We start from the raw sequence: 54,134 nt of genomic DNA on the forward strand, positions 1-54,134 counted from the left end.
TTTCTTGGCCGGAGCTTTTTTCGCAGTTGCCATTGTTTTCTCCTTGATCAAGTTGCAAAGAGCACTTCCACCGACCGAACGCCGGAGAAGTGATTCAGGATCCTGGCGCCGTGGATGCATCCACGGGTGGCGCCAAGACCTTGAATCCTGTGACAAAGCCCTGTCCCCGACACCGGGGTGTCTGGAACAGGGCTTCGTGAAACGGTGAACATGTCAATCAATCGTCGGGCCTTCAATCCCAGGACAATGCGCCACCGGACTGGTATTCGATGACGCGGGTCTCGAAGAAATTGCGTTCCTTCTTGAGATCGATCATCTCGCTCATCCAGGGGAACGGGTTCTCTTCGTTGGGGAACAGCGGCTCCAGGCCGATCTGCGTCGCACGGCGGTTGGCGATGTAACGCAGGTAGCCCTTGAACATGGATGCATTGAGACCCAGCACTCCACGTGGCATGGTGTCCTCTGCATAACGGTATTCGAGTTCGACCGCCTTTTCGAACAGCGCCTTGATCTCGGCCTTGAACTGGGGCGTCCACAGCATCGGGTTCTCGAGCTTGATCGCGTTGATCAGGTCGATGCCGAAGTTGCAGTGCATGGACTCGTCGCGCAGGATGTACTGGTACTGCTCGGCGGCACCGGTCATCTTGTTCTGACGACCCAGTGCGAGGATTTGCGTGAAGCCGACGTAGAAGAACAGGCCTTCCATCAGGCAGGCAAACACGATCAGCGACTTGAGCAATGTCTGGTCGTTCTGGGGGGTGCCGGTATTGAAGTTCGGGTTCATGATCGCCTCGATGAAAGGGATCAGGAACTCGTCTTTGTCTCGGATCGACTGGACTTCGTTGTAGGCGTTGAAGATCTCGGACTCGTCCAGACCCAGCGACTCTACGATGTACTGGTAGGCGTGGGTGTGAATGGCTTCTTCAAACGCCTGACGCAGCAGGAACTGGCGGCACTCGGGCGCCGTGATGTGGCGGTAGGTGCCCAACACGATGTTGTTGGCGGCCAGCGAGTCGGCGGTGACGAAGAAACCGAGATTGCGCTTGACGATGCGACGCTCGTCTTCGGTCAGACCGTTGGGATCTTTCCAGAGCGCGATGTCGCGACTCATGTTCACTTCCTGCGGCATCCAGTGGTTGGCGCAGGTGGCCAGGTATTTTTCCCAGGCCCACTTGTACTTGAAGGGAACGAGCTGGTTGACGTCGGTCTGTCCGTTGATGATGCGCTTGTCGGCAACGTTGACGCGTCGGGCGCTGTCGGACGAAGTCGTTGCGGCGGAGGACAGTGACGCTTGCACACCCGACGAAACAGGAGTCGGGGAAATCGGTGCGGGCTTAACAGCGGGAGTGACTTGATCGTCCCAGGTCAACATAGGGGGGTGTCCAATTCGGTGGATTATCGAAGCGTCGACATGAATTGCAAAGCGATCATGTGCCGGGCGAATGCATTGTGTTGCGGTGCTGCATCGAAATCGGTGAGAAGTTTCATCACAGTCATTCGACCCGGCGCATGAAGATCACTGACAGGCTTCGCAGCCGGGGTCGTCGATCGCGCAGAACTTGATGTCGGTTGCCGGTTCTGCGGACACCGCAGCAGCAGCCGGCGCGCTCATCGACATGTCGTTGCCATGCACCGAGACCGCGTTGAGCTGACCCGTGCGACCCGTGGATTTCTCGGCCTGAGTGGCCGACGTGGTGCGCAGGTAGTAGGTGGTCTTGAGACCGCGCAGCCATGCGAGCTTGTAGGTGTCGTCGAGCTTCTTGCCAGAGGCACCGGCCATGTAGATGTTCAGGCTTTGCGCCTGGTCGATCCACTTCTGGCGGCGCGCTGCAGCTTCTACCAGCCACAGCGGTTCCACTTCGAACGCGGTGGCGTAGAGCGCCTTCACGTCCTGCGGCACGCGGTCGATCGGGCGCAGCGAACCGTCGAAGTGCTTGAGGTCCATCACCATCACGTCGTCCCACAGGCCCAGGCGCTTGAGATCCTTGACCAGGTAGCTGTTGATGACAGTGAACTCGCCAGACAGGTTGGACTTGACCGAGAGGTTGCCGAAGCAGGGCTCGATCGAGGCGTCGACGCCGATGATGTTGGAGATGGTCGCGGTCGGCGCGATGGCCACGCAGTTGGAGTTGCGCATGCCGTCGGCGGCGATCTTCTTGCGCAGCGCGTCCCAGTCCAGCGTGGCCGAGCGGTCCACGTCCACATAGCCGCCGCGTTCACGTGCCAGCAGGTCCAGCGTGTCGGGCGGCAGGATGCCTTGGTCCCACAGCGAACCGCGGTAGCTGGTGTAGCGGCCGCGCTCGCGCGCCAGCTCGGTCGAGGCCCAGTAGGCGTAGTAGCAGATTGCTTCCATCGACTTGTCGGCAAAGTCGACGGCTTCGTTGGAGGCGTAGGGGATGCGCAGTTCATACAGCGCGTCCTGGAAGCCCATCAGGCCCAGGCCCACCGGGCGGTGGCGCAGGTTCGAGTCGCGCGCCTTCTTGACCGCGTAGTAGTTGATATCGATCACGTTGTCGAGCATGCGCATCGCCGTGGTGATCGTCTGCTGCAGCTTGGCGTGGTCGAGCTGGCCGTCCTTGACGTGCTTGAGCAGGTTGACCGAGCCAAGGTTGCAGACTGCGGTTTCGCTGTCGCTGGTGTTGAGCGTGATCTCGGTGCAGAGGTTGGAGCTGTGCACCACGCCTGCATGCTGCTGCGGGCTGCGCACATTGCAGGCGTCCTTGAAGGTGATCCAGGGATGGCCGGTCTCGAACAGCATCGAGAGCATCTTGCGCCACAGGTCGGTGGCGGGCAGCTTGCGGTAGGGCTTGATCTCGCCGCGGGCGGCCTTTTCTTCGTAGGCCACGTAGGCCTTCTCGAAGTCGGCGCCGAACAGGTCGTGCAGGTCGGGTACGTCGTTGGGCGAGAACAGGCTCCATTCGCCCTTTTCCATCACGCGCTTCATGAACAGGTCGGGAATCCAGTTCGCCGTGTTCATGTCGTGGGTGCGGCGGCGGTCATCGCCGGTGTTCTTGCGCAGCTCCAGGAATTCTTCGATGTCCAGGTGCCAGGTTTCCAGGTAAGTGCAGACCGCACCCTTGCGCTTGCCGCCCTGGTTCACCGCCACGGCGGTGTCATTGACCACCTTCAGGAAAGGAACGACGCCTTGCGATTCGCCATTGGTGCCTTTGATGTGGGCACCCAGGGCGCGCACGCGGGTCCAGTCGTTGCCCAGGCCGCCGGCGAACTTGGACAGCAGCGCGTTTTCCTTGATGGATTCGTAGATGCCGTCCAGGTCGTCGGGCACTGTGGTCAGGTAGCAGCTGGAAAGCTGCGAGCGCAGCGTGCCGGCGTTGAACAGCGTTGGCGTGGACGACATGAAGTCGAACGACGACAGCACTTCGTAGAACTCGATGGCGCGGGCTTCGCGGTCGATCTCGTTGAGCGACAGGCCCATGGCCACGCGCATGAAGAAGATTTGAGGCAGCTCGATGCGGGTCTTGCGAACGTGCAGGAAATAGCGGTCGTACAGCGTCTGCAGACCCAGGTAGTCGAACTGCAGGTCGCGCTCGGGCTTGAGCGCGGCGGCCAGGCGGGCCAGATCAAACTGCAGCAGCTTCTCGTCCAGCAGTTCGTTCTGCACGCCCTTCTTGATGGCCAGCGGGAAGTACTCGGCATAGCGCTCGGCGCGTTCGGCCTGCGGCACATCCTCGCCCAGCACCTCCTTGACCACGGTGTGCAGCAGCAGGCGCGCGGTGGCGTAGGTGTAGTCCGGGTCCTTTTCGATCAGGGTGCGGGCAGCGAGGATGGCAGCCTTGTAGACCTCTTCGATCGGCACGCCGTCATAGAGGTTGCGCTTGGTCTCGGCAACGATGGGGTCCGCCTTGACATCCTTCCCCAGGTTGGCACACGCGGCTTCGATCAGACCCTGCAGGCGGGCGATGTCCAGCGGCACGCGCTGACCGCCGTCCATCACATGCAGGGTGGCTTCGGCGGGCTGCGCGGCCTTCACCTGCTGCGCGCGCTCCTGGGTGCGGCGTTCGCGGTAGAGCACATAGGCGCGGGCCACTTCGTGGTGCCCGCTGCGCATAAGGCCCAGTTCGACATGGTCCTGCACGTCTTCAATGTGGAACGTGCCGCCGCCCGGACGTGAACGCACCAGCGCGCGCACCACAGTCTGCGTCAGCGCGTCCACCGTTTCGCGCACGCTGGCCGAGGCGGCGCCCTGGGTGCCGTGCACCGCCAGAAACGCCTTCATCATCGCCACCGCAATCTTGCTCGGTTCGAACGGCACGACAGCGCCGTTGCGGCGAATGATCTGGTACTGGGCAAACACGGCCGAACTGGTCGACTCGGCGGTGGAACCGGCGCTGCCGGTCAGCATGTGGGGGGCGTTGGTGGATGCGGTGGGCGTGGCTGTCAGCATGGTTCCTCTTTCGTTTGTTTTGTGTGGGTGCCGGCGGCGTGGCGCTGGGCACAGGGCCAGGTTGCCTGGCGCAGCGCACACTATATCTGGTGTCTGAGGGGGGTACAAGCCACTACCGGTAGTGTTTTGTGTGTTTGCCCGATTCGCTTTTCGTCAGGCAAAAAAGACGCTGCGCAGGCGCTGGCAGCGAGATGCCGCAGTCCGGCGAAAATTCTGCGTTTGCTCTCTGGGTGCCAATGGTGGCGCGGTTTCCGAGGGGATTTGTGGCGGGAGTCCGCGCCGTTGCTGGGCCGGCGCGGGACGGAGGTTCCGCCGATGCCCCGGTGTCAGTCCGTGGCGTTTTCTGTGGTGCCGACACACCCGGGAAAATACCGATGATCCCAGCCCAGGGATCGTTGCAGTCGGGGCCAGTCAAAGCCAGGCCCCGGGTCCTGTTTGCGACCAGGCGCGATGTGTTCGTGGCCTGCGATGTGGCCGATCGGAAAGCGTTCACGCAGCTGCTGACACAGCCGGGTCAAGGTCGCGTATTGCGCGGCTTCGAAGCGTTCACCTTCCAGTCCTTCGAGCTCGATGCCGACCGAGTCGTCGTTGCAGTTGGAGCGTCCGCGCCAGCACGAAGCACCCGCGTGCCAGGCGCGTTCCCCGGCGTCGACGAACTGGACCAGCTCTCCGGTGCGCCGCACGAAAAAGTGGGCCGAGACTTCGATGCCCCGGATCTGCTCGAAATATGGATGAGCCGACCAGTCGAGCTGGTTGGTGAAAAGGTGTTCGACCTCCGGTCCGCCGTACACGCCGGGTGGCAGACTGATCGAATGCAGGACGATCAGGTCGATGCAGGCGCCATCGGGACGGGGCCCGAAATTGGGTGAAGGCACGGCCCGCGCGGTCCGAAGCCAGCCCCCATCCCAGTCGCCCATGGCATCGGTCTTCACTGCTTCAACCCTGGGTGTCTTCATCGTCGGATGGCATGGTGATGCCCAGCCGCTGGATGCGGTAGCGCATCTGGCGCAGGTTCAGCCCCAGCCGCGCTGCGGCGGCAGTGCGGTTGAAGTCGCATTCCTTGAGCGCCTTGAGCAGCACCTGTCGTTCCTGCTCGTCGAGATAGCTCTGCAGGTCGGCAGGGATGCCGGTGCTTTCGGTGACAGGTGGTGGCGCGGGCGACTCGGCCATCTGGTCCGCGTGGGATGGGCGGGATGGTGCCTCGGCGCTGTCGCCTTGATCCTCGAAATCGCAGGCCTCCAGTACCGATCCGCTGCTCAGTGCCAGCGCACGCTGGAGCAGGTTCTCCAGCTCGCGGACGTTGCCGGGCAGCTCGCGTGACCGCAGGTAGTCCCGTGCCGCATCGGACAGGGTCGGTGCGGCCTGGCCCGACTCGGCGCAGATTCGCTGCAGCAAGGCAAGCACCAGCTCCGGCAGGTCTTCACGCCGCTCACGCAGCGGCGGAGTGCGCAGGCCGATGACGTTGAGCCGATAGAAGAGGTCCTGCCGGAAGTCGCCGCTCTTGACCAGCGCCACCAAGTCCTTGTGCGTGGCGCTGACCAGCCGGACGTCGACCGCTTCTTCCTGCACACCGCCCAGCGGCCGCACACGCCTTTCCTGGATCACCCGCAGCAGCTTGGCCTGCATGCCCAGCGGCAGGTCGCCGATTTCGTCGAGGAACAGTGTGCCGCCGCGCGCCGCCTGGAAATAGCCTTCGCGGTCGTGGCTGGCGCCGGTGTAGGCGCCTTTGCGGGCGCCGAAAAACTCCGCCTCGATCAGGTTGTCGGGAATTGCGCCGCAGTTGACAGCCACGAACGGTCCGTCGCTGCGGTGGCTGCATTCGTGCACGGCCCGCGCAACCAGCTCTTTGCCGGTGCCCGATTCACCGAGGATCAGCACCGGCGCCATGCTGGTGGCGACCTTCTCGATGCGCTGGCGAATCTGCGCCATGGTGGCCGAGGTGCCGACGATGCGCGCCAGGGCCTGGACGCCACCCGGTGGAGGTGGTGCGCTGCGCACCGGCTCGCTCGCCGAAGTGCGCCGGAGTTTGGCCGCAGGCTCCATGCGCTGGCTCTGCAGGGCAGCCTGCACCGCAGTTCGCAATTGCTTGAGGTCCACCGGCTTGGTCAGGTAGTCGAAAGCGCCGCTCTTGAGGGCCTCGACCGCGTTCTCGGCCGAGCCATAGGCGGTGATGACGATGGTCTTTTCGCTGCGTTGCTGCTCCACGAGTTCGCGCAGCAGTTCCAGCCCAAGCCCATCGGGCAGGCGCATGTCGGAAATCAGCACATCGAAACGCCGCTGGGCCAGCCATTCGCGGGCCTGGGCCAGATCCGGTGCCGACACAACTTCATACCCCTCGCGCAGCAGGGTGAGTTCGTACAGGGTGCGCAGGTCTGGTTCGTCGTCGACGACCAGCACGCATGCGGTGGCAGAAGCGGGCATGAAGAACGTCAGAGCGTGGAAAGGGAGGGGGGGCCGTTGGTGGAAGTGCCTGGCCGGGTGGGCGGAGGTACCGAGTCCCCGGGCGGATAGGTCAGGCTCTGCTGAACCGGCGCCCGCGGGCCACCCTGCATCGTGGGCGCCAGCACGTAGAACTCGTTGCCCTCGCGCTGGTCGAGCCGGCTGCGCTGGTAGGCAATCTGTGCGCCATACCGCTCGCACAGCTCGCGGCAGATATAGAGCCCCAGGCCGCTGGAACGGCTCTCGGACGAGAAGAAGGGTTCGAAGAGGTGCTTGAGCACGCTGGGCTCCAGCGGCGCGCTGTCACTCCAGACCGAGATCCGCACGCGGTCCGGTCCGGCCGGTTGAGAGATGACACGGATCGAAGACGCCTGCCCGCTGGCGTGGCGAAGCGCGTTGTCCAGCAGGTTGATCAGCAGACGCCGCAGATGTTCGGGGTCAAATGAGATGTGAACCCCCGGGGCGTGGGGATGCACGCCGAGCACGCCTTTGGCCTGGTTCTGCCGCGTCCACTCGTGGGTGATCTGGCGCAGGGTCTGGTCCAGCGGCAGGGCCGGCAAGCCTTCGTCCTGGCTGGGTTGCGCCCGGGCCACATTGAGGATGTCGTCGACGATGCGCGAGAGCCGGGTGGCGTTCTGCTCAATCATCCGGGTCAGCCGCTTCTGGCCGGGCTCGGTCACCTCTTCGTCCAGCAGCGCATTGGCCTGCGTGATGGCCGAGAGCGGGTTGCGGATCTCGTGCGCCACCGCGGCCGACATGCGGCCCATCGATGCCAGCTTCTCGGTGCGCACCCGCGCCTCGACCTCGCGCAGGTCTTCGAGGAACAGCACGCACAGGTCGTTGGGTCGTCCGGTCTGCGCATTGGTCAGACGGGTGCGTGCGAACAGGCGCAAGGTCGTGTATTCGTCTGGCGCCAGCTGCACTTCTGCCTCCAGCCCTTGCCCGACCTGGAAGGTGCGGTCGACCAGGAACGACAGGCTTTCCCATTCCGAGCGTGCCGACAGCAGCAACTTGGCGGCGTGTGGATAGTGGTCGCCCATCAGCATGCCCTGCGCCGCGGGGTTGGCGTTGCGGACCACGCCATGGCGGTCGACCACGAGCACGCCTTCGCTCAGGCTTTCGATAATCAGCTCGTTGACCTCGGCCTGCGAGCGGGCAGCGGCCTGGCTTTTCTGCACCAGGGCCTCTTCACGCGCCAGGCGCTGGGCCAGCTGGTTGGCCAGGAAGGCGACCACGAAAAAGCCGGTGCCGCTCAGGCCCGACTGCAGCAGTCTGGCGGTCGAGACGTCGCTCAGCAGGGGGGCACCGATCAGGGCTTCGCCCAGCAGGTAGAGCGTGGTGACGGCCGCCGTGGCGAGCGCCAGCGTCATCGATCCCAGGATGGCGGCCAGCAGCACCGGCAGGGCGAACAGCGGCGTGTAGTTGATGCCCGCCTGCTGGAAGTGGTCCAGCATGCCGAAGACCACCAGATCGACGGCGATCGTCAGCAGCCACTGGACACGGAAAGCACGGCCCGGTTCGATGCGCTTGGTCCACACCAGCACGGCGATCGTCGCGGCCAGGTGCAGCGTGCAAACACCCACCAGCCATTTTGCCGCACCACCCGCGCCGTTGCTCAGCAGGAAGACCTGCAGCGCCAGCAACACCAGCGCGATGAGCACACGGGCCCGCATGAAGGCCTTCCACAGCCGCACGTAGGCACGCACGTGGTGGCTCTGGTCCTGCAGGCTGTTGCCGGCCTCCAGCGTGGAGTACCACGAGGGGGCAAACTGGGAGTTCGGATCGGATGCCATGGGTGTGCCGATGCCGGTGGTCAGTGGCTCACCGCACCGCGGCTTCGTGCTGGCGCCGGTGCTCCTGGCAGCAGTAGCGCCCCCGGTTGCCCTGCACCGCTTCGTTCTCGGGCAGGTGGGTGCCGCACTGGTCGCAGGCGATCATCGGCATGGGTCGTGCGGGTTCCTTGCGCTTGGGTGCCGCGTCGTCGCGTTCGGACTGGCGGTTGTTGCGCCAGATCCAGAAGGCGACCAGGAGCACGGTCAGGACCAGTAGGAATTTCATCGTTAGCCGACCCGGTGCAGGATCACTTCAAGCACGAAACGCGAGCCGACATAGCCCAGCAGCAGGAAGCCGGCTCCAAGATAGAGCATGCGCACCGCGACCCGGCCGCGCCATCCCAGGCGCCAGCGTCCCAGCAGCAGCACGCCCATGGTCAGCCAGGCCAGTACCGAGAATGCTGTCTTGTGGTTCCAGACCCAGCGCTCGTTGATGAGTTCGGAGAACCAGCCGCCGACCAGCAGCGTCGCGCTGAGCAGCACGAACCCGGCGGCCACGAAGCGGAAGGTCAGGCGCTCCAGCGTCAGCAACGGCATCGAGGTGTCGCTGGTGGTGCCCAGCCGCATGGCCTTTTCGGCGCGCTGCATCAGCCAGGCGTGGACCACCGCCGCCGCGATCAACCCGTAGGAGGCGATGCCCAGCGCCCAGTGCAGCGGCATCCAGTTCGAGGGCAGGGAGTGATATTGCGCGCCGGGAAAAAACAGCGCCAGCAGCACCGCCAGCGTGCCCAGCACCGCCAGCGTCCAGCGTGCCTTGAGCTGCGGGTACATGCGGCTTTCGATCAGGTAGACCGTCAGCACCAGCCACGCGGTGACCGACAGCGCCGGCGCGAAACCGAAGCGGGCCGGCGTTTCCAGCACCGTCGAACCGAGCACGAAGAGATGCAGCAGCCAGGCCACGGCCAGGAAGTTGCGGGTCTGCTGCTGGGTCAGCCGCGGATGGGCCCAGGCGATGAAGGCATACGACAGCGCCGCCACCGCCGACAGCAGGGCTGCGGGCGGGTTGCTGGTGAGGGCGGGCAGGAAGTTCATGAATGGGCGTGGCGGCCGTTGGCAGAGGGGCTGGCAGCTAAAATCGCCTCTGGAGTTTATAGCGTCTTGGCCGCGCGAACCGCCGGTTCCGCCGCGCGACGCCACCCTGGCGTTTCGCCGCTGTCACCTCCGACGTCCCCCGTTCCCCGACCCCCACATTTCCCACCCACCATGGCCTCAGCCCTTTCCGACCGTCTGTCACGCATCGTCAAGGAAATGCGCGGTCAGGCGCGCATCACCGAGAGCAATGTCACCGACATGCTGCGCGAGGTGCGCATGGCGCTGCTGGAGGCCGACGTGGCGCTTCCGGTGGTGCGCGACTTCATTGCCCGCGTGAAAGAGAAGGCACTGGGTGCCGAGGTGGTGGGCTCGCTCACCCCAGGGCAGGTGCTGGTCAGCGTGGTCAACCGCGAGCTGGCGGCCACCATGGGCGACGGCGTGTCGGACATCAACCTCGCAGCCCAGCCGCCGGCGGTCATCCTGATGGCCGGCCTGCAAGGTGCCGGTAAAACGACGACCACCGCCAAGCTGGCCAAGCATCTGATCGAAAAGCGCAAGAAGAAGGTGCTGACGGTCTCGGGCGACGTCTACCGACCGGCGGCCATTGAACAGCTCAAGACCGTGACGGCGCAGGCCGGGGCCGAGTGGTTCCCGAGTTCGCCGGACCAGAAGCCGTTGGACATCGCGCGCGCCGCGCTGGACTACGCGAAGAAACACTACTTCGACGTACTGCTGGTCGACACGGCAGGCCGCCTGGCGATCGACGAAGTGCTGATGCGCGAAATCCAGGAACTGCATGCCGCAATCCATCCGGTCGAGACCCTGTTCGTGGTCGACGCCATGCAGGGCCAGGATGCGGTGAACACCGCCAAGGCCTTCAAGGACGCGCTGCCGTTGACCGGCATCGTGCTGACCAAGATGGACGGCGACTCGCGCGGTGGCGCGGCGCTGTCGGTGCGACAGGTCACGGGTGCGCCGATCAAGTTCGCCGGTGTGAGCGAGAAGATCGACGGTCTGGAGGTGTTCGACGCTGACCGCCATGCGGGCCGCATCCTGGGCATGGGCGACATCGTGGCGCTGGTCGAGCAGGTCACCGCGGGTGTGGACATGGAAGCGGCGCAGAAGCTGGCCGCCAAGGTCAAGAGCGGTGGCGATTTCGATCTCAACGATTTCCTCGACCAGATCCGCCAGATGAAGCAGATGGGCGGCCTGTCCAGCCTGATGGACAAGCTGCCCGGCAACCTGGCCGCCAAGGCCAGCGAGGCCGACCTGAACCGTGCCGAGAAGGACATCAAGCGCAAGGAAGGGATCATCTGCAGCATGACGCCCCGCGAGCGCAGCAAGCCCGACCTCATCAAGGCCACCCGCAAGCGCCGCATCGCCGCCGGTGCCGGTGTGCATGTGCAGGAGGTCAACCGCCTGCTCAAGGAGTTCGAGCAGATGCAGGGCATGATGAAGAAGATGAAGGGCGGCGGCCTGATGAAGATGATGAAGCGCATGGGTGGCATGAAGGGCATGCCCAAGCTGCCCGGCATGGGTTGACCGAAGTCAAGCGCATTCCTCAGGCTATTGCCCATACTCGCCGCCCATGTGGACCGGCCTGAACCTCGCGATCGCGCTGCCTTGTGTGGTGGTGGCGCTGTGGCTGCGGCCCTGGCGCATGCTGGGCGGCCCGTTGCTGACGCCCGCGCTGGCGGCCCTGGCGCTGTTGCCCTGGCTGTGGCTGCTGCCACAGAAGATGCCGCAGGGTCTGCAGATCCAGCTCTCGGGTGCCTGCCTGCTGGTGCTGATGCTGGGATGGCCGCTGGCCGTGCTGGTGCTGGGCGGGATTGCGGGGGTGGTCTGGTTCGTGGGTCAGGCCGATCCCGACGTGGTGCTGACGCAGTGGGTCTGGATCGGTCTGGTGCCGGCGCTGATGGCGCTGGCGATCGGGGCATTGCTGCGCCGCTGGCTGCCTCCCAACCTGTTTGTCTACACATTGGGCCGTGCGTTCATTGGCACGGCCGTGGCGGTGTTTCTCTCCGGGCTGCTGTTCGAAGGCCTGCAATGGCTGGCCGGTGAGCCCGGGCGGGAGTGGTCGCTGGTGGCGCGCTGGCTCATGGCCTGGGGCGACGCGTTCCTGACCGGCATGTTCGGTGCCATCTTCGTGGCCTTCGTGCCGCAGTGGCTGGCCACCTGGTCGGACCAGCGCTACCTGCAGCCCCCGAAATCCTGACCGGATTGATCAGGCAACCTGTTCGGTCGTGAGCACCTCGCCACGCAGCGAGTGCGGCAGTGCCTGCGTGATCTTCACATCCACCAACTGGCCCACCAGGCGCGCGCTGTTCGGCCCGCCATCGAAATTGACGATGCGGTTGCACTCCGTGCGGCCCATCAGCTCGGCGGCGTTCTTGCGCGATGGTCCTTCGACCAGGATGCGCTGCACCGTGCCTTCGCGGCTGGCGCTGATGCGGCGCACGTTCTCTTCCAGCACGGCCTGCAGGTGCTGCAGGCGCTGCAGCTTGACCTCGTGCGGCGTGTCGTCGGGCAGGTTGGCGGCGGGGGTGCCGGGGCGCGGGCTGAAGATGAAGCTGAAGCTGCTGTCGTAGCCGACGTCGGTGATCAGCTTCATCATCTTCTGGAAGTCGTCTTCGGTCTCGCCAGGGAATCCGACGATGAAGTCACTGCTCAGGGACAGGTCGGGCCGGATCGCTCGCAGCTTGCGGATCGTGCTCTTGTATTCCATGGCGGTGTAGCCGCGCTTCATGGCCATCAGGATGCGGTCGCTGCCATGCTGTACCGGCAGGTGCAGGTGGCTCACCAGCTTCGGAAGCTTCGCGTAGGCCTCGATCAGGCGCGGCGTGAACTCGTTGGGGTGGCTGGTGGTGTACCGGATGCGCTCGATGCCGGGGATGTCCGAGACGTACTCGAGCAGCAGCGCGAAGTCGGCGATCTCGTCCGTGTCGCCCATCTTGCCGCGGTAGGCGTTCACGTTCTGGCCCAGCAGGTTGACCTCGCGCACGCCCTGGTCGGCCAGGCCGGCGATCTCGACCAGCACGTCCTCGAACGGGCGGCTGACCTCTTCACCGCGGGTGTAGGGCACCACGCAGTAGCTGCAGTACTTGCTGCAGCCTTCCATGATGGACACGAAGGCCGAAGCGCCTTCCACGCGCGCGGGCGGCAGATGGTCGAACTTCTCGATCTCGGGGAAGCTGATGTCCACTTGCGGCTGGTTCAGGCGGTCGCGCGCCTTGAGCATTTCGGGCAGGCGGTGCAGGGTCTGCGGGCCGAACACCACGTCCACGAAGGGCGCGCGCTTGATGATCTCGGCCCCTTCCTGGCTGGCCACGCAGCCGCCGACGCCGATCAGCACGCCCTTCTTCTTCAGGTGCTTGACGCGACCCAGGTCGGAAAACACTTTCTCCTGCGCCTTCTCGCGCACCGAGCAGGTGTTGAACAGGATCAGGTCCGCTTCTTCCGGGTCCTGGGTTTTCTCGAAACCCTCGGCGGCGCCGAGCACGTCGGCCATCTTGTCCGAGTCGTACTCGTTCATCTGGCAGCCGAACGTCTTGATGAAGACTTTTTTCATGATGAATCACCCCCTGCGCCGCTGACGCGGCTTCCCCTGGCAGGGGGAACGCACTGGCGGCCCGGCAGAGCCGGTTCCGCGGTGCGCCTGGACTTTGGGGGCCTGTTGGAGTTGAGGGGTTACTGGCCGGCGCGCTTGCGCTTCTCGGCCGCTTCGGCTTCGGTCAGGATCCAGACGTCGTGGACCATGCCGTGTTGCTCGACGGTGTAGTTGACCGTCAGTTCCTGCCCGACGATGCTGCCCGAGAGGACCAGCAGGTTGTTCGCACCCTTGATGCGCGCGCCCGGCGAGAGCTGGGCCGGCTTGCCGTCCATGGTGATGATCGGCGGCTGGGTCACGACCATGGTGCCGCGCAGGGCACTGGCCGGAAAGTTGCGCACCTGGAGCTGGGCGTGGGCCAGGGTGCAGAGACCCAGGCCGGCCAGTGTCAGCAGGACGCGGCGCGAGGCGGAAAACGGGGAGCAGCGGTTCATGGTGTAGATCCAGAGGCTGTGGGAGGCGGGCAGGTCCGCCGGGGTCGCGATTGTCTCACGCGGACCCGGCCTGGATCACTTCCAGCGGATCGGCTCGATGTGCACGCTGCCCTGCTGGTTCGACAGCGTGAGCGCGCCGTCCTGCACCGTGGCCTGCAGCTGCATGCTGCGTTCGGCCAGCGCCGCCAGCGCTGGCGCTACCTCGGTCGGCAGGCGCCAGACCTGCAGCTTCTCCAGCCGGGTCAGCTTGTTCTCGATGCCCTTCCACCACACGTCGGCCGCCGAGCTGAAGGCGTAGACGATCACGGCGTCGGACTGGCTGCAGGCCTTGGACAGCGGCTTGTCTTCGGGCTGGCCGACCTCGATCCAGACGCGCTTGCGCCCGGTGAAATCGGTCAGCGAAGCGTCCGGGTCGTCCGGGTCGGACAGGCCGGCGCCAAACGCCAGTGTGCCGTCGCCGCCGCAGGTGTCCTGCAGCTCGTGGGCCTGAAGCGCCATGGCCACCAGACGGACCATCATGCGTTCGTCGGTCTCGCTCGGGTGGCGGGCCAGCGTCAGCGCATGGTCGGCGTAGTAGCCGTGGTCGATGTCGGCGATCTGGAGGTTCGCCTTGAAGATGGTGGATTTGATGGCCATGAATGCAAAAAGCGGGTGCCGTTGCCGGACCCGCTTTTGGTGTTTGGTGGCGATAGGTGGACTTGAACCACCGACATCAGCATTATGAATGCTGCGCTCTAACCAACTGAGCTATATCGCCGAAGCCGCGCATTATAGAACATCTTTTGCAGTCCTTCAAGACGCCATGGCGAGCAGGCGGGCCAGTTCCTCGCGGATCAGGCGCACGATCAGGTGGTCCAGGGTGGCGACCGAATAGTCTTTCACGTCATGCACCGTTTCGCGCCCCGGGCCGCTGGCGGGCTGACCAGCCCGGTCATAGGTCAGGAACACAAAACGGCCGCCGGTGAACTGGGCCATCTGCCGCTGGATGAACTCGCCCTGGCGGTCCAGCCCGCTGGCGCCGACGCTGAAGATCTTGATGCCCTTGCCCAAGGCGGCCAGCATCGCCTCGTCGTAGCGCGGTCGGTCGGTGCCCAGCTGCGGCGGAGCGTCCGCCAGCAGGACCACCATGCGGGTGGCGCCGTCGCCGCGCCAGCTCATCCGGTGCACCGTCTCGTGCAACGCCTCGCTCATGGCTTCGGGATAGTCGCCGCCACCGTCGGCCTGCAGCTGGTTCAGCACCTTCTGGAATGCGCCCAGGTCGTTGGTGAAGTCGTGACTGCGCAGCACGAACGGGTCGGTCCGGTCGCGGTAGGCCACCAAGCCAAAACACAGGTCGGGGTGACTGGGCAGACGGGCGGCTTCGGCTGCAATGCTGTGCAGGCTGGAGCGGAGCTTCTCGATTTCATCGCCCATCGACCCGGTGGCGTCGACCAGAAACACCAGGTCAAGCCTGGCGCGTTGCGCCGCAGGCTTTTCGTCCAGCTGCACCTGCACGGCATCCTTCTGGCCGCGCCGCAGAAAGCCCTGGGCGGTCTGGCCCGCATGGTTCACCGTCACCTGGTAGAGCGTGGACGAGGCCTTGTCGAAGGCGTCGGGGTGCAGCCAGACATGGCCGCCGGTGTCGGTACGCGCCCAGAGCACCGCGCCATCCGGCGAGCGCACCTGCACCTGCGCGTCAGCCACTCCGTGGCCCGAGCGGTCCTTGACCTCCAACAGGTAGCGCTCGCGGATGTCGCGCGCCTGGTGCTCGACCGGGGTGCGGGCGCGGAATGCCAGGTACTCGCCGAAGTCGGCGTTGTCGTCGACCATGCCGGCGGTGACCACGGGGGCCGCTGGCGCCTGCAGTGCCGGTGAAGGAGCGGGTGGCGGCTTTGCACTGTCGGCCGCTGCACTCTCCCGCAGCGCGGCAGACGCCGGGACAGCGGACTTGGGGACTGCAACGCCGGGCGCGCCGCCCAGCGACCTGCCGCGTGCGGCCATGGCGCCTTCGGGCCTGGCCAGTTCGGCCGCTGCCACCTGGCCCGCCACCTCGTGGGTCCGGATCGGCCGGCGGCAATCGGTGGCGCTTGGCGGCGTGAAGCCAGGGCTGGTCGCCGCAGGCGCCAGTGGACCGGACACCGCCAAGGCGCTGGCGGGCATGACGGAGAGCAGCAGTTTCGCGCTGAGCAGGGCGCTCAGCAGCCGGGACAGGCGGAGGGATTTCAAGGGCATCGTGGACTCCTGTGAGGGGTGGTGATGCCCATGAAACGAACCGGCAGGCCGGACGGGGTTAAACCCCTGGAAAAAAATCAGCCGTGCTTGAACACCGCCTTGCGCTTGTTCACGAACGCGTCCATGCCTTCCTTCTGATCGTCGGTGGCGAACAGGGCGTGGAACATGCGGCGTTCGAACATCACGCCGTCGGCCAGGCCGCCTTCGAAGGCGCGGTTGACACATTCCTTGGCCGCCATCACGCTGGGCAGCGAGAACTCGCAGATCGAGAGCGCCGCGCCCAGGGCTTCGTCCATCAGCTTGTCCAGCGGCACCACGCGGCTGACCAGACCGGCGCGTTCGGCCTCGGTGGCATCCATCATGCGGCCGGTCAGAGCCATGTCCATGGCCTTGCTCTTGCCGACCGCACGCGGCAGGCGCTGCGTGCCGCCAGCGCCGGGGATGATGCCCAGCTTGATCTCGGGTTGGCCGAATTTCGCGTTGTCGGCGGCGATGATGAAGTCGCACATCATTGCCAGCTCGCAGCCACCGCCCAGGGCGAAGCCGCTGACGGCAGCGATCACTGGCTTGCGGATGCTGCGGATCGTTTCCCAGTTGCGGGTGATGTAGTCGCCCTTGTAGACGTCGGCGAAGGTGTACTTGGCCATGGCGCCGATGTCGGCGCCGGCTGCGAAGGCCTTTTCGCTGCCGGTGATGATCATGCAGCCGATGCCGTCGTCGGCGTCGAAGGCCTTGAGCGCGGTTCCCAGTTCGGTCATGAGCTGGTCGTTCAGCGCGTTGAGCGCCTTGGGGCGGTTGAGCGTCACGATGCCGACACGGCCTTCGGTGCGCACGGTGATCAGTTCGGGGGCGGCGGTTTCGCTCATGGTGTGTCCTCGAGTGGATGGGGGAATTGACGTAAACGTCAACTATAGCCGCCCGTCTTTCGACCGGCGACCCAAGGGAAAACATTAACCGACCGATGGGTCGGCTAATGCCAGAATGCGACGTTCCAGAACGACAGGAGACAGCTTTTCATGAGCCCCGCAACCGAAGAGGCCAGTGTTCTCTATACAGAACGCGGCGCCGTGGCCCTGGTCACGCTCAACCGTCCCGACGCCCTCAACAGCTTCACGCGCCAGATGCACCGCGAGCTCTGGGCCGCACTGGACCGCGCCGAGGCGAATCCGGCGGTGCGCGCGCTGGTGATCACCGGTGCGGGCCGGGGTTTCTGTGCGGGTGCCGATCTGGCCGAGTTCGACTTCGAACCCGGCCCCGATCTCGTGAAGCGCGCCGATCCCGGCCCGGTGATCGACCAGGCCTTCAACCCGACGGTGCGCCGCCTGCAGGGGCTGCGCATGCCGACCATCGCCGCGGTCAACGGCGTTGCGGCGGGTGCGGGCGCCTCGCTGGCCATGACCTGCGACATCGCGATCGCCGCGCCGGGCGCGAGCTTCATCCAGGCCTTCAGCAAGATCGGCCTGATCCCAGACGCGGGCGGCAGCTGGTTCCTGGTCGAGCGGCTGGGGCTGGCGCGTGCCATGGCGCTGGCGATGACCGGCGACAAGCTCCCCGCCGCGCAGGCCAAGGAATGGGGAATGATCTGGGACGTGGCCGACGATCCGCTCGAGAGCGCGCTGGCCACGGCCGGCAAGCTGGCGACCATGCCCACCAAGGCCATCGTCGCCACCCGCGCCCTGCTGCGCGACGCCTCCACACGCACGCTCAACGAGCAGCTGGACGCCGAGCGCGACACCCAGTCGGCCCTGGGCCAGACGCACGACTACATCGAAGGCGTGATGGCGTTCCGCCAGAAGCGCCCGGCGCAGTTCAAGGGGGAATGATGAGTCCGCAAGAACGCGCATCCCGGGTTGGCGAGACCATGTTCGCGGTCGACGTGGCCAGCAAGGACACCATGGGCATGGAGCTGCTGGTGGTGGAGCCGGGCCGGGCGGTGATCCGCATGGCCGTCCAGCCGCTGCACCTCAACGGTCACCAGATCTGCCACGGTGGCTTCATCTTCACCCTGGCCGACTCCACCTTCGCTTTTGCCTGCAACAGCCACAACAAGAACGCGGTGGCCGCAGGTTGCAACATCGAATTCCTCAAGCCCGCGCACGCAGGCGACGTGCTGACCTGCGAAGGCCTGGAGCAGACGCTGCAGGGCCGGCATGGCATCTACGACATGAGAGTCACCAACCAGAAGGGCGAAGTGGTGGCGATGTTCCGCGGCAAGAGCGCGGTCATCCCCGGCACCGTCTTTCCCGAGGAGGAGGGCGCATGAAAGCATTTCCGCTCGAACCGATCGAGAAGGCCAGCATCGACGAGTTGCGTGGTCTGCAGTTCAAGCGCCTGCAGGGCACGCTGCGCCACGCCTACGCCAACTCGCCGGTCTACCGCCGCAAGTTCGACGAAGCCGGTGTGCATCCCGACGAATGCCGTTCGCTGGCCGATCTGGCGAAGTTTCCGTTCACGACCAAGAAGGACCTGCGCGACAGCTACCCGTTCGGCATGTTCTCGGTGCCGCGCGAACAGTGCGCGCGCATCCACGCCAGCAGCGGCACCACCGGCAAGCCGACCGTGGTCGGCTACACGCTCAAGGACATTGACACCTGGGCCACGGTGATGGCGCGCAGCATCCGCGCCAGCGGCGCGCGGCCAGGCGACATGGTGCATGTGAGCTACGGTTACGGCCTGTTCACCGGTGGTCTGGGCGCGCACTACGGCGCCGAGAAACTGGGCCTGACGGTCGTGCCTTTCGGCGGCGGCCAGACCGAGCGGCAGGTGCAACTGATCCAGGACTTTCGGCCCGACATCATCATGGTCACGCCCAGCTACATGCTGGCGATCGCCGACGAGTTCGAGCGCCTGGGCCTGGACCCGCGCGAGAGCAGCGTGCGCCTGGGCATCTTCGGCGCCGAGCCCTGGACCAACGACATGCGGCTGGCGATCGAGCAGCGCATGGGCATCGATGCGGTCGATATCTATGGCCTGTCGGAAGTCATGGGGCCGGGCGTGGCCAACGAGTGTGTCGAAACCAAGGACGGCCCGACGATCTGGGAAGACCACTTCTTCCCCGAGATCATCAACCCCGACACCGGCGAACCGGTGGCCGACGGCGAACTGGGCGAGCTGGTGTTCACCAGCCTCACGAAAGAGGCGCTGCCCATCATCCGCTACCGCACGCGCGACCTCACGCGTCTGCTGCCCGGCACAGCGCGGACCATGCGCCGCATGGAAAAAATCACCGGCCGCAGCGACGACATGATGATCGTGCGCGGCGTGAACGTGTTCCCGACGCAGATCGAGGAGCTGATCCTCAAACGCCCCGAGCTCACCGCGCACTACCAGTGCGTGCTGACGCGCGAAGGGCCGATGGACAACCTGACGGTGGCGGTCGAGACGCGGCCGGGTCTCTCGCCCGAGAGCATCGAGGCCCGCGCGGCCGCCACGCTGCTGCGGCACGAGATCAAGGTGTTTGTCGGTTCCAGCGTCGAGATCGAGCTGCGGCCCGAAGGCGGCGTGGAGCGCAGCCAGGGCAAGGCCAAGCGGGTGGTGGACCTCAGAAAGCGCTGAGGCGCTTCAGGCCAGCCAGGCGCCGAGCTTGACCGCATCCTCGACCGTCAGGCGCATGGCGGTGGTGCCCGGTGCGTTGTCGATGGGCCAGGTCAGTGGGCAGCGCAGCAGCCGGCCGTCTCGTGCGATCAGAGCGGTCAGCATGGTCCGAAGACCACGCAAGCCGTCGATCTCGTCGAGCTTGCGCACGCGCCAGGCTTCGACCGGCTGGCCGCGCTTGGCCGGCGGAAACTCCACGCCCAGCCATTCGTCGCCGGCCGCCAGACCCGCCGCTTCGCCGGCGCCGCCGCGCAGCACGTTCTTTACCGTGAGGCCGCCGTTCTCCGAGACGCGCAGGCCCAGGCGTTGCGCCAGCGGCGTCTTGTCCTGGTGCACCTTGGCGCCGCGCGCGGCCAGCAGGCTGGCGAGGGGCAGGTCGTCGGTGCCGTGGACCCATTGCGCCAGTTCGCTGACAAAGCTGCGTCTGCCCAGCTGCCGCAGCACGGTCGCGAGGTCGGCTTCGCGCATCGGGCCGCCCTGCGTGCGCTGCCAGAGCGCGCGCATCACGGCGTCCAGCGAGGTGTGGCCTTCGGCGCGCAATGTGAGGTCCAGGCACATCGCTACCAGCGCACCCTTGGTGTAGTAGCTGATCGTCGAATTCGGGGTGTTTTCCCCGACCCGGTAGTAGCGGGTCCAGGCGTCGAAGCTGGCCTGCGCCACGCTCTGCACGCGCTGCCCCGGGCTCTGCTGCACCTGGTTGATGGTCTTGGTGACCAGGTTCAGGTAGGTCGCGTCGTCGATCAGGCCGGCGCGGCGCAGGATCAGGTCGTCGTAGTAGCTGGTGAAACCCTCGAAGAACCAGAGCAGCTCGGTGTGGTTCTCGCGGCTGTAGTCGTAGCGCTTGAACTCCGCAGGCCGCAGGCGCTTGACGTTCCAGGTGTGGAAGTACTCGTGGCTGATCAGACCAAGCAGCGTGGTGTAGCCGTCGGTGGCCTTGAGCGCAGCAGGCTTGTCGTCCTTGCCGCGGACCTTGGGCAGATCGGCGCGTTGCGCAATCAGCGCGGTGCTGTTGCGGTGTTCGAGCCCGCCGTAGCCGTCGGCGCTGGCATGCAGCATGAACACGTAGCGGTCGTATGGTGGCTGGCCATCGCCGTGCCAGAAGCGGATCTGCTGCTCGCAGATGCGGCGCGTGTCGTCGAGCAGTCGCTGGCCATCGAACCAGCCGCCCGCGCCGCTGACCACGAAGCGGTGTGGCACGCCGCAGGCGCTGAATTCGCCGCTCCAGAAGGTTCCCATCTCGACCGGGCAGTCCGCCAGTTCGTCGTAGTGGGGCGCCAGGTAGTGGCCGAAACCGGCGGCATCCACCTTGGTCGCGGTCAGCCCGGTGGCGACCTGCCAGCCGGCGGGTATGTCGCCGGCCACGATTTCCAGCGAATGCGGTTCGTCCTCGCGGCCCGCGACCATCAGGCACAGGCTGGTGGCGTTGAAGAAGCCGCGCGTGGCGTCGAGGAAGGCGGTGCGCACCGAGGCGTCGAAGGCGTAGACCTCCCAGCGCAGGCACAGTGTGCGCTGGCCGTCGTTGTCGACCTGCCAGCGGTGCTTGTCCAGCTGCTTCACGGTCAGCGGCTGGCCGCCTTGCGCCGCCTGCAGATGCTGCAGATGCTGCGCGAATTCGCGCACCAGGTAGCTGCCCGGAATCCAGACCGGCAGCGCCAATTTCTGCGCCTTGGCGGGCCGGTCGATCTCCAGCGTGACCTCGAACAGGTGGGCCCGGAGGTTCAGCACCTCGACGCGGTAGCGCAGGGCGGGTGCGGCGGGGCAGGCGCGGCTCATATGGCCGCCGCGCCGACGAAGCAGCTCAGCGCGGCAATCGCCGAGAGCCGAAAGCGCAGGGTGAGCCAGGCCTCCAGGCCGGCGCGCTTGTAGAGCGTGCGGTCGGCCAGGTAACACAGGATCAGGGTGAAGCCCAGCCAGGCCAGTCCGGCAAACGCCGGCATCAGCAGCCCGGGCCAGGCCATCAGCGAAGGCACGATGCCCCAGAGGAAATGGTTGCGCTGGTGGTGCGGGCTGTGCGCCACACCCTGTTCGTGCCGGCCGCCGAGCCAGCCGATGCCCCAGTGGATCCCGCCCAGGAACGACACGATCAGCGCCGCGTAGGCGGTCATCGCGATCGCGACCCAGGCCTGCAGGCGCACGTCGACCACCCACAGCAGGACAGCCAGCATGACAAAGGGCACCAGTCCGGCCTGGCCCAGGGTGCGCGCGAGCGCGGCGTCGTCGGGATCGTGCAGCGGGAAATTCATGGATTCAGAGGTTTACTTGGCGTCGGCCAGCAGTTTCTCGACGCGGTCGGCACCCACCGCGCCGGGGACGCGGGTGCCGTTGGCGAAGATCAGGGTCGGGGTGCCGGTGATGCGGGCCTTCTTGCCGAATTCGAGGTTGCGGCCCAGCGCGGTGGCGTCGCAGGTGGCTGCCGGCGGCATGACGTCGCGCGTCATCCAGTCCAGGAAGGCCTTGCCCTTGTCTCCCTTGGTGCACCAGATGTTGCGCGACTTCTCGGGCGAATCGCCGCCCAGGATCGGATAGAGGAACACGTGGATGGTCACGTTGTCGACCTTGGTGAGGTCGCGCTCGAAGCGTTTGCAGTAACCACAGTTGGGGTCTTCGAACACCGCCACCTTGCGCTTGCCGTTGCCGCGCACGATGGTGAAGGAGTCCTTGAGCGGCAGGTCCTTGAAGTCGATTTCGGTGAGCTTCGACTGGCGCTCTTCGGTGAGGTCGGTCTTCGTGCGGGTATCGATCAGGTTGCCCTGGATCAGGAAGTTGCCCGATTCGTCCGAGTACATGATGTCGCTGTGGTTCAGGCGGATCTCGTACAGACCGGGAACAGGCGTCTTGCTGATCTCGTCGATCTTGGGCAGGTTGGGGTAACGCTCGGCCAGCGCCTTGCGGATCGTGGCCTCCTGGGCGAAGGCGCTCAGGCCAGCCGCAGCCAGGACCAAGGCAACAAGGGATCGGTTCAGAAAGTTCATGGGGTCGCCTGCGGCGTGAATGTGGAAAGAAAGCCGGTAGCGGGTCACGCCACCTGGCCCATGGCCTTGCGGGCCAGCCAGTGTTTCAGCGGTCCGAGACGGTCGACGCCGCTCATGCCCCAGTTGCGCACGGCCTGCACGCGGCTGTCGGTCTGACCGAACAGCCCGAACAGGCCATCGGTGAGCCAGCCCATGGCGGTCACCTCGGCCTGTCGGGCGCGTTCGTAGCGCCGCAGCAGCCTGAGGTCGCCCAGCTCGCGCCAGAACTCGCGCCCGTGGATCACACGCGCCAGTTCCGCCACGTCGGCCAGCCCGACATTCAGGCCCTGCCCGGCCAGCGGGTGCATGGCGTGCGCCGCGTCACCGGCCAGCGCCACGCTGCCCTGTCCGGTGCGCGCGATCCAGCGCCGTGCGCGGGAGAGTTCGAGCGGCCAGGCTTGCGCCGGACCGTCCAGCTGCATCCCGCCCAGTGCCTGGCCGCATCGCTCCTGCACCGCCTGTGCCAGCGCCTCTGGTGCTGCGCGAAGCCAATCTTCGGATTGCTGAGCAGGGACAGACCAGACCAGGGCCACGGAGTTCCCCGATTCGCCCGCCAAGGGCAGCAGGGCGAGGATTTCTCCACGTTCGAACCACTGGCGGGCCACGCCCCCGTGGGGCTTCTCGGTCGTCAGGCGGGCGGCAATCGCCTTGTGCGGGTACGGCCGGACGTCGAACTCCAGCCCCAGTTCGTCGCGCGTGGCGCTGCGTTTGCCTTCACAGACCACGGTCAGCGCAGCCGGCACGGGCTCGTTCAAGCGCTCGATGCCGCCCTGGAATCCGACCGCGTCGGCCAGCCGCTTCTCCAGCGCCGGCACGTCGACGATCCAGTTCAGCGCCGCGACACCCTGGTCCTGCGCCGAGAAGTTCAGGTCGCCGCCGTCGTCGCCGTGCACTTCCATGCGGGTCACGGGCGTGACGCTGGGGACGGTGTCGCTGGCTTCTTCGGTCTCGGGCCACGCACGAAGCGAGACCAGCAGCTCGCGCGCCGCCGCATTGAGCGCATAGGCGCGCACGTCGGGCGCCGTCGTCGCGGGGCGGGGCGCGGCCACCAGGGCGACCTTCAGGCGTTCGCGCGCCAGCAGCAGGGCCAGCGTCTGGCCGACCACGCCGGCGCCACGGATGCACACATCGAAACGCCGGGACGCGGCCGGGGACGGAGAGAGGAGAGCCATCCCCGGATTTTAGGAGCAGGCCACAATTCGGGCATGAATGCTTTGACCGAACCCGATCTGCAGGCCCGCATCGACCAGCTCTGGATCTATCCCGTCAAGTCCTGCGCGGGCGTGCGGCTGGAAGAGGCGCTGCTGACGCCGACCGGCCTGGAGTGGGACCGGGCCTGGATGGTGGTCGACGCGCAGGGTGAATTCGTGACCCAGCGCGAGCTGCCGCGCATGGCCCTGATCCAGCCTTCGTTCAAGCTTGACCAGCTGGTGCTGCGCGCCCCCGGCATGCTGGCGCTGCACCTCTCGCTCGACGGTGTCGAGTTCGCCCGGCGGGTGCGGGTCTGGGACGACGAAGTCGACGCCTGGGACATGGGCGATCTGGCGGCGCAGTGGTTTTCCGACTTTCTGGGGCCGGACGCGCCCGAAGACCTGAAAAAGCTGCGGCTGGTGCGCTTCGACCCAGAAGTCCGGCGCCTGTGCAGCGCGAAATGGACCGGCGGACGTGAATCGGTGACGCAATTCGCCGACGGCTTCGGCGTGCTGGTCGCCAGCACCGCGTCGCTGGACGAACTGAACGCGCGGCTGGCGGCGGCGGATGAAGCGCCGGTGGACCTGCGGCGATTCCGGCCCAACATCGTGCTCTCCGGCGTCGAGCCGCACGACGAGGACCGCATTGGTGCCTGGCGGGTGCAGACCGGGGCCGGGCTGGCGACGCTGGAAAACGTCAAACCCTGCGCGCGCTGCCCCATTCCCAACATCGACCCGTCCACCGCGACATCGACGCCTGCGGTCAGCGATGCGCTGCAGGCCTACCGGCAGGACCCGCGTCTGAACGGCGCGATCACTTTCGGCATGAACGCGATCGTGCTGGAGGGCGACGGGCTGGTGCTCAAGGTCGGGCAACCGGTGGGCGCCGACTGGAAGTTCGACTGAGGGCCTGACCCGTGGGGTCAGGCAGCGTCGCGCCAGCGGCGCAGAGGCGGCACCGCCGCGCCGCGTTGGAAGCCAGCCCGCGCCACCCAGGCGAGGGCCAGCAGGCCGATCAGTCCCCAGGCAACCTGCAGCGCCAGCGGCCCCAGCGTGGGCGCCATCAGGCCGGTGGACAGCAGCACAGCTGGGCCCAGGCCGGCCGGGACGCGGGAGCACAGCGGGCGATCGGCTGGCTCCGGTGGCACCTCCAGTGACCAGGCCAGTGCCGCCAGCACCATGCCGGCCAGCCTCCAGCCAGCAGCGTCCGGCCAGGCCATCAGCAGTGCCCCCGCGGCGAGCAGAACGGTCTGCTGCAGCACCGAGACTTGCAGGGGCTGGCGGCGACCGAGGCGCAGTGCTGTCCACAGCAGCGGCAGGCCGGCCATCAGACCCAGATGCAATCCGACGGCTTGCGCGTCGGTCCAGCCAGGCCCCAGGCACCACTGGCCCGACAGCCAGAGGCTGCCCATCATCAGGCCCATTGCCTGGCCGGGCAGTGTGGGCGTGGTGTCGCCAGACCGTGCCGCGAGGGAAGCGCTCCATCCGCCCCACAGCGCGGAGGCCGCCAGCAGCGCCACCAGTGCAGCTTGTCCCGAGGGCAGGGCGGGCAGCGAACCCAGCAGTGTCCAGGCCCCCAGCAGCAAGACCAGAGGCACCGGTCCGCGGCCGGTGACGTTGGCGCTGGCGCTGGCGCTGGCGCAGCGCACCGTCCACCACAGCACCACCGGCAACACACCGCTGGCCAGCGACCAGCCCAGTCGCTGGCCCAGCCAGCCCAGCAGCACCCAGGCCAGCAACGTATCTGCCTGGCGCAGCGCGGACAGTCCACCCCTGCGCATGAAGCGACGCCCGTCAAGGGCACCGAGGAACCGGCTTCGCCGGGCCCCAGGTGCCGCCCCCCTGAGGGGGGTGACGCGAAGCGGCGCGGGGGGGAGCACCTCAGACATGGCTGTAGCCGTGCAGCTGGTCGCTGCCGGTGGCCGCGTGCACGCTGGCGTTGAACGAGACGATGACGCGGTCGGTCGCGCCGTCATAGGGCATGGCCTGGTGCGGCAGCCAGGACGGGAAGACGACGAGCTGACCCGGCAGCGGCGCGATGTCGAGGTGCGCCGACTGCAGGTAGGCGTTGCCGAAGTCCATGTGCGCGCCGCCCAGGTGGTTGAAGTGCGGGCCGTAGAAACGCGTCACGCCGTTGGTGGCGCCCAGCAGCGGGTGCGCCTGGCGCTGTGCATCGCCGTCCACCTGCAGGCAGTACACGCCCGACCACGAGCAGTTGCCGTGCGTGTGTACGTCGTGGTGGCTGCCCCGGTTGGCGATCTGGAACCAGATCCCGCGCAAAGCGATCTGCAAGCCGGGTGCGGCTTCGGGCCAGGCGCCCTGGTTGGCCAAGGCCACGGTCTGGCGCAGACCGTCGACGAGGAAGCGCACCAGTGCGTCCCACTCGGGCAGGCGCACGCGCTGCAGCAGGTTGTCGCCGCTGGCGTAGAAGGCGGCGGCCGGATCGGCGCAGGGGTCCGTGGCACGCAGGCTGCGGAACACGCGCACCAGCAGCGGGTTGACGTCCGCCGCCTGCGCGAAGTGGTGCACACCCAGCGGCGTGGACCAGAGCGACAGCAGCGGATCGGGCGCCATGCTCTGCGGTGGCTCAGGCTTCGGTCAGCAGGTCGGAAGGCCAGCGCAGGCGATGACCGGTGCGGGCGGCCAGGGCTTCGATGTCTTCCGGGCTGTCCACGTCGGTGCGGTAGCGCGTGTTGGCCGTGGCCCAGGGGTGCACCGCCTGCGGGTTCGCCGATTGCCACTGCTTGCAGCCCACGCGGGCCTCGCCGGCCAGGATCTGCTCGCGCACGCTTTGACTGAACATCACCGGATTGCCGGGCAGCCCGTCCACCGTGGGCTGCACGACCTCGGTGCCTTCGGGCCGCTTCTTGTACGCGCCGATCAGGTCGTTGATGTCCTGCGAGTTGATCAGCGGCTGGTCGGCCAGCGCGACCAGCACGGTGTCGATCTTGCCAGCCAGCGCCTGCAGGCCCAGCCGCAGCGACGAGACCTGCCCTGCGTCCGGGTCGGGGTTGCGCACCAGCGTGACCGGGAAGTCGCGCACCACCGGTTCAATGCGGTCGGCGTAGTGGCCCAGCACCACCACCAGTTCGTCCACGCCCGCGCCCGAGAGCGCGATCAGCTGGCGCCGGATCAGCGGTACGCCGCCCAGCTCCAGCAGGCACTTGGGCTTGTTGCCCATGCGCGATCCCGAACCCGCGGCCAGCAGCACCGCACCCACCACCACCCGGCTGTACAGACCGCCACCGCCTTTGAGAATGCAACCCATCGTGATCAGCCCCCGCAACAGGATTTGGCGGCCACCACCGGCGGTGCCGCTTCGACGATCGATTCTGCGTCGGCAGCCATCGCAGCGCCACCGCCGCAGCAACTGCCCATCTCCATCGGCGGCAGGTCGAGCTTGAATTTCGGTGCCGGCTTCGCCGCTGCGACCGGGGTCGTTGCCGTCCGCGTCGGTCGGCCACGCCGCGCCGCGACCACCGTCGCCAGCACCGCCAGCGCGATCTCTTCCGGGGTCTGGGCGCCGATGGGCTCGCCCGCCGGTGACACGATGGCGGCCACCTGCGCCGGATCTTCGCCGGCGCCGATCAGGCTCTCGTGCAGCACGTTGGCCTTGCGTTCGCTGGCCACGAACCACAGGGTCTGCGGCTGCAGCGCCAGTGCCGCGCGCAAGGCCTGCAGGTCGCGCCGGCCCTGGGTGGCCACGACCACCAGGCCGCCGGCCGGCAGGGCCTGGGCGACGGCATCGCTGCGGTCGCTGCCGACCACCCGCGCCGCGTCGGGGAAGTCGGCCGCCTGCGCGCCCTCGGCCACCAGCACGGTCTGCAGGCCGATGCGTGGCGCCAGCCCGGTCAGCGCGCGCGCCACCGGCGAGTCGCCGAACACCACCAGCTGCGGCGCGGGCAGCACCGGGTCGATGAACAGTTCCAGCGTGCCGCCCGAGTGGCAGGCCATGCCGAACTCCAGCACGTCGCCCAGCGTGCGCTCGGCGGTCTCGTCGGTCGGCGCGATTCGGATGCTCTGCGGCTGGCCGCTGGCCAGCGCCTGGCGCACGGTCTTGACCACCGCGGGTTGCGCGCAGCCGCCGCCGATCCAGCCGTGGATCTGGCCGTCGGCGGTGACCAGCGCCTTGTCGCCGGCCTTGGCCGAGGTGGGCGCCTGCGCGCGCAGCACGGTGACCAGCGCGAAGGCGCGGTCTTCGGCCTGCAGCCGGGCGGCGTCGGCGATCCATTGGTTGCGGTTCATGGCGTGTCTCCTGTGCGTATGTATCTAATGCAGAACGGGCCGTGCCGCCGCCAGATCGGCCAGGCTGGCCAGCGGCACGAAGCGGTGGATGTGTTCGCGCGCACCCTGCACCGCGGCGGCCGCGGGCACGCCGCGCGTGGGGTGGAACCAGGTGATGCGCGCGCCGCGGCCGCGCAGCGCCTGCAGCGCTTCGGCCAGCTGGTCGGGGGCGTCGGTGTCGAAGCCGTCGGACATCACCCACACGCGCGCGCCGCGCCGCAGCTGGGCGCGGGCGTGGGTGCGGGCAAAGTCCTGCAGGCTGGCGGCGATGCGGGTGCCGGCGCCGAAGCCGGCGGTCACCGCGTTGATCTTTTCCTGCACCGTGGCCGAGTCACGCTGCATCAGCGGCGTGACCTCGGCCAGCCGGGTGTGGAACACGAACACGCGGGCCTGCGCCTCGATGGCGAAGGCGCGCGCCACGCGCAGGAACAGCGCGGCGTGTGCCTCCATCGAGCGGCTCACGTCGGCCAGGATGAACAGGCGCGGCGGTTCCTCGCGCCGCACTTGCCAGGCAGGCGCCAGCGGCTCGCCGCCCCAGGCCACGCTGCGGCGCAGGGTCTGGCGCAGGTCCAGCCGCTGGCCGCGGTGCACGCCGCGCCAGCGCCGCGTGGGCAGCGGGCGCAGTTGCGCGGTGATCTGGCGCGCCAGGCGCTGCAGCGTGCCCAGCTCCTGCGGCAGCCACATCTGGCCGTCGCGCTGGTGCAGGGCTTCCATCTGCGGCGCGCTGCGGCTGGCGCCGCCCATGGCGCGCGGGCTGCCGGCCTCGCTGTCGCCGGTGCCGGCCAGCGCCGCATCGGCCGCGGTCTGCGGGGCGGACTTCGCCGGGGTGGGCGGCTGCTGGGTCGCGTCCATCTGTTCACGCATCTGCTGCACCGACTGGCGCAGGTCGCGCGAAGGGCGTGTCTGCCCGCTCACGCGCACCGAGCCGCGCAGGCGCTCGGGGTGCCAGTAGCGGTCAAACAGGTCGGGCCAGAGCCGCCATTCGCGCGCGCTGTGGCAGGCGATGGCGCGCCAGGCCGCGTTCAGGCGGGCGCCGCTCAGCGCGCCGAGCGCCAGCGCGGCCTGCAGCATGGCCTGCTGCTCGGCCACACCCACTGTCAGCCCGTGGTCGCGCAGCAGGGCCGCGAAACCGGCGAGCGTTTCGCTGGGGGCGAGCGCGGGCGTGTGGTTCATGAGGCGGCCGCGTTGGCAGGGGCTTTTTCGGCCACACCCACGGTGCGCCGGCCTTCGATCAGCTGGCGCGCGCGGTCGGCGCCGAGCACGAAGCGGTCTTCGCGCGTCTTGAGCAGGCAGCCCAGCGTCGTCAGCAGCACCGCCATGTCCTCGGGCAGGGTGTGGTGGTGCATGCGGTGCAGCGCGTTGACCCAGTCCAGCGTCTCGGCGATGCCAGGGATCTTGCTCAGGTCTTCGTGGCGCAGGCGCTGCACGAACTGCACCGCTTCTTCCACCAGCCGTGTGTCGGCCTCGGGCAGGGCGGTTTTGACGATGGCGATCTCGCGCGAGAGCGTGGGGTAGTCGAGGTGGTGGTACAGGCAGCGGCGGCGCAGCGCGTCGGACAGTTCGCGCGTGCCGTTGCTGGTGAGGATGACGCGCGGGATGTGGCGCGCGCGCAGGGTGCCGATCTCGGGCACGGTGATCTGGTAGTCGGCCAGCACTTCGAGCAGAAAGGCCTCGAAGGCCTCGTCGGCGCGGTCGATCTCGTCGATCAGCAGCACGCAGGGCCCGTCCTGGCTGATGGCCTTGAGCAGCGGCCGCTCCAGCAGGAACTCGCGGCTGAAGACGTCGGACTCTTTGACCGTGCCGGGCTGTCCGTCGTGCAGGCGGATCGCCATCAGCTGGCGGCCGTAGTTCCATTCGTAGGCCGCCTGCGCCAGGTCCAGGCCCTCGAAACACTGCAGCCGCACCAGGACAGCCTCCTGGGCCTGCGCCAGCGAGGTGGCCAGAGCAGTCTTCCCCACCCCCGCGTCGCCCTCGAGCAGCAGCGGCCGCTGCAACTCGCCGGCCAGCCACACCGTGGTGGCCAGGTCGGCGTCGGCGAGGTAACCCACCTGCTGCAGCGATTCGCGCAGCTGGCGGTCGTTGGTGGCGGGGGTGTCCATGGTTCAGGCTTTCTTGCCGAACAGACCCAGCCACCAGTTTTTCACCAGTGCCCAGACGATGGCCAGGCCGTTGATCTCCTGCGCCACCGGCGGGGCGGTGCGGGGTGCCGTGGCAGCCAAGGGCTCAGCCGGTGCGGCTTCAGCGCTCGCGCCGGAAGCCGTGGCGGTATCGGCAGTCTCCGCGGACGACGGGGGCGCCGGCAAGGCCAGCGCGGCCTGGCGGAAGTTCTCGACGAACTGCACCAGGATCATGTCGGACACCTGCACCATCATGCGGCCACCGAACTGGGCGAACTTGCCGTTGACGATGACGGCCGCGTCGCCGTGGAGCACGCTGTGGGCCGGGTTGGCGGGATCGGCCTCGATGGTCGCAGCCAAGTCCATGGACGCGGACGTACCGCCCTTGTCCGCGCCCTTGCCGCGCAGCACCATCTTGCGCGCCGCTTCGTCTTTATCCAGCACGTCCACCTGGCCACCGAACTGGGCCACGGCCGGGCCGACCTTGACCTTGACGCCGCCCTTGTAGGACGTGTCGGAGAGTTGTTCGGTCAGCTCGGCGCCGGGCATGCAGCCGGCCACGGCCTTGAGGTCGCCCAGGATGGCCCAGGCGCGGGCCGGGTCTACATCCAGAGGGTAGCGTTTGTCGAGTTTGACTTCCATCTTGTATTGCCGATCAGAGATTGAGACCGCGGGCCTTGAGTTCTTTCCAGACGCGGAACGAGGTATGCGGCATGTCCATGTGCGTCACACCGATGTGCGAGAACGCATCGACCACGGCCGAGGTGAAGGTGGGAATGCTCCCCACGTGCGGCGACTCGGCCACGCCCTTGGCGCCGATGGGGTGGTGCGGGCTGGGCGTGACGGTGTGGTCGGTTTCCCAGTGCGGCGTTTCCACAGCGGTGGGCAGGAAGTAGTCCATCAGGGTGTTGCCCATCAGGTTGCCCTGCGCGTCGAACGGCATCTGCTGGCCCATGGCCACCGCGAAACCCTCGGTCAGGCCGCCGTGGATCTGGCCCTCGATGATCATCGGGTTGATGCGGGTGCCGCAGTCGTCCAGGGCGTAGAAGCGGCGGATCTTGGTCTCGCCGGTGGCGCGGTCGATGTCGACCACACACAGGTAGATGCCGAAGGGGAAGGTGAAGTTGGGCGGGTCGTAGTAGTGCACGGCTTCCAGGCCCGGCTCCAGCCCGGCGGGCGGCTGGTGGTAGGCCTGCCAGGCCACGTCGGCCATGGTCTTGAACTTGCTGTCGTCGCCCTTGACCTTGAAGCGGTCCACTTCCCAGTCGAGGTCGTTCTCGTTGACTTCGAGCATGTGGGCCGCGATCTTGCGCGCCTTCGCGTGGATCTTGCGCGCGGCCAAAGCGATGGCCGCGCCGGCCACCGGTGTGGAGCGCGAGCCATAGGTGCCGAGGCCATACGGCGCGGTGCTGGTGTCGCCTTCCTCGACCTGGATCACCTCCGACGGGATGCCCAGCTCGGTGGCGATGATCTGCGCGTAGGTGGTCTGGTGGCCCTGGCCCTGCGTGATCGTCCCCATTCGCGCAATCGCGCTGCCGGTCGGGTGGATGCGGATCTCGCAGGAGTCGAACATGCCCACGCCCAGGATGTCGCACATCTTGCTCGGGCCGGCGCCCACCACCTCGGTGAAGGTCACGAGACCAATGCCCATCAGGGTCTTGGCTGTAGGGTCGGCGCGCCTGGCGGCCTGCTCGGCGCGCAGCGCGGGGTAGTCGACCGCGTTGAGCACCTTCTTGAGGGCCGTGTGGTAGTCGCCGCTGTCGTATTCAAAACCGAAGGCGCTGGTGTAGGGGAACTGTTCCTTGCGGATGAAGTTCTTGGCGCGGATCTCGGCCTTGTCCATGCCCAGCTTCTGCGCCAGCACGTCGACCATGCGCTCCACCAGATACACCGCTTCGGTCACGCGGAAGCTGCAGCGGTAGGCCACGCCACCGGGCGCCTTGTTGGTGTACACGCCCTTGACCGAACAGTGCGCGGCCGGGATGTCGTAGCTGCCCGAGACGATGTGGAACATGCCAGCCGGGAACTTGGTCGGGTCGGCGCAGGCGTCGAAGGCGCCGTGGTCGGCGATCACGTTCACGCGCAGAGCGGTGATCTTGCCGTCGGGCGTGGCGGCGATTTCGCCGTCCATGTGGTAGTCCCGCGCAAAGGCGGTGGTGGAGATGTTTTCCACCCGGTCCTCGACCCACTTGACCGGACGGCCCAGCACGATGGACGCAACGATGGCGCAGACATAGCCGGGGTAGACACCGACCTTGTTGCCGAAGCCGCCGCCGATGTCGGGGCTGACGATGCGGACCTTGGACTCGGGGATGCCCGAGAGCAGCGAGACCACGGTGCGCACCACGTGCGGCGCCTGGCTGGTGATGTAGGTGGTCAGGTCGCCGCGCACCGGGTCGAAGCTGGCCACGCAGCCGCAGGTCTCCAGCGGGCAGGGGTGCACGCGCGGGTAGTACATGTGCTGGCTGACCTTGACAGGCGCGTTGGCAAACACCGCGTCGGTCGCGGCCTTGTCGCCCGCGTCCCAGGTGAAGATGTGGTTGTGGTGCTCGCGCGGGCCGTGGGCGCCGCTGGTCTTGCCGGCCAGGTCTTCGCGGATCACCGGCGCGTCGGGCTGCAGGGCTGCGTAGGGGTCGATCACCACCGGCAGCTCTTCGTATTCCACCTCGACGGCTTCCACCGCGTCGGCGGCGATGTAGCGGTCGTCGGCGATGACGATGGCCACTTCCTGCATCTGGAAGTGCACCTTCTCGTCGGCCAGCACGGCGGCCACGTCACCGGCCAGGGTCGGCATCCAGTGCAGCTTGAGCGGCTTGAGGTCGTCGGCCGTCAGCACCGCGTGCACGCCGGGGATGGCGAGCGCCGCTTCCTTGTTGATTTTCTTGATGCGGGCGTGGGCCAGCGGGCTGCGCACGATGTCCATGTGCAGCATGCCGGGCATCTTGATGTCGTCGACATAGTTGCCCTTGCCCTGGATGAATCGGGCGTCTTCCTTGCGCAGGCGCGAGACGCCCATGCCAGCCAGGGCGATTTCACGGGCTTCGGCGGTTTGTACCGGTGCGTTCATGTGGGGTTCTCCGTGAATGGGGTTCAGGCCGTGGCGGGTTCTTGCAACTTCTTGGCGGCGTACTGCACCGCCTTGACGATGTTCTGGTAACCGGTGCAGCGGCAGAGGTTGCCGCTCATGCCCATGCGGATTTCGGCCTCGGTCGGGTTCGGGTTGTCCTGCAGGAAGCGGTAGGCGCGCATGAGCATGCCGGGGGTGCAGAAGCCGCACTGCAGGCCGTGTTCCTTGTAGAAGCCTTCCTGCACCGCGTGCAGCACGCCCTTGTTGGCCAGGCCTTCGACGGTGAGCACCTCCGATCCGTCGCACTGCACGGCCAGGTGGGTGCAGCTCTTGACAGAGCGGCCGTCGATGTCGACTGTGCAGGCGCCGCAGTGGCTGGTCTCGCACCCGATGTGGGCGCCGGTCAGGTTGAGCTCTTCGCGAAGGAAGTGGATCAGCAGGGTGCGCGGCTCGACCGCCTTCTCTTCGTTCTTGCCGTTGACGCTGACGTTGATGAGTTTCTTGGCCATGGGGTGTCTCCTTGTATTCAGGCGCAGCGCGCCCAGGCGGCGGTCAGGGCGCGCTTGACCATTTCGCCGGCCATGGCGGTCTTGTATTCGGCGTCGCCGCGCAGGTCTTCGGCCGGGTCGCAGATGGCAATGGCCGCGTCGGCGGCGGCCTGCACGGTGGCGGGCGTGAAGGCCTGGCCCAGCAGGGCGGCTTCTGCGGCTTCGGCGCGCAGCGCGGAGGGCGCCACGTTGGTCAGCGCGATGCGCACATGGCTGACGGTGTTGCCGGTCTTGCGCAGCACGACCGCGCAGCCGGCCGTGGCCCAGTCACCGGTCTTGCGCTTGAGTTTTTCGTAGGCCCAACCGGTGCCCTGCGCAAAGGCGGGGGCATGGATCTCGACCATCACCTCGTTCTCTTCCAGCAGCGTCATGTAGGTGCCCAGGAAGAAGCCGTCGGCGGCCACGGTGCGACGGCCTTTCGGGCCTTCAAGCACGAAGGAGGCTTCGATCGCCAGCGAGAGGGCCGGGTGGTCGTTGCCCGGGTCGCCGTGGGCGATGTCGCCGCCGATGGTGCCGCGGTTGCGCACCTGCGGGTCGGCGATCAGCTTGGCCGCTTCGGCCAGCAGCGGCAGCCTGGCCTGCACGACGGGGGAGCTGATCAGGTCGTTTTCCACCGTCATCGCGCCGATCACCACCGTGCCGCCTTCTTCGCGGATGCCGCGCAGCTCCGGGATGCGGTTGATGTCGATCAGATGGGCCGGCTGCGCGAACCGCAGCTTCATCATGGGCAGCAGGCTGTGGCCGCCGGCCAGCAGCTTGGCATCGGACCCGAGCTGGCCCAGCAGGGCCACGGCCTCGCCGACCGACTTGGGCGCGTGGTACTCGAAACGCGGTGGAATCATCGTGGTGTCTCCTGGTCTTCCGGGTGGGACGATTGACGTTTGTCAATGCCAACCCAGTCTGGGGGAGACGTGGTTTCCGACACCGCAGTCGGGTCTTGAACTCAGGAGTTCACAAAACGACCGGTTTTTCGCACGAACTGCATGTCTGGCTGCACGAAATGCTCAGATCAGGCGCCCGCAGCATGGCAATACGGGTAAGTCCTAGGCCGCAGAATCGCCCGGAAATCAGTGCCTGGCCAGCAGACCCAGGGCCTCACGCAGCCTGGCCACCTCACCCCGCGCCACCGGGATCGGCTCGCGGTGTTTGCCCTTGAGTACGACCTGCGTCTTGCTGCCTTCGCGCCCGAGTTCGGCGACCGCCTGCAGGTTGACGATGAAGCAGCGGTGCACGCGCATGAACTGCGCCGGGTCCAGCCGGGCTTGCAGGTCGCCGATGCTGAGGTTGCAGAAATGGAAGCCGTCGCGCGTGAGCACGCGGGTATAGTGCGCCTGAGATTCCAGGCTCAGCACGTCGGCGGTGTCGACGAAGGCCACCTTGTGGTTGGCCACCATGGGGATGCGGTTCAGTCGCAGGTTGGCCGGCGCGGGCAGATCGGCGGTCGCCGGTGAATCCTGGCTCACCACCTGGGTCACGTCGTAGAACACCAGCACAAAGCCGGTGGTGGTGCCGAGGTGGTCGCCCAGCCGGGTCACCTTGATCAACAGCACCTGTTCGGGGATGTTGATGATCATGGTCATCGGCGTGGAGCTGGCCACGGGGCAGCCCGATGCCTGGTCCAGCAGGAAGTTGACCTTGGGTTTGGATCGCTCGGGGTGGAACGAGGTGACCAGCTTGTCGAACGGCTGCTTTTCGCCCACCGGCAGTACCTTGCGGGCGAAATCGTTCATCGCCACCACGTTGCGCGCGGCGTCGAGGTGGATCACACCGACCTCGAATTTCTCGAACAGGTACAGGGGCGAATTGCCGGTGGCCTGGACTTCCATCTGTGTTGTCTCCGAGCGCTTCTGGGATCTGCCAGAACCGCACAGCCTACCGCAAGCGGGGCCATCGCATACACTTTCGGGTTGATTTTTCGAGGTATTCCATGAGTCTCCAATGCGGCATCGTCGGCCTGCCCAACGTCGGCAAGTCCACCCTTTTCAACGCCCTGACCAAGGCCGGCATCGCCGCCGAAAACTACCCCTTCTGCACCATCGAGCCCAACACCGGCGTGGTGGAAGTGCCCGATCCGCGGCTGTCCCAGCTGTCGGACATCGTCAAACCCGAACGCGTCGTCCCGGCCATCGTGGAATTTGTGGATATCGCCGGCCTGGTGGCCGGTGCCAGCACCGGTGAAGGCCTGGGCAACAAGTTCCTGGCACACATCCGCGAGACCGACGCCATCGTCAACGTGGTGCGCTGCTTCGAAGACCCGAACGTGATCCACGTCGCCAACAAGGTTGACCCGATCGCCGACATCGAAGTCATCCAGACCGAGCTGTGCCTGGCCGACCTGTCGTCGGTGGAGAAAGCGATCCACCGCGTGAGCAAGACCGCGCGCTCGGGCGACAAGGAATCGATCAAGCAACTGGCGATCCTGGAGAAGTGCCAGACCGCGCTGAACGACAGCCAGCCGGTGCGCACCATCGACTTCAGCAAGGAAGAAGCTGCCCAGCTCAAGCAGTTCTTCCTGATCACCGCCAAGCCGGCGATGTTCGTGGCCAACGTGTCGGAAGACGGTTTCGAGAACAACCCGTTCCTTGACCGCCTGCGCGCCTTTGCCGACAAGCAGAACGCGCCCGTGGTCGCCATCTGCGCCAAGATCGAGGCCGAACTGTCCGAGATGGACGACGCCGACCGGCTGGAATTCCTCAAGGAGTTGGGCCAGGACGAACCGGGCCTGAACCGTCTGATCCGCGCCGCCTACAAGCTGCTGGGCCTGCAGACCTACTTCACCGCCGGTGTGAAGGAAGTGCGCGCCTGGACCATCCACGTCGGCGACACCGGCCCACAGGCGGCCGGCGTGATCCACACCGACTTCGAGAAGGGCTACATCCGCGCCCAGACCATCGCCTTCGACGACTTCATCCAGTTCAAGGGCGAACAGGGCGCGAAAGACGCCGGCAAGATGCGGGCCGAAGGCAAGGAATACGTCGTTAAGGATGGCGACGTGATGAACTTCCTGTTCTCGTCGTGACAGGCAAGTCGATCTGACGGATCGAGCAAGAAGGCCCGCTGTACGCAGGCCTTTTGCTCTTGGGTTTTCGGAACGCCAGCTTGGTCCATCCCTGAAGTGGAAGCGAAGTCGGCGCAGACTCAACTGCCTTTGCGCTCCTTGCAGTTCGGCGCTGCCCAGTGGATCGAGGCCGCTGCATCCGGTGTGAGTGTGTCCAGACGCAGGCGCTTGACCTGCATGGCGTCATCAACCTCCAGCGCTACTCCTGGTGCGACTGTCACGTCGGCGCTCGCCACTGATGACAGGTTGCTCAAGCGGACTGCTCCGGACACGGCACGAACTGTGAGGCGCTGGGTGCCTTCGGAGTCGATCCGGACGTTGCCGTAGTACTGATTCCCGGGATCGGGTCTTCCTCCCGGTGGAACTGCGCATTCTGGATGACCCGTCGTGACCGACAGGCGCGTCACTTTGCCTTTGACTTCGTCGATGCGACCAGCCACCAGTGACAAAGAATCAAGGGTAAGGCCGGGTGTGGTGGACACGGCGATCTGCCGGCCTTCCAGGCTGTTGAGCCAGACAGGCATTGCCAGCTCGACGTTCTGCAGCGATTGGCTGTGAACCGTCAGCACCAGATCGTCGCCTTGCACGGTCCAGGTCGGCGGCTGTGCGTTGCTCTGGCGCCAGCGGATCTCGATGTCTTCGCGAGCTTCAAAGACCACCTTGAATGGCAGGTATGGCTCGTTGGGCGCTTCCAGGCGGACATGGTGAGCTTGGCCAATGGCGCTGCGTGGAATCAAAACGCTGCCGTCCGAGGGAGGAGCAAGGTGCCCGGCGAGCACCACCGCGATCCACACAGAAGCGGCTGTGAAGGCCAGCAGCAGGTCGGCGGAGCGCCGCGCGAGCCAGCGTCTGGGCCCAGGATCGCGTCGTGACACGAGGGTGGTACTCATGTGAGCTCCCTCTCTTTCAGACCACGCCAGGCGGTCGCCCAGAGCAGGCATGGAACGACCAGCCAGAGCCAGGCGTTGAGTACATGCACTCCCATCGTTGCTGGATCGGTGTCGGTGAATGCCCACCAGCGCAAGAGCACCCGTGCCAGGTCACTGCCCGGTGGTGCGAGCAGCGCGGCGAACATCGCGCCGAGCGCCACCAGGAAGCCGGCAACCAGGGTCGACAAAAATGGGGCTCGCCGGAACAGCAGGCTGCCCGTGACGGCCAGTCCAGCCAGCGCGGCATGACAAAGGAACAACAAGGCCTCTGGCCGACGGTCGTGCGCAGAGCGGAAGGGCAGGTAGAGCTCGTAGAAAGCAGCCTCCGGTGAGGTTATGTTGGCGCTGGGCGTTGGGTTGCTGCTCAGGAGTTGCTGGTAAACCTGCGAGTCCCACCAGAAACTCAGCGCTCCGACCGGTCCGGCCAGGATGGCGAACCAGACGGTGTAAACCAGCGGGAAGACCAACAGAACGGTCAGGGCCGCCAGCGACCACTTTTCGGTCACCGAAGCCGGCTGCATCAGTACCTGCAATGCGTGCTCGCGCCGGCGCATCGGTCCGAAGTGCTGTGCAGCGAACACCGGACCAAACAGCAGCAGTCCCGTGAAATAAAGGCCCTCTTGGGTGGCACTGGTGAAGTGGATCATCTCTCCCCGAGCCATGTCTATCAGGTGCAGGGCGAGCACAGGAACCGCGATGATGGTGCAGACCAGCAGCCAGCTAAGGTAGTGGCGAAGCTGGGATCGCCAGTGGCTGCGCGCCAACAGGGCAAAGCGCTGGGCGCTGAAGGTGTGTGTGACAGGCGTCATGCGAGCACCTCCGGGGTGTGGGCGTGGACGGCGTCGATCACGGCGGATTGTGAGTGGCTCAGAGCCTTGTACAGGAGCTCCAGCTGAACCGGTGTGGCTTCGGCCGGTGGTGGCTTCCCCGTAGCGCGGCGCGCCAGCCAGGCCGTGTGGTGCCCGATGGGTTCGCGATACAGCAGGCGGTCTTGCGGGATTTCGCTGCCTTGAGATGCGGTACCCATTTCCAGTGCCTGTGACAAGACTTGTGTGCTGGCGCTGAGAACGATGCGACCGTTGTCGATGAACCAGATGTGATTCATCAGGCTTTCGAGGTCATGAGCCTGGTGGGTGCTGATCACCACCAGCCGCTGGCGCTGCCGATCGTGGCTGAGCAGTTGCTTGAAAGTGGCGCGGCTGACGATGTCCAGACCGTTGGTGGGCTCGTCCATGAGCAGCACGGGGGTCATGGTGGCCAGAGCCAGTGCGATGGCAGCTTTTTTCTTCTGACCCAGACTCATGCGGGAAAAGCGCAGGTTGTCCGGCACCTCGAAGGCGGCCAGTGCCTGTTCGAACAAGGCATCGTCGAAGTTGGGATAGAACGGTGCCTGAGTGCGCCCCAGCGCGCCGGTGGACAGGTCCGGCAGGTGAAACTCTTCGGGCAGCAGGTAGATGCCGGCAAGGAATTCTGCGCTGCGCTGGCGCGGTTCAAACCCGTTGACCTTCACCAGGCCCCGATCTGGTGCCAGCAGGCCAGCCAGGATTTTGAGGAGGGACGATTTGCCGCTGCCGTTGCGACCGAAGAGACCGAATACGCCTTGAGGACCGGTGTGTGTGCTCAGATTGTCGAACAGGGCATGCCGGCCCCATGAATAATGCAGTCCCTCGACAACAATCGCCATGACGTTTCCCTGATGTGGTGTGTTTGCGTGTGAATGATAGGTGAGCAACAGTGAACAACGATCTGGTTCCGGGCAGTGACAGTGTGCGTCTGGCCAAACGCCTCGCGGCCCAGCTGCCCTGCTCGCGCAGCGATGCCGAGCGCTACATCGCTGGTGGCTGGGTGCGCGTGGACGGGGTGGTGGTCGAGGAGCCGATGGAGCGGGTGCGCGACGAACAGGTCGTCACCCTTGACCCGAAGGCAAAGCTTGAATCGCTGGCTTCGGTCACGCTGATCTGGCACAAGCCGGCCGGGCAGGTGTTGTCCGAGGCACCGTTTCTTCCCGACGACGTCGCGGCCCGCTGGTTCACGCCGGCCGAGCGCTTTGCGGGCGACCGCTCGGGCGTGCGCCCGCTCAAGGCCCACATGCACAAGCTGTTGCCGGTGGCTCCGCTGGGCAATCTGGCCAGTGGCTTGATGGTATTCACCCAGAACCCGGGTGTGGCGCGCAAGATGACCGAGGACGCGACCCAGCTCGAGCACGAATGGCTGGCCGAGGTGGCGGCCGACCCGGCACTCGAAGACGAGGACCGCCGCGACGCGGTGCTCAAGTCGCTGGGCAAGCCGCTGTTCTTCGACGGCTGGGCCGTGCCTTCGGCGCGTGCCAGCTGGCAGAGCGAGCAACGCCTGCGGCTGGCGATCAAGGGCAACCGGCCCGGGCAGGTCGCGCACCTGTGCGAGCGTGCGGGCGTGCAGCTGACAGCCCTGCGGCGCCTGCGCCTGGGGCGCATCGCGCTGTCCGGGCTGCCGGTCGGGCAGTGGCGCTACTTGCTGGGGTACGAGCGGTTCTGACGCATCGCCGGCCTTGTGCCAGGCGATGCGCGGTCGGCATGTTCCGCCGCCAGCTCAGTTCACCGAACAGACAAAGTTGCTGGCCTTGGTGGTGTCGCCGCTGCCCCGGTACTTCGGGAAGCTGGGGTAGGGACACAGCGGGCGCTCGAACGTGCCAACGTCGGAGGTGCCGGTGGCCACCAGGTGGTCCGGTGCGACGCCTTTTTCCACCCAGTCCACCAGGGCGGTGATGAGGTTGGCCCTGGCCGCTCCCGGCCCCATCAGGTCGTGCCCCACACCCGGCGACGTGACAAAACGCGCGAAGCGGTCGAACTTGGCGCTGCCGCTGCTCTGGCGCACCTGGTCGAGATAGGCCGCGGTGCGGTACACCGAGACGCAGGTGTCGGCCAGGCCGTACCAGACCAGCAGCTTGCCGCGCTGGGCGAAGCGGCCGAGATCGGTCGAGGGCTCCATGGTGCGGGACAGCGCCTGCCACTTCTCGCTCAAGCTCAGCGGGTTGTGGTTCATGGAGTCGGCCGCTTCAGAGCCTGTCAGGGCCTGGATGACCGACGTGGGTGCGATGTAGCTGAAGCCTTTGCGCAGGAAGTCGCCGTCGTACTCGGTGCCGAATGCGTAGACCTGCCAGTCGCCGGTGGCGGCGCCGCCGCGACCGTAGCGTTGATAGCCGGTCATGCCGTTGGCCAGGGTCAGGGGCACGGTCTTGTCCGCGTAGTTCAGCCGGATGGCCTCGATCTGACCCGAGGTGAGGCAGCTGTCGTCCAGGGCACCGCCGATGTCGTCTGCGCACTTGAGGTTGGTGGGCACGTAGGTGCAGGCCTCGACGTTGCCGATGATGCCGTCGGCCAGTCCGTCGAGGTTGTCGCAGGCCGCGATCTCGGCGGCTGCGTACAGGGCCGACTTGGCGGGGCTGATCCAGTTCTCCTGCGCGGGCACGCCGGCATCCACGCTGCCGTCCGGGTGGCGGCCGTAGATCCAGCGGTTGAAGTCACCCATGTTGACCTGATGGGCCTGCTGGCTGATGGCGGGGGCCATGGCCAGCACGCCGTCGTAGTCGTTGGGGTAGCGGTCGGCGGCGATCAGGCCCGAGCGGCCGCCGTTGGAGTGGCCCACCATGTAGCGCCGTGTGGGGGCCTTGCCGTAGAACTGGGTGGCGATGTGCGTGCCCACCTGCAGCGCCAGGTGGTTGGCTTCCTGGGCGTGGTTCTGCAGGGCCACCGGGTCTGTGCCCCAGGAGAAGTCCTCCGTCTGGTGGCCCGAATCGGAGCTGATGCGCACGAACGGCAGCGCCGCGTCAGTCTGTACGTACTTCACGTGCCAGGGGTCGTCCGTGGGGATGAAACCGTCGAAACCCCCGCCACCCAGCGTCATGGTCTTGCCGTTCCAGTCCTTGCCGTCCGGCAGCTCCACGGCCCAGTGGATGGTGGAGCCTGGGCCGGACACGATGGTGCCGCGCACGATGCAGGCCCTGGGCAGGGTGATGGACTCGCCGGTGCCGTAGTGCGATTCGTTCACGGTCTGGGCTTTGCGCAGTTCGGTGCGCTCGAAGCGGGCGTTGACCGGCAGCTTGTTGGGCACATACGTGGCACACGCCTGGGCCAGCGGACGTGACGCAGGAGGTGGCGCAGCGTCGCTGCCGCCGCAGGCGGCCAGCAGCAGACCGCCCAGGAGCAGGCTGGTCAGGGTCAGGACGCGGCGCCCATGAGGCGCAACCGGGTTTATGCTGAATGAATGTTTCATCCTCGTGCTTCCTTGCAAATTGGGGATCGCTCGCGCGCGGCCGGGACGGCCCGGGCGGTTGCCACGGTGCGACGGGCGAGGCCCATGCTAGGAATCGGGTTTCACGGCGTCTTGTACGCCGCGGGGAACCGCGGGTAATCCCGATGCTGGACGCACACGCCATTGCCGGAGTGGTTTACCTGGGCCATGACTGGCTGATGTACGCCGATCCCGGGTTGCGCTTCAACCTGTCCCAGAACGTCGCGCCCGCGCTGGTGTGGAGTTCCGGGCCAGCGCCGGCCACGCTCACCTTGCGCAACGGCAGCGAGGTTCGTGCACCGGTGTTCATGCATGCGGGCGGGGCCTGGAGTGGCATGGCCCGGCCCAGTGCGATGGCCTTTCTGTATGCCGATCCTTTGTCTGCGGCGGGCGCCGGCCTGCAACGGCGAGCGTTGGCCGGCGTGGCGCCCTGGCCCGATGCCGATCTGATGTGTCGCCACGGCATGGACCTGCCGGCGCTGTGCGGCGGCGGGGTGCCTGCCCCCCAGGTCGGGCGCTGTGTGGGCGCGGTGCTCGCCGAGGTACTGGCGCAGTCGGGGGCAGCGCCCCTGGATGCCCGGCTGACCGGTTTGCGCGAGCGCCTGCACATGCGGGGTGAGGGGCGTGCGGACCCCGCCGCCGTGGCCGCAGAGCTGGGTCTGTCGGCCGAACACGTGCGCAAGCTGTTCCGGCAGCAGGTGGGCATGACGCTGTCGAGCTACCAGTCGTGGGTCCGGCTCTATCAGGTGGCCGTCGGTGCATGCGAGGCACAACAGCGCGGCCAGTCGCACAGCGCCACCGAGCTGGTCGGCGCCGGGGGGTTCTACGATGCCTCGCACGCCTCCCGGGCGATTCGCCGCTACTTCGATCTGTTGCCGACCGAGATGCTGGCGCCCAGGGCCTTTGTGGATTGCCGTCAGGCTGGACGGGACTGAGCCCGGGCCGCCCGCCAGCTCAGCGCCATGGCGGCCAGCATCAGCACCAGCCCGACCCAGTGCAGCTGCAGCATGTGGCCCTGTGCGATCAGCGCGCCGCCCAGGGCGGCCCCCATGCCCTGACCGGCGTACATGGCCGAGGTGTTGAGCGCCACCGAAGCCGGCGCCAGCACCGGTGAGAGCTGCACCAGCCGCGCCTGCTGCCCGGAGTTGCAGGAGAAGCAGCCCAGCGCCCAGGGCACCATCACCAGCGCCTGCGGCACCAGGCCCGCACGACCCAGCGGCCAGAGCGCGAGGCTGAGCGCCATCAGCGACAGCGCGATCATCACCGCGCGCGGCGTGCCCAGCCGGTCGACCCAGCGGGTCAGGGCGATGTTGCCGATCAGGCCGAAGGCCCCGAACCAGAAGAAGATCAGCGACAGCAACACCGGGTCGGCGCCGTGGGTCTGCTGCAGGTACGGCGCGAAATAGGAAAACAGCGTGAACTGGCCGAAGGCCGACAGCAGGGTCACGCCCAGCGCCAGCGTCAGCGGCGCGTACCCCAGCGTCTGGCCCCAGGCTTCGCGCGAGAGCGCGGCGGGGCGCACCTGGTCGGGCATGGCGCGCCAGACCCAGGCCGCCACCAGCAGCGCCAGCACCGCGACCAGGCCGAAGGCCCAGCGCCAGCCGAACATGCCGCCGATCCAGGCCGACAGCGGCATGCCCAGCACCGAGGCCACCGACCAGCCCAGGAACACGAAGGCGATGGCGCGCCCGCGCTGCGTCTCGGGCACCAGCAGGCCGATGCAGGCGGCCGCCTGCGGCGTGAACACCGCTGGCGCGATCACGGCCAGCACGCGCAACGGCATCAGCCAGCCGTAGTCGGGCGCGAACGCAGACAGACCGAGAAACAGCGCGTACCAGAGCAGGGTGAGCGTGAGCAGGCGGCGCCGGTCCCAGCCTGCGACCAGCGTGGCCAGCAGGGGAGCGCCCAGTCCCATGACCAGCGCGCCGGCGGTGATCAGCAGGCCGGCCTGCGGAATCGACACGTTCAGCGAATGGCTGATGTCATTGAGCGTGCCGGGCACCGCCATCACGCCGGTGCCGATCACGAAGTTGCCGGTCATCAACGCCCAGAGGGCCGACGGGGACGAAGTGCCGCGCGGGCGTGACGGGGTCATGGCGCCCAGTATGGCGGGCAAAGGTGCTGGCGTGTCACAGCGGCAGTCCCCCAGGGAACAGCCACAGCAAGGCGGCGGTCATCACCAGGTAGCGCAGCAGCTTGCCGATCGCCATGTACACCACGCAGGGCCAGAAGGGAAAACGAAGCCAGCCCGCCACGGCAGTCAGCGGGTCGCCGATGATCGGCAGCCAAGAGAGCAGGCAGGCCTTGGGACCAAAGCGCTGCAGCCAGTCGAGTGCGTGCAGCTCGGTCTTTTTGTGGCGCGCCCGGTCGATCACGCGGTGCGCGCCGGCGCCGATGAACCAGTTGAGCGCGCCGCCAAGGGTGTTGCCGACGGTCGCCACCGCGATGGCGGGCCAGAACAGGTCGGGGTTGAGCTTGAGCAGTCCGAACAGCGCAGCCTCGGAGCCGACCGGCAGCAGCGTGGCCGAGACGAACGAGACCACGAACAGCGTGCCCAGACCTGCCTCGGGCATGGCCAGCCAGTGCAGCAGGGAAATCAGCCAGTCGGGCATGCGTCGTTCACAGGTATCGGCTTGCAACAGCGGAGCACGGATATCGCCTGCTGAAAAAACAGGCAGATACAATGCGCATCCCTTTCGCGTGGGGCGACGCCGCCTTCGCCGCGACACCCTCCCTCCAGTCCATTCTCCCATCGCCATGCAACTGGGTCCGTACGCCCTGCCGAATGCCCTGTTCGTTGCGCCCATGGCGGGAGTGACGGACCGGCCGTTCCGCAAGCTCTGCAAGCGCCTGGGCGCGGGCTATGCGGTCAGCGAGATGGTCACCAGCCGGCCCGACCTGCAGGACAGCCTCAAGACCTCGCGCCGCGCCGACCACAGTGGGGAACCCGGCCCGATCGCGGTCCAGATCGCCGGCACCGACGCACAGATGATGGCCGACGCCGCGCGCTACAACATCGACCGCGGCGCGCAGATCATCGACATCAACATGGGCTGCCCGGCCAAGAAGGTCTGCAACAAGTGGGCTGGCTCGGCGCTGATGCAGGACGAAGCACTGGCGCTGCAGATCGTCGAGGCGGTGGTCGCCGCGGCCCTGCCGCACGGTGTGCCGGTCACCCTCAAGATGCGCACGGGCTGGTGCGCGGACGTGAAGAATGCGCCCGTGATTGCCCGGGCCGCTGAGGCAGCGGGTGTGCAAATGCTGACCGTGCACGGCCGCACGCGCGAGCAGGGCTACAAGGGTTTCGCTGAGCACGGCACCGTGTCGGCGATCAAACAAAGTGTGAGGATTCCGGTGGTCGCCAATGGCGACATCGACAGCCCGCGCAAGGCGGCCGAAGTGCTGCGCCAGACCGGCGCCGACGCCCTGATGATCGGCCGCGCAGCCCAGGGCCGGCCCTGGATCTTTCGCGAGATCGCCCACTACCTGGCGACCGGCGAAGAACTGCCTGCACCAGACCTGATGGAAGTCAAGGCCTGGCTGCTCGATCACCTCGAAGATCACTATAGCCTGTACGGCGAGTACACCGGCGTGCGCAGCGCGCGCAAGCACCTGGGCTGGTATGCGCAGTCGCTGCCCCTGGCCGCTGGCGAAGCGTCGAAGTTCCGTCAGCGCATCAACGCCCTGACCACGGCCGAGGCGCAAATGACCTGCGTGCGCGACAGCCTGGATGCCTGGGCTGCGGCCGGGCACCGCGAAGAAAACAACAACCGAGAAGACTGGAAACTGGCGGCATGAGCAACAACAAACTGCACGACTGTGTGCGTGCCAGCATCGAAGACTATTTCCGCGACCTCAATGGCACCGACCCGGCCGGCTTGCACGACATGCTGGTCAAGGCGGTCGAGAAACCGCTGCTGGAAGTCGTGATGCAGCAATCGCAGAACAACCAGTCGCGCGCTGCGCAGTGGCTGGGCCTGAACCGCAACACCCTGCGCAAGAAGCTGCTCGAACACAAACTGATCGACTGATCGACTGATCGACTGAACGCGATCGCCCCTTTTCAAACCTCCTGACCCCACCCTATGCGCGCACTCCTTTCCGTCTCCGACAAGACCGGCATCGTCGAGCTGGCCCAGGCCCTGCAAGGCCTTGGCGTGGCACTGATTTCCACCGGCGGTACCGCCAAGCTGCTGGCGGAAAAGGGCCTGCCGGTGACCGAGGTGGCCGAGGTCACCCACTTCCCTGAAATGCTCGACGGCCGCGTCAAGACCCTGCATCCCAAGGTGCACGGCGGCCTGCTGGCGCGCCGCGATGTGCCCGAGCACATGGCCGCGCTGATCGCGCACGGCATCGAGACCATCGACATCCTGGTGGTCAACCTCTATCCGTTTGAAGCCACGGTGGCCAAGGCCGGCTGCACGCTGGAAGACGCGATCGAGAACATCGACATCGGTGGCCCGGCGATGGTGCGCAGTGCGGCCAAGAACTGGAAAGACGTGGCGGTGCTGACCGACGCGGCGCAGTACGCCGGCGTGATCGACGAGCTCAAGGCCCATGGCAAGCTCTCCGACAAGACGCGCTTCGGCCTGTCGGTCGCCGCGTTCAACCGCATCAGCAACTACGACGCCGCGATCAGCGACTACCTGTCGTCGGTCGAGTTCGGTGCCGAAGGCAGCACGCTCAGCGGCGAGCCGCAGCGCAAGGCCTACCCCGACCAGGCCAACGGCCGCTTCGTCAAGCTGCAGGACCTGCGCTACGGCGAGAACCCGCACCAGACCGCCGCCTTCTACCGCGACCTCTACCCGGCACCGGGCTCGCTGGTCACGGCGCAGCAGCTGCAGGGCAAGGAACTGTCCTACAACAACATCGCCGACGCCGACGCGGCCTGGGAATGCGTCAAGAGCTTTGACGCGCCGGCCTGCGTGATCGTCAAGCACGCCAATCCCTGCGGCGTGGCCGTGGGCAAGGACGCGCTGGAGTCTTACAGCAAGGCGTTCCAGACCGACCCGACCAGCGCCTTCGGCGGCATCATTGCGTTCAACCGTCCGGTGGACATGGCCGCAGCCGAAGCGGTCAGCAAGCAGTTTGTCGAGGTGCTGATGGCGCCTGGCTACAGCGACGAAGCGCTGGCGATCCTCAAGGCCAAGGCGAATGTGCGAGTCCTCAAGATCGACCTGCCGCCGGGTGGCCCGACCGCCTGGGACAAGGGTCTGAACCTCAGCGACACCAAGCGCGTGGGTTCGGGCATGCTGATTCAGAGCGCCGACAACCATGTGCTGCAACGCGCCGACCTGAAGGTGGTGACCAAGCTGCAACCCAGCGAGCAGCAGCTGGACGACCTGATGTTCGCCTGGAAGGTGGCGAAGTTCGTCAAGAGCAACGCGATCGTGTTCTGCAAGGACGGCATGACCATGGGTGTGGGCGCTGGCCAGATGAGCCGCCTGGACTCGGCGCGCATCGCCAGCATCAAGGCCGAACACGCCAAGCTGTCGCTGCAGGGCACGGCCGTGGCCAGCGACGCCTTCTTCCCGTTCCGCGACGGTCTGGATGTGGTGATCGACCACGGAGCGACCTGCGTGATCCAGCCGGGCGGTTCGATGCGCGATCAGGAGGTGATCGACGCGGCGAACGAGCGGGGTGTGGTGATGGTGTTCTCGGGCGTGCGCCACTTCAGGCACTGACAGACTCCTCCGCGCCGCGCAGCACGCCTCAACTTCCAGATGGGGCGCTGCTGGCGGTCCAGCAGCGGTTCATGCAGCTGCCCGCGGCGCATCGGCCTGGGTCTCCGCCTCCGCGTAGGCCCGTCCACCTTTGGTCAGTGCCGAGTGCTCCCGTTTCGACTGGAGCAGAGGGAAGAACATTTCGTGATACCAGCGCTCCTGGCCGTAGAGGAGGTCGTCCTGAAGACCCACTTTCGCGGGATAGCGACGGGTGATGTGGGCGGTGCCAAAAATCAGGTCCCACACAAACAGCAGGTTGCCGAAGTTGCCTTTGTAGTGACCGACCCCGTCGCTGTTGGTCAGCGCGTGGTGCGCCCAATGGGTCGCGGGCGTGGAGATGGTGCGCTCTACCAGCCACATCAGAGGACGCAGGGCCGGGAGGCGGTAGAGCGGTTCGTCCCAGCGCCAGGCGCAGTGGGCGCCAAGGATGACCGCCAGCTTCACCACGATGTAAATGCCATACACCTTGCCCAGGCCAAGGTAGACCAGCACGCCGCCGATCCACAGCCCCGGCATCATCAGGTAGTAGAAAAAGTTGTTGCGGTAGGTGATTCGGATGCTCATGTACTTGGCGGTGTGGTGCGCCCGGTGCAGCGGCCACAGCAGCGGCGAGTGCGACAGGCGGTGCCACCAGTACTGCGTAAAGTCATCCCCCACCAGCAGGATCAGCACCATGCCCCACCAGGGCAGGTCGGCCAGCGCGCCCAGGTGCTGCGGCAAGAGCCAGAGGCACAGCTTGTTGGTGGCAAGAATGGCCAGCGGCTGCGCGATGGCCAGCAGACTCAGGAACATGAACAGTTCCAGTTTGGTGTCGTCGGCGCTGGCGTGCACCGTGTCTTTGTAGCGGCGCGTAGCGTATTCCATCAGGCCGTAGCCCAGCATGATGGACACGATGAGTGCGTTTTGCAGTTGGGGGTTCACGTGTTGTCTCCGGCTTTTTTGAATGAAGGAACCGATGCAGCGGCACAGCTTAGGCAGCGTACCGTCATGCGTCCATTGCATTCTTGACATGCTCCTGATGCGCTGAGAGCATTGCGAGCATGGACTTGCGCCGCTTGCCCCACCTGCTCGCCCTGGCCGACGAGCGCCATTTCGCGCGCGCTGCCGAGCGCGTTTGCCTGAGCCAGCCCGCGTTCAGCCGCAGCATCCAGGCGCTGGAACGGCAACTCGGGCAACGCCTGTTTGACCGGCGTGCCGGCGATGTCTGTCCGACCCCGGCGGGTCAGTTCCTGATCGAGCGTGCCCGCCTGTTGCTGCTGGAGGCCAGTGGCCTGGGGCGTGACATGCGGCTCTACGGACAAGCCGAATTGGGTGATATCGCCTTTGGCATGGGACCGATGCCCGCGGCCACCATTCTTCCAGTGGTGTTGCCCGAGCTTCGCAAACGCCATCCCCGTGTGGGTTTGCGGGTCACTGAAGGGCACAGCGTGCAGTTGTTTGAACGACTCGTCGCGCAGGACATCGAATTTTTTGTCGCCGATGTCCGAGGCATACCGGACGAAGTGGCGCTGGAAACCCGTTCGCTGGGGCGCCAGTACGGTGGCTTTTTTGTGCGAGCCGACCACCCGCTGGCGGGCCAGGCAACGTCGCTGACCGCGGTCTGGGAGTTGGGGATGGCAACCGTCCATTTGCCCGGGACCATCCGTGCCGCGCTCAGTGGGCTGCTGGGTCTGCCGCCGGGTCAGGCCTTGCGACTGGCGCTGGAGTGCGACAACGTGGCGTTGCTGCGCTCGGTCGCGCTCTCCACCGACGTCGTGCTCGGGGTCACCGCTGCAGCGGTGCGCAACGAGCTGGCGGCGGGGCTGTTGGTGCCCCTGCAGATCAGCGACATGCCGCCCCTCTTCTCGGAAATGGGCGTCGTCAGCTTGCGCAACCGCAGCCATTCGCCCATGGCACAACGCGTCATCGACCTGATCGTTGCGGTATCGACGGAGATCAACGCCGTCCTGGGCGTCGCTCCCGTTGCACCCGGGCCGCAGGCCCAGGCAAAACGGCACCCGAAAGGGTCCAGGCCTTAGCGGCCCAGCTGTTTGAACACCTCGCGCGCCGCCGCCACGGTCGCCGCAATGTCTTCGTCGGTGTGCGCTGCGCTCACGAAGCCGGCTTCGTACAGCGCCGGGGCGATGTACACGCCGCGGTCCAGCAGGCCGTGGAACAGGGTGTTGAACTTCGCTCCCTCCGTTTTCATTACGGTGGCGTAGTTCTGCGGCAGCTCGGGCATCAGGAAGAAGCCGAACATGCCACCCTGGGAGTCCACGCTGAAAGGCACGCCTTCGGCGTCGGCCGCGGCCTTCAGGCCCGCCACCAGTGACCGAGTCTTCGCCGACAGCGCTTCGAAGAAGCCGGGTTTCTGAATCTCTTTCAGCGTGGCCAGACCGCAGGCTGTGGCGATCGGGTTGCCCGACAGCGTGCCGGCCTGGTAGACGCCTCCCAGCGGAGCGAGCTGCTCCATCACCGCGCGCTTGCCGCCGAAGGCCGCCAGCGGCATGCCGCCGCCGATGACCTTGCCCATCACCGTCATGTCGGGTTCGAAGCCCGGGATCAGCGAGGCGTAGTGGCCCTGCGCACTGCCCAGGCCGACGCGGAAGCCGGTCATCACCTCGTCGAAGACGAACAGCGCGCCCTGCTGCGTGCAGAGCTCGCGGATGCGCTTCACAAACGGCACGCTGGCGCGCACGAAGTTCATGTTGCCGGCGATCGGCTCGATGATCACGCAGGCGATGTCGGCACCGTGCTGCGCGAAGGCAGCCTCGATCTGCTCGACGTTGTTGTATTCCAGGACCAGCGTGTGCTGCACCACCTCGGGCGGCACGCCGGCGCTGGTCGGGTTGCCGAAGGTGGCCAGGCCCGAGCCGGCCTTGACCAGCAGAGCGTCGGCATGGCCGTGGTAACAGCCCTCGAACTTGATGATGGTCTTGCGGCCGGTGGCGCCGCGCGCCAGACGGATTGCGCTCATGCCGGCTTCGGTGCCCGAGCTGACCAGGCGCACCATTTCCAGGCTGGGCACCAGCTTGACGATTTCTTCGGCCAGTTCGACCTCGCGCTCGGTCGGTGCGCCGAACGAGAAGCCGTCCAGCGCAGCCTTCTGCACCGCGTCGAGCACGGCCGGGTGGCCGTGGCCCAGGATCATCGGACCCCAGGAGCCGATGTAGTCGATGTACTTCTCGCCGTTGGCGTCCCAGAAATAGGCGCCTTGCGCGCGCTGCACGAAGCGCGGTGTCCCGCCGACGGCTCGGAAGGCGCGCACGGGCGAGTTCACGCCGCCGGGGATCAGCTGTTTGGCGCGTTCAAAAAGGTCGAGGTTGCGGTCGCTCATGGGAATGCTCAATGTTTGGTGGTGTCCAGTGGGAAGTCGCCGGCGTCCAGCTGGCTGTCGGGCGCCTCTTCGTGATCGCCCGAGGCGCCGTCGGCATCTTCTTCATCGTCCTCGTGCGCCCAGAACAGGCGGTCAGGAACGGCATGGCCCATGCCCGGCTGGAAACCGGCGTCCAGGCACTGGTCCAGGTAGGTGAGGGCTTCGGCGCTGGCCGACTGCAGGTCGGCGCCCGAGGCGATGAGCGCACACAGCGCGGCCGACAGGGTGTCGCCAGCGCCGCTGAAGGTGGCTTCGAAGCGTTCGTAACGCGCCGTGGCCAGCACTGCTTCGGGACTGGCCAGGTGGCTTTCGATGTACTGGTCGGCGGCATTGAAGCCGGTCACCAGCGTGTAGGGAACGCCGTGCACGGCCGCGGCGCGCGCGACCTCGCGCGGGTTGGGTGGACGGTCGCCTTCCCATTCGGGCAGCAGCCATCGGCACAGCGTGCTGTGGTTGCCCACCAGCACCGTGGTCTGTGGCAGCAGCAGTTCGACGCAGGCGTCCAGGTAGGTTTCGATCGCCAGCTCGTCCCACCACGATAGGTCGGGCATGTAGGTGATGACCGGGACCTCGGAGTAGTCGGTCGTGATGCCGGCAATGGTGCTGAGGTTCTCGGGGTTGCCCACGAAGCCGACCTTGAAGGCCTGAACCGGCATGTCTTCCAGGGCACAGCGGGCCTGGTCGGCCACCGCCTCCTCGTCGAAGGCGATGTGGTCGTGGATCTCGGAGGTGTCGCGCACGTAGGTGCCGGTCACCACGGCCAGGACATGCGCCGAGGCGCTGGACATCGCTGTCAGGTCCGCCGACAGGCCGCCGGCGCCGCTGGGGTCGTTGGCGTTGAAGACCATGACGCACGGCAACGAGGCTTCTCCGGGTTGCGTGGGGCCCGCGGGGGAAGATGGGTCGGGGAGTTGGGGCATGGAAGTGCGCAGGGTCCGTCGCGTTTTTGCTGCAGCCGGAATCCGGGGGATTACCAGCAGCCTGAGCCCTCCGGCAGCCCTCCGTGGCTCGATACAATGGCCGGATTCTATGACAATGCCCTCGCTGACATGACCGAAACCAAGACTTGGATGTGCCTCATCTGCGGCTGGATCTACGACGAAGCCGCGGGCTCGCCCGAGCATGGCATTGCGCCCGGAACTGCCTGGGCCGATGTGCCCATGAACTGGACGTGTCCGGAGTGCGGCGCGCGCAAGGACGATTTTGAAATGGTCCAGATCTGACGCATTTCGAAGGCCGGCTGCTCTTCAGGTGAGTCCGGTTCTTGCGTCCGATGTGTAACCCCACCTGCCTGGAGTGACTTTGCCGTGACGACACCCGTTTTCAAGGTTCTGGTGGTTGACGACAGCAACACCATTCGCCGTAGCGCCGAGATCTTTCTCAAGCAGGGGGGCCACGAGGTCCTGCTGGCCGAGGACGGCTTTGACGCCCTGGCCAAGATCAACGACTACCAGCCCGATCTGGTGTTCTGCGACATCCTGATGCCGCGTCTGGACGGCTACCAGACCTGCGCCATCATCAAGCGCAACGCCCGGTTTGCGGGCATCCCTGTCGTCATGCTGTCATCGAAGGATGGCGTGTTCGACAAGGCGCGCGGCCGCATGGTCGGGTCTCAGGAATACCTCACCAAGCCTTTCACCAAAGACCAGTTGCTGCAGGCTGTGCAGCAGTTTGGCGCCCATCTCACCGGAGCTGCATGATGACCATCCAGAAGATTCTCGTTGTGGACGATTCGAAGACCGAATTGATGGTTCTTTCGGACCTGCTGGGAAAAAATGGCTACAAAGTGCGCACCGCTGAGAATGCGGAAGAGGCCTTTCGTCGGCTCAGCGAAGAAAAGCCGGAACTGATTTTGATGGACGTGGTGATGCCCGGTCAGAATGGATTTCAGTTGACCCGGGCGATCGCTCGCGATCCCCAGTATTCCGACATCCCCATCATCATGTGCACCAGCAAGAATCAGGAAACCGATCGCGTCTGGGGCATGCGCCAAGGCGCCCGGGACTATGTGACCAAACCGGTCAACGCCGAAGAATTGCTGACCAAGATTCGCGCCCTGGGCTGACCCGGGTCGCGTGCCGTCTGAAGAACTCCCCCAAGCATGGCCAACCGACAATCACTCAAAGATTTGCAGGTGCGCCTTGCCGAGCGGCTGACGGCAGCGCGAACGGAGGCAGCCACAGCGTCGTGGCTGGCGGTCGAAGCGGGCGGGCACCGTTATCTGATCCCCCTGGTGCAGTCCGGCGAAATTTTTTCCTGGGCCAACCTGCAGCCGGTGCCATACACCAAGCCCTGGTATGTCGGAGTGGCCAGCCTGCGAGGCGGTCTGCACGGTGTGGTGGACCTTGGGCAGCTGGCGGCAAGGGACGGTGCTCCCGGTGGTGGGTCTACCCTCGAACGGGTCACCTCGGAATCCCGTCTCGTGAGTCTTCATGCGGCACTTGGCGTCAACGCCGTGCTGTGGATCGACAGGCTGATGGGGTTGCGCAACCCGGCCATGTTCAATGCGATGGATGAGAGCCCGCAGGCGCAGGCACCCGCTTGGTTCTCCAGACGATTCACCGATGCACAAGGTCGCGAGTGGCAGGAGCTGAACCTGCAGGCACTGGCAGGCGATACAGAATTTCTGGCGATTGCTGCGTGATTTCCCGATCGGGACAAGCCACGATTCGTCAGGGCGGACATAAGTTGAAGGAGCCGACACGGCTCCGCTTTTCAGTTGGAAGGTTTTTTCATGGCCATGCTTGATCGAATCCAGGGAATGTTCCGCAAGAAGGAAGCCGTCGATCCCGATCTGAGCGATCTCTCCGCCCAGGATCTGGCACAAGCCGCTGCCGACGGGCTCGCACCCTCGCGCAACGACGCCGACTTTGCCGAGAGCCGCATGGGTCCGGAGCCAGGAGAGGCGGAGATCGAACTGGGCGTGGTGAGCCTGCCGGTGTTGGGTCGGCGCTCTGCTGAACAGCACCGCCGGATTCTCGGCTCGCTGCTGTTGGTGGCTGTTGTGCTGCTGGCGGCGGTGGTGTTCT

At 66.5% G+C, this 54,134-nt stretch carries 55 protein-coding genes and 1 tRNA gene (2 of these 56 cut by a window edge); 18 read left to right on the plus strand and 38 right to left on the minus strand.

Annotated features, from left to right (window positions below; genetic code table 11):
* From ACLIJ1_RS08640 to ACLIJ1_RS08675, 8 genes are all read right to left on the minus strand, one after another.
* Positions 1-33 carry the 5' end (the start) of a histone gene (locus tag ACLIJ1_RS08640; RefSeq protein WP_411365105.1) on the minus strand. 510 nt of this gene lie to the left of the window's left edge, so the window shows 33 of its 543 coding nt (coding positions 1-33); the start codon lies at positions 31-33; the stop codon falls past the left edge of the window.
* 199 nt (positions 34-232) lie between these two features.
* Complete coding sequence (locus tag ACLIJ1_RS08645) at positions 233-1,372, minus strand: ribonucleotide-diphosphate reductase subunit beta (protein ID WP_411365106.1); 1,140 nt, start codon at positions 1,370-1,372, stop codon at positions 233-235.
* Positions 1,373-1,516: 144 nt separating this feature from the next.
* Positions 1,517-4,363: a ribonucleoside-diphosphate reductase subunit alpha gene (locus tag ACLIJ1_RS08650; RefSeq protein WP_411365734.1), complete on the minus strand. Its 2,847-nt coding sequence runs from the start codon at positions 4,361-4,363 to the stop codon at positions 1,517-1,519.
* A gap of 368 nt (positions 4,364-4,731) precedes the next feature.
* Positions 4,732-5,361, minus strand: a complete 630-nt coding sequence (gene ampD / locus ACLIJ1_RS08655) for a 1,6-anhydro-N-acetylmuramyl-L-alanine amidase AmpD (protein ID WP_411365107.1) — start codon at positions 5,359-5,361, stop codon at positions 4,732-4,734.
* Positions 5,342-6,826: a sigma-54-dependent transcriptional regulator gene (locus ACLIJ1_RS08660; RefSeq protein ID WP_411365108.1), complete on the minus strand. Its 1,485-nt coding sequence runs from the start codon at positions 6,824-6,826 to the stop codon at positions 5,342-5,344. Before ACLIJ1_RS08660 ends, ampD begins: the two co-directional genes overlap by 20 nt.
* 8 nt (positions 6,827-6,834) lie before the next feature.
* Positions 6,835-8,637 (minus strand): sensor histidine kinase, encoded by a 1,803-nt coding sequence (locus ACLIJ1_RS08665; RefSeq protein WP_411365109.1) that lies wholly within the window; start codon positions 8,635-8,637, stop codon positions 6,835-6,837.
* Positions 8,638-8,665: 28 nt separating this feature from the next.
* Complete coding sequence (locus tag ACLIJ1_RS08670) at positions 8,666-8,902, minus strand: PP0621 family protein (RefSeq protein WP_411365110.1); 237 nt, start codon at positions 8,900-8,902, stop codon at positions 8,666-8,668.
* Between the two features lie 2 nt (positions 8,903-8,904).
* Complete coding sequence (locus tag ACLIJ1_RS08675; protein WP_411365111.1) at positions 8,905-9,708, minus strand: inner membrane protein YpjD; 804 nt, start codon at positions 9,706-9,708, stop codon at positions 8,905-8,907.
* Positions 9,709-9,879: 171 nt separating this feature from the next.
* Here ACLIJ1_RS08675 and ffh point away from each other — a divergent pair, with 171 nt between their 5' ends.
* The gene (gene ffh, locus ACLIJ1_RS08680) at positions 9,880-11,250 is read left to right on the plus strand and encodes a signal recognition particle protein (protein WP_411365112.1); all 1,371 of its coding nucleotides are present in this window, start codon (positions 9,880-9,882) and stop codon (positions 11,248-11,250) included.
* Between the two features lie 46 nt (positions 11,251-11,296).
* Positions 11,297-11,923, plus strand: a complete 627-nt coding sequence (locus tag ACLIJ1_RS08685; RefSeq protein WP_411365113.1) for a hypothetical protein — start codon at positions 11,297-11,299, stop codon at positions 11,921-11,923.
* Between the two features lie 9 nt (positions 11,924-11,932).
* Here ACLIJ1_RS08685 and miaB read toward each other — a convergent pair whose 3' ends face one another.
* The 6 genes from miaB to ACLIJ1_RS08715 form a co-directional block, all read right to left on the minus strand.
* Complete coding sequence (gene miaB / locus ACLIJ1_RS08690) at positions 11,933-13,279, minus strand: tRNA (N6-isopentenyl adenosine(37)-C2)-methylthiotransferase MiaB (RefSeq protein WP_411365735.1); 1,347 nt, start codon at positions 13,277-13,279, stop codon at positions 11,933-11,935.
* 116 nt (positions 13,280-13,395) lie between these two features.
* Positions 13,396-13,749 carry a hypothetical protein gene (locus tag ACLIJ1_RS08695; RefSeq protein ID WP_411365114.1) on the minus strand — a complete coding sequence of 118 codons (354 nt, stop codon included), beginning with the start codon at positions 13,747-13,749 and terminating at the stop codon, positions 13,396-13,398.
* Between the two features lie 75 nt (positions 13,750-13,824).
* A complete protein-coding gene (locus ACLIJ1_RS08700; RefSeq protein WP_411365115.1) occupies positions 13,825-14,385 on the minus strand; it encodes a YaeQ family protein in 561 nt (186 codons plus the stop codon).
* 44 nt (positions 14,386-14,429) lie between these two features.
* Positions 14,430-14,506, minus strand: a tRNA-Met gene (locus ACLIJ1_RS08705).
* A gap of 35 nt (positions 14,507-14,541) precedes the next feature.
* Positions 14,542-15,954, minus strand: a complete 1,413-nt coding sequence (locus ACLIJ1_RS08710; RefSeq protein WP_411365116.1) for a VWA domain-containing protein — start codon at positions 15,952-15,954, stop codon at positions 14,542-14,544.
* 83 nt (positions 15,955-16,037) lie between these two features.
* Entirely contained in the window at positions 16,038-16,826 is a 789-nt protein-coding gene (locus tag ACLIJ1_RS08715; RefSeq protein ID WP_411365117.1) for an enoyl-CoA hydratase, read from the minus strand.
* A gap of 150 nt (positions 16,827-16,976) precedes the next feature.
* On the opposite strand from ACLIJ1_RS08715, the gene ACLIJ1_RS08720 reads away from it, so the two are divergent.
* The 3 genes from ACLIJ1_RS08720 to paaK are packed head-to-tail and all read left to right on the plus strand — an operon-like array spanning position 16,977 to position 19,515.
* Complete coding sequence (locus ACLIJ1_RS08720; RefSeq protein WP_411365118.1) at positions 16,977-17,783, plus strand: enoyl-CoA hydratase-related protein; 807 nt, start codon at positions 16,977-16,979, stop codon at positions 17,781-17,783.
* A complete protein-coding gene (gene paaI, locus ACLIJ1_RS08725; RefSeq protein ID WP_411365119.1) occupies positions 17,783-18,223 on the plus strand; it encodes a hydroxyphenylacetyl-CoA thioesterase PaaI in 441 nt (146 codons plus the stop codon). The genes ACLIJ1_RS08720 and paaI overlap by 1 nt, the downstream gene beginning before the upstream one ends.
* Entirely contained in the window at positions 18,220-19,515 is a 1,296-nt protein-coding gene (gene paaK / locus ACLIJ1_RS08730; RefSeq protein ID WP_411365120.1) for a phenylacetate--CoA ligase PaaK, read from the plus strand. Before paaI ends, paaK begins: the two co-directional genes overlap by 4 nt.
* 6 nt (positions 19,516-19,521) lie before the next feature.
* On the opposite strand, the gene ACLIJ1_RS08735 is transcribed toward paaK, so the two are convergent.
* From ACLIJ1_RS08735 to ACLIJ1_RS08750, 4 genes are read right to left on the minus strand one after another with little or no spacing between them, the layout of a single operon-like run.
* On the minus strand, positions 19,522-21,327 hold the full coding sequence (locus ACLIJ1_RS08735) for a M61 family metallopeptidase (RefSeq protein WP_411365121.1): 1,806 nt from the start codon (positions 21,325-21,327) through the stop codon (positions 19,522-19,524).
* The gene (locus ACLIJ1_RS08740) at positions 21,324-21,797 is read right to left on the minus strand and encodes a DUF3429 domain-containing protein (protein ID WP_411365122.1); all 474 of its coding nucleotides are present in this window, start codon (positions 21,795-21,797) and stop codon (positions 21,324-21,326) included. The genes ACLIJ1_RS08735 and ACLIJ1_RS08740 overlap by 4 nt, the downstream gene beginning before the upstream one ends.
* 12 nt (positions 21,798-21,809) lie before the next feature.
* On the minus strand, positions 21,810-22,526 hold the full coding sequence (locus ACLIJ1_RS08745; RefSeq protein WP_411365123.1) for a DsbC family protein: 717 nt from the start codon (positions 22,524-22,526) through the stop codon (positions 21,810-21,812).
* A 44-nt stretch (positions 22,527-22,570) separates the two neighbouring features.
* Positions 22,571-23,737 (minus strand): FAD-dependent monooxygenase, encoded by a 1,167-nt coding sequence (locus ACLIJ1_RS08750; RefSeq protein WP_411365124.1) that lies wholly within the window; start codon positions 23,735-23,737, stop codon positions 22,571-22,573.
* 33 nt (positions 23,738-23,770) lie between these two features.
* Between ACLIJ1_RS08750 and ACLIJ1_RS08755 the strand changes: the two genes are divergently transcribed.
* Positions 23,771-24,661 carry an MOSC domain-containing protein gene (locus tag ACLIJ1_RS08755; RefSeq protein ID WP_411365125.1) on the plus strand — a complete coding sequence of 297 codons (891 nt, stop codon included), beginning with the start codon at positions 23,771-23,773 and terminating at the stop codon, positions 24,659-24,661.
* Between the two features lie 17 nt (positions 24,662-24,678).
* Here ACLIJ1_RS08755 and ACLIJ1_RS08760 read toward each other — a convergent pair whose 3' ends face one another.
* The 11 genes from ACLIJ1_RS08760 to ACLIJ1_RS08810 all read right to left on the minus strand — a co-directional run bounded on the left by ACLIJ1_RS08760 (position 24,679) and on the right by ACLIJ1_RS08810 (position 35,597).
* On the minus strand, positions 24,679-25,536 hold the full coding sequence (locus tag ACLIJ1_RS08760) for a hypothetical protein (RefSeq protein WP_411365126.1): 858 nt from the start codon (positions 25,534-25,536) through the stop codon (positions 24,679-24,681).
* A 100-nt stretch (positions 25,537-25,636) separates the two neighbouring features.
* A complete protein-coding gene (locus ACLIJ1_RS08765; protein ID WP_411365127.1) occupies positions 25,637-26,329 on the minus strand; it encodes a TIGR02466 family protein in 693 nt (230 codons plus the stop codon).
* Between the two features lie 13 nt (positions 26,330-26,342).
* On the minus strand, positions 26,343-27,023 hold the full coding sequence (locus ACLIJ1_RS08770; RefSeq protein WP_411365128.1) for an NTP transferase domain-containing protein: 681 nt from the start codon (positions 27,021-27,023) through the stop codon (positions 26,343-26,345).
* 5 nt (positions 27,024-27,028) lie between these two features.
* Complete coding sequence (locus ACLIJ1_RS08775) at positions 27,029-28,000, minus strand: XdhC family protein (protein WP_411365129.1); 972 nt, start codon at positions 27,998-28,000, stop codon at positions 27,029-27,031.
* Between the two features lie 24 nt (positions 28,001-28,024).
* Positions 28,025-29,212: a VWA domain-containing protein gene (locus tag ACLIJ1_RS08780; RefSeq protein WP_411365130.1), complete on the minus strand. Its 1,188-nt coding sequence runs from the start codon at positions 29,210-29,212 to the stop codon at positions 28,025-28,027.
* Entirely contained in the window at positions 29,209-30,138 is a 930-nt protein-coding gene (locus ACLIJ1_RS08785; RefSeq protein WP_411365131.1) for an AAA family ATPase, read from the minus strand. Before ACLIJ1_RS08785 ends, ACLIJ1_RS08780 begins: the two co-directional genes overlap by 4 nt.
* Before the next feature lie 3 nt (positions 30,139-30,141).
* Positions 30,142-30,798, minus strand: a complete 657-nt coding sequence (locus tag ACLIJ1_RS08790) for an SRPBCC family protein (protein ID WP_411365132.1) — start codon at positions 30,796-30,798, stop codon at positions 30,142-30,144.
* A gap of 13 nt (positions 30,799-30,811) precedes the next feature.
* A complete protein-coding gene (locus ACLIJ1_RS08795; protein WP_411365133.1) occupies positions 30,812-33,223 on the minus strand; it encodes an aerobic carbon-monoxide dehydrogenase large subunit in 2,412 nt (803 codons plus the stop codon).
* A gap of 23 nt (positions 33,224-33,246) precedes the next feature.
* On the minus strand, positions 33,247-33,732 hold the full coding sequence (locus ACLIJ1_RS08800; RefSeq protein ID WP_411365134.1) for a (2Fe-2S)-binding protein: 486 nt from the start codon (positions 33,730-33,732) through the stop codon (positions 33,247-33,249).
* 17 nt (positions 33,733-33,749) lie between these two features.
* A complete protein-coding gene (locus tag ACLIJ1_RS08805) occupies positions 33,750-34,613 on the minus strand; it encodes an FAD binding domain-containing protein (protein WP_411365135.1) in 864 nt (287 codons plus the stop codon).
* Between the two features lie 225 nt (positions 34,614-34,838).
* Complete coding sequence (locus ACLIJ1_RS08810) at positions 34,839-35,597, minus strand: LytTR family transcriptional regulator DNA-binding domain-containing protein (protein WP_411365136.1); 759 nt, start codon at positions 35,595-35,597, stop codon at positions 34,839-34,841.
* Positions 35,598-35,698: 101 nt separating this feature from the next.
* On the opposite strand from ACLIJ1_RS08810, the gene ychF reads away from it, so the two are divergent.
* Positions 35,699-36,790 carry a redox-regulated ATPase YchF gene (gene ychF, locus ACLIJ1_RS08815; RefSeq protein ID WP_411365137.1) on the plus strand — a complete coding sequence of 364 codons (1,092 nt, stop codon included), beginning with the start codon at positions 35,699-35,701 and terminating at the stop codon, positions 36,788-36,790.
* A 119-nt stretch (positions 36,791-36,909) separates the two neighbouring features.
* Here the strand turns inward: ychF and ACLIJ1_RS08820 are convergent, their stop codons facing one another.
* Genes ACLIJ1_RS08820 through ACLIJ1_RS08830 form a run of 3 tightly spaced genes read right to left on the minus strand, consistent with a single transcriptional unit; the run spans position 36,910 to position 39,490 of the window.
* Positions 36,910-37,719 (minus strand): hypothetical protein, encoded by an 810-nt coding sequence (locus tag ACLIJ1_RS08820; RefSeq protein ID WP_411365138.1) that lies wholly within the window; start codon positions 37,717-37,719, stop codon positions 36,910-36,912.
* Positions 37,716-38,567, minus strand: coding sequence for a hypothetical protein (locus ACLIJ1_RS08825; RefSeq protein WP_411365139.1), 852 nt, complete (start codon positions 38,565-38,567; stop codon positions 37,716-37,718). The genes ACLIJ1_RS08820 and ACLIJ1_RS08825 overlap by 4 nt, the downstream gene beginning before the upstream one ends.
* Complete coding sequence (locus ACLIJ1_RS08830; RefSeq protein ID WP_411365140.1) at positions 38,564-39,490, minus strand: ATP-binding cassette domain-containing protein; 927 nt, start codon at positions 39,488-39,490, stop codon at positions 38,564-38,566. Before ACLIJ1_RS08830 ends, ACLIJ1_RS08825 begins: the two co-directional genes overlap by 4 nt.
* A 2-nt stretch (positions 39,491-39,492) precedes the next feature.
* On the opposite strand from ACLIJ1_RS08830, the gene ACLIJ1_RS08835 reads away from it, so the two are divergent.
* Positions 39,493-40,272: an RNA pseudouridine synthase gene (locus ACLIJ1_RS08835; RefSeq protein ID WP_411365141.1), complete on the plus strand. Its 780-nt coding sequence runs from the start codon at positions 39,493-39,495 to the stop codon at positions 40,270-40,272.
* A 54-nt stretch (positions 40,273-40,326) separates the two neighbouring features.
* Here ACLIJ1_RS08835 and ACLIJ1_RS08840 read toward each other — a convergent pair whose 3' ends face one another.
* Positions 40,327-42,009, minus strand: a complete 1,683-nt coding sequence (locus ACLIJ1_RS08840) for a tannase/feruloyl esterase family alpha/beta hydrolase (protein ID WP_411365142.1) — start codon at positions 42,007-42,009, stop codon at positions 40,327-40,329.
* Positions 42,010-42,152: 143 nt separating this feature from the next.
* Here ACLIJ1_RS08840 and ACLIJ1_RS08845 point away from each other — a divergent pair, with 143 nt between their 5' ends.
* Entirely contained in the window at positions 42,153-42,962 is an 810-nt protein-coding gene (locus ACLIJ1_RS08845) for a helix-turn-helix domain-containing protein (protein ID WP_411365143.1), read from the plus strand.
* On the opposite strand, the gene ACLIJ1_RS08850 is transcribed toward ACLIJ1_RS08845, so the two are convergent.
* Together ACLIJ1_RS08850 and ACLIJ1_RS08855 are read right to left on the minus strand one after the other, a co-directional pair.
* A complete protein-coding gene (locus ACLIJ1_RS08850) occupies positions 42,944-44,122 on the minus strand; it encodes an MFS transporter (RefSeq protein WP_411365144.1) in 1,179 nt (392 codons plus the stop codon). The two genes, ACLIJ1_RS08845 and ACLIJ1_RS08850, sit on opposite strands and share 19 nt — an antisense overlap.
* A gap of 34 nt (positions 44,123-44,156) precedes the next feature.
* Complete coding sequence (locus tag ACLIJ1_RS08855) at positions 44,157-44,639, minus strand: YqaA family protein (protein WP_411365145.1); 483 nt, start codon at positions 44,637-44,639, stop codon at positions 44,157-44,159.
* 145 nt (positions 44,640-44,784) lie between these two features.
* On the opposite strand from ACLIJ1_RS08855, the gene dusB reads away from it, so the two are divergent.
* Genes dusB through purH form a run of 3 tightly spaced genes read left to right on the plus strand, consistent with a single transcriptional unit; the run spans position 44,785 to position 47,711 of the window.
* Complete coding sequence (dusB, locus tag ACLIJ1_RS08860) at positions 44,785-45,825, plus strand: tRNA dihydrouridine synthase DusB (RefSeq protein ID WP_411365146.1); 1,041 nt, start codon at positions 44,785-44,787, stop codon at positions 45,823-45,825.
* Positions 45,822-46,058 carry a helix-turn-helix domain-containing protein gene (locus tag ACLIJ1_RS08865; RefSeq protein WP_411365147.1) on the plus strand — a complete coding sequence of 79 codons (237 nt, stop codon included), beginning with the start codon at positions 45,822-45,824 and terminating at the stop codon, positions 46,056-46,058. Before dusB ends, ACLIJ1_RS08865 begins: the two co-directional genes overlap by 4 nt.
* 54 nt (positions 46,059-46,112) lie before the next feature.
* Positions 46,113-47,711, plus strand: a complete 1,599-nt coding sequence (gene purH, locus ACLIJ1_RS08870; RefSeq protein ID WP_411365148.1) for a bifunctional phosphoribosylaminoimidazolecarboxamide formyltransferase/IMP cyclohydrolase — start codon at positions 46,113-46,115, stop codon at positions 47,709-47,711.
* A 69-nt stretch (positions 47,712-47,780) separates the two neighbouring features.
* Here the strand turns inward: purH and ACLIJ1_RS08875 are convergent, their stop codons facing one another.
* Positions 47,781-48,671, minus strand: coding sequence for a sterol desaturase family protein (locus ACLIJ1_RS08875; protein WP_411365149.1), 891 nt, complete (start codon positions 48,669-48,671; stop codon positions 47,781-47,783).
* 119 nt (positions 48,672-48,790) lie between these two features.
* Between ACLIJ1_RS08875 and ACLIJ1_RS08880 the strand changes: the two genes are divergently transcribed.
* Entirely contained in the window at positions 48,791-49,768 is a 978-nt protein-coding gene (locus tag ACLIJ1_RS08880) for a LysR family transcriptional regulator (RefSeq protein WP_411365150.1), read from the plus strand.
* On the opposite strand, the gene hemL is transcribed toward ACLIJ1_RS08880, so the two are convergent.
* Together hemL and ACLIJ1_RS08890 are read right to left on the minus strand one after the other, a co-directional pair.
* On the minus strand, positions 49,765-51,066 hold the full coding sequence (gene hemL / locus ACLIJ1_RS08885; protein ID WP_411365151.1) for a glutamate-1-semialdehyde 2,1-aminomutase: 1,302 nt from the start codon (positions 51,064-51,066) through the stop codon (positions 49,765-49,767). The two genes, ACLIJ1_RS08880 and hemL, sit on opposite strands and share 4 nt — an antisense overlap.
* A gap of 8 nt (positions 51,067-51,074) precedes the next feature.
* On the minus strand, positions 51,075-52,025 hold the full coding sequence (locus tag ACLIJ1_RS08890) for a bifunctional hydroxymethylpyrimidine kinase/phosphomethylpyrimidine kinase (RefSeq protein ID WP_411365152.1): 951 nt from the start codon (positions 52,023-52,025) through the stop codon (positions 51,075-51,077).
* A gap of 129 nt (positions 52,026-52,154) precedes the next feature.
* Between ACLIJ1_RS08890 and ACLIJ1_RS08895 the strand changes: the two genes are divergently transcribed.
* The 5 genes from ACLIJ1_RS08895 to ACLIJ1_RS08915 form a co-directional block, all read left to right on the plus strand.
* On the plus strand, positions 52,155-52,328 hold the full coding sequence (locus ACLIJ1_RS08895; protein WP_411365153.1) for a rubredoxin: 174 nt from the start codon (positions 52,155-52,157) through the stop codon (positions 52,326-52,328).
* Positions 52,329-52,412: 84 nt separating this feature from the next.
* Positions 52,413-52,805, plus strand: a complete 393-nt coding sequence (locus tag ACLIJ1_RS08900) for a response regulator (protein ID WP_411365154.1) — start codon at positions 52,413-52,415, stop codon at positions 52,803-52,805.
* Entirely contained in the window at positions 52,805-53,170 is a 366-nt protein-coding gene (locus tag ACLIJ1_RS08905; protein ID WP_411365155.1) for a response regulator, read from the plus strand. Before ACLIJ1_RS08900 ends, ACLIJ1_RS08905 begins: the two co-directional genes overlap by 1 nt.
* A gap of 36 nt (positions 53,171-53,206) precedes the next feature.
* On the plus strand, positions 53,207-53,749 hold the full coding sequence (locus tag ACLIJ1_RS08910; protein ID WP_411365156.1) for a chemotaxis protein CheW: 543 nt from the start codon (positions 53,207-53,209) through the stop codon (positions 53,747-53,749).
* 90 nt (positions 53,750-53,839) lie between these two features.
* On the plus strand, positions 53,840-54,134 hold the start of the coding sequence (locus tag ACLIJ1_RS08915; RefSeq protein ID WP_411365157.1) for a methyl-accepting chemotaxis protein. It continues 1,958 nt past the right edge of the window; only the first 295 of its 2,253 coding nucleotides appear in the window; the start codon lies at positions 53,840-53,842; its stop codon lies off the right edge, out of view.

The sequence above is a fragment of the Hydrogenophaga sp. RWCD_12 genome (assembly GCF_046604225.1).
In the GTDB taxonomy this organism is placed as follows: domain Bacteria; phylum Pseudomonadota; class Gammaproteobacteria; order Burkholderiales; family Burkholderiaceae_C; genus Hydrogenophaga.

What these genes read in the sequence shown, in the direction of transcription:
- ACLIJ1_RS08895 (WP_411365153.1), top strand. Translation starts at nt 52,155, where the DNA reads ATGACCGAAACCAAGACTTGGATGTGCCTCATCTGCGGCTGGATCTAC.
- ACLIJ1_RS08790 (WP_411365132.1), bottom strand. Translation starts at nt 30,798, where the DNA reads ATGGAAGTCAAACTCGACAAACGCTACCCTCTGGATGTAGACCCGGCC.
- purH (WP_411365148.1), top strand. Translation starts at nt 46,113, where the DNA reads ATGCGCGCACTCCTTTCCGTCTCCGACAAGACCGGCATCGTCGAGCTG.
- hemL (WP_411365151.1), bottom strand. Translation starts at nt 51,066, where the DNA reads ATGAGCGACCGCAACCTCGACCTTTTTGAACGCGCCAAACAGCTGATC.
- ACLIJ1_RS08750 (WP_411365124.1), bottom strand. Translation starts at nt 23,737, where the DNA reads ATGGCTCTCCTCTCTCCGTCCCCGGCCGCGTCCCGGCGTTTCGATGTG.
- paaK (WP_411365120.1), top strand. Translation starts at nt 18,220, where the DNA reads ATGAAAGCATTTCCGCTCGAACCGATCGAGAAGGCCAGCATCGACGAG.
- ACLIJ1_RS08765 (WP_411365127.1), bottom strand. Translation starts at nt 26,329, where the DNA reads ATGGCGCCCGATCCGCTGCTGTCGCTCTGGTCCACGCCGCTGGGTGTG.
- ACLIJ1_RS08905 (WP_411365155.1), top strand. Translation starts at nt 52,805, where the DNA reads ATGACCATCCAGAAGATTCTCGTTGTGGACGATTCGAAGACCGAATTG.
- ACLIJ1_RS08805 (WP_411365135.1), bottom strand. Translation starts at nt 34,613, where the DNA reads ATGATTCCACCGCGTTTCGAGTACCACGCGCCCAAGTCGGTCGGCGAG.
- ACLIJ1_RS08715 (WP_411365117.1), bottom strand. Translation starts at nt 16,826, where the DNA reads ATGAGCGAAACCGCCGCCCCCGAACTGATCACCGTGCGCACCGAAGGC.
- ACLIJ1_RS08665 (WP_411365109.1), bottom strand. Translation starts at nt 8,637, where the DNA reads ATGGCATCCGATCCGAACTCCCAGTTTGCCCCCTCGTGGTACTCCACG.
- ACLIJ1_RS08760 (WP_411365126.1), bottom strand. Translation starts at nt 25,536, where the DNA reads ATGCGCAGGGGTGGACTGTCCGCGCTGCGCCAGGCAGATACGTTGCTG.
- ACLIJ1_RS08660 (WP_411365108.1), bottom strand. Translation starts at nt 6,826, where the DNA reads ATGCCCGCTTCTGCCACCGCATGCGTGCTGGTCGTCGACGACGAACCA.
- ACLIJ1_RS08840 (WP_411365142.1), bottom strand. Translation starts at nt 42,009, where the DNA reads ATGAAACATTCATTCAGCATAAACCCGGTTGCGCCTCATGGGCGCCGC.
- ACLIJ1_RS08865 (WP_411365147.1), top strand. Translation starts at nt 45,822, where the DNA reads ATGAGCAACAACAAACTGCACGACTGTGTGCGTGCCAGCATCGAAGAC.
- ACLIJ1_RS08700 (WP_411365115.1), bottom strand. Translation starts at nt 14,385, where the DNA reads ATGGCCATCAAATCCACCATCTTCAAGGCGAACCTCCAGATCGCCGAC.
- ACLIJ1_RS08855 (WP_411365145.1), bottom strand. Translation starts at nt 44,639, where the DNA reads ATGCCCGACTGGCTGATTTCCCTGCTGCACTGGCTGGCCATGCCCGAG.
- ychF (WP_411365137.1), top strand. Translation starts at nt 35,699, where the DNA reads ATGAGTCTCCAATGCGGCATCGTCGGCCTGCCCAACGTCGGCAAGTCC.
- ACLIJ1_RS08785 (WP_411365131.1), bottom strand. Translation starts at nt 30,138, where the DNA reads ATGGACACCCCCGCCACCAACGACCGCCAGCTGCGCGAATCGCTGCAG.
- ACLIJ1_RS08745 (WP_411365123.1), bottom strand. Translation starts at nt 22,526, where the DNA reads ATGAACTTTCTGAACCGATCCCTTGTTGCCTTGGTCCTGGCTGCGGCT.
- ACLIJ1_RS08890 (WP_411365152.1), bottom strand. Translation starts at nt 52,025, where the DNA reads ATGCCCCAACTCCCCGACCCATCTTCCCCCGCGGGCCCCACGCAACCC.
- ACLIJ1_RS08720 (WP_411365118.1), top strand. Translation starts at nt 16,977, where the DNA reads ATGAGCCCCGCAACCGAAGAGGCCAGTGTTCTCTATACAGAACGCGGC.
- ACLIJ1_RS08850 (WP_411365144.1), bottom strand. Translation starts at nt 44,122, where the DNA reads ATGACCCCGTCACGCCCGCGCGGCACTTCGTCCCCGTCGGCCCTCTGG.
- ACLIJ1_RS08880 (WP_411365150.1), top strand. Translation starts at nt 48,791, where the DNA reads ATGGACTTGCGCCGCTTGCCCCACCTGCTCGCCCTGGCCGACGAGCGC.
- ACLIJ1_RS08650 (WP_411365734.1), bottom strand. Translation starts at nt 4,363, where the DNA reads ATGCTGACCGGCAGCGCCGGTTCCACCGCCGAGTCGACCAGTTCGGCC.
- ACLIJ1_RS08845 (WP_411365143.1), top strand. Translation starts at nt 42,153, where the DNA reads ATGCTGGACGCACACGCCATTGCCGGAGTGGTTTACCTGGGCCATGAC.
- ACLIJ1_RS08810 (WP_411365136.1), bottom strand. Translation starts at nt 35,597, where the DNA reads ATGGAAGTCCAGGCCACCGGCAATTCGCCCCTGTACCTGTTCGAGAAA.
- ACLIJ1_RS08795 (WP_411365133.1), bottom strand. Translation starts at nt 33,223, where the DNA reads ATGAACGCACCGGTACAAACCGCCGAAGCCCGTGAAATCGCCCTGGCT.
- dusB (WP_411365146.1), top strand. Translation starts at nt 44,785, where the DNA reads ATGCAACTGGGTCCGTACGCCCTGCCGAATGCCCTGTTCGTTGCGCCC.
- ACLIJ1_RS08910 (WP_411365156.1), top strand. Translation starts at nt 53,207, where the DNA reads ATGGCCAACCGACAATCACTCAAAGATTTGCAGGTGCGCCTTGCCGAG.
- ACLIJ1_RS08770 (WP_411365128.1), bottom strand. Translation starts at nt 27,023, where the DNA reads ATGGGTTGCATTCTCAAAGGCGGTGGCGGTCTGTACAGCCGGGTGGTG.
- ACLIJ1_RS08755 (WP_411365125.1), top strand. Translation starts at nt 23,771, where the DNA reads ATGAATGCTTTGACCGAACCCGATCTGCAGGCCCGCATCGACCAGCTC.
- ampD (WP_411365107.1), bottom strand. Translation starts at nt 5,361, where the DNA reads ATGAAGACACCCAGGGTTGAAGCAGTGAAGACCGATGCCATGGGCGAC.
- ACLIJ1_RS08800 (WP_411365134.1), bottom strand. Translation starts at nt 33,732, where the DNA reads ATGGCCAAGAAACTCATCAACGTCAGCGTCAACGGCAAGAACGAAGAG.
- ACLIJ1_RS08775 (WP_411365129.1), bottom strand. Translation starts at nt 28,000, where the DNA reads ATGAACCGCAACCAATGGATCGCCGACGCCGCCCGGCTGCAGGCCGAA.
- ACLIJ1_RS08675 (WP_411365111.1), bottom strand. Translation starts at nt 9,708, where the DNA reads ATGAACTTCCTGCCCGCCCTCACCAGCAACCCGCCCGCAGCCCTGCTG.
- ACLIJ1_RS08645 (WP_411365106.1), bottom strand. Translation starts at nt 1,372, where the DNA reads ATGTTGACCTGGGACGATCAAGTCACTCCCGCTGTTAAGCCCGCACCG.
- ACLIJ1_RS08695 (WP_411365114.1), bottom strand. Translation starts at nt 13,749, where the DNA reads ATGAACCGCTGCTCCCCGTTTTCCGCCTCGCGCCGCGTCCTGCTGACA.
- ACLIJ1_RS08735 (WP_411365121.1), bottom strand. Translation starts at nt 21,327, where the DNA reads ATGAGCCGCGCCTGCCCCGCCGCACCCGCCCTGCGCTACCGCGTCGAG.
- ACLIJ1_RS08825 (WP_411365139.1), bottom strand. Translation starts at nt 38,567, where the DNA reads ATGACGCCTGTCACACACACCTTCAGCGCCCAGCGCTTTGCCCTGTTG.
- ACLIJ1_RS08685 (WP_411365113.1), top strand. Translation starts at nt 11,297, where the DNA reads ATGTGGACCGGCCTGAACCTCGCGATCGCGCTGCCTTGTGTGGTGGTG.
- ACLIJ1_RS08740 (WP_411365122.1), bottom strand. Translation starts at nt 21,797, where the DNA reads ATGAATTTCCCGCTGCACGATCCCGACGACGCCGCGCTCGCGCGCACC.
- ACLIJ1_RS08820 (WP_411365138.1), bottom strand. Translation starts at nt 37,719, where the DNA reads ATGAGTACCACCCTCGTGTCACGACGCGATCCTGGGCCCAGACGCTGG.
- ACLIJ1_RS08670 (WP_411365110.1), bottom strand. Translation starts at nt 8,902, where the DNA reads ATGAAATTCCTACTGGTCCTGACCGTGCTCCTGGTCGCCTTCTGGATC.
- paaI (WP_411365119.1), top strand. Translation starts at nt 17,783, where the DNA reads ATGAGTCCGCAAGAACGCGCATCCCGGGTTGGCGAGACCATGTTCGCG.
- ffh (WP_411365112.1), top strand. Translation starts at nt 9,880, where the DNA reads ATGGCCTCAGCCCTTTCCGACCGTCTGTCACGCATCGTCAAGGAAATG.
- ACLIJ1_RS08780 (WP_411365130.1), bottom strand. Translation starts at nt 29,212, where the DNA reads ATGAACCACACGCCCGCGCTCGCCCCCAGCGAAACGCTCGCCGGTTTC.